Annotated in this window: 48 protein-coding genes and 1 pseudogene (2 of these 49 running past the window's edge); 14 read left to right on the top strand and 35 right to left on the bottom strand. The window is 53.1% G+C overall.

All coding sequences use genetic code 11. The features are described 5' to 3' along the window. The 17 genes and pseudogenes from O9H85_RS21535 to O9H85_RS21455 all read right to left on the bottom strand — a co-directional run. A protein-coding gene (locus O9H85_RS21535) for a type I restriction-modification system subunit M (protein ID WP_269883483.1) crosses the window boundary here: on the bottom strand, window positions 1-1297 show its 5' portion. Its footprint begins 209 nt before the window's first position; the window shows 1297 of its 1506 coding nt (coding positions 1-1297); its start codon is at window positions 1295-1297; its stop codon lies off the left edge, out of view. Next, a complete protein-coding gene (locus O9H85_RS21530) occupies window positions 1290-3710 on the bottom strand; it encodes an N-6 DNA methylase (RefSeq protein WP_269883482.1) in 2421 nt (806 codons plus the stop codon). The genes O9H85_RS21535 and O9H85_RS21530 overlap by 8 nt, the downstream gene beginning before the upstream one ends. A 126-nt stretch (window positions 3711-3836) precedes the next feature. Beyond that, entirely contained in the window at window positions 3837-5459 is a 1623-nt protein-coding gene (locus O9H85_RS21525) for a restriction endonuclease subunit S (protein ID WP_269883481.1), read from the bottom strand. 704 nt (window positions 5460-6163) lie between these two features. Next, a complete protein-coding gene (locus O9H85_RS21520) occupies window positions 6164-6316 on the bottom strand; it encodes a hypothetical protein (protein WP_269883480.1) in 153 nt (50 codons plus the stop codon). A gap of 13 nt (window positions 6317-6329) precedes the next feature. Then, a complete protein-coding gene (locus O9H85_RS21515; RefSeq protein WP_269883479.1) occupies window positions 6330-6554 on the bottom strand; it encodes an ATP-binding protein in 225 nt (74 codons plus the stop codon). After that, window positions 6461-7087 carry an ATP-binding protein gene (locus tag O9H85_RS21510; RefSeq protein WP_269883478.1) on the bottom strand — a complete coding sequence of 209 codons (627 nt, stop codon included), beginning with the start codon at window positions 7085-7087 and terminating at the stop codon, window positions 6461-6463. Before O9H85_RS21510 ends, O9H85_RS21515 begins: the two co-directional genes overlap by 94 nt. A gap of 107 nt (window positions 7088-7194) precedes the next feature. Beyond that, entirely contained in the window at window positions 7195-7923 is a 729-nt protein-coding gene (locus O9H85_RS21505; RefSeq protein ID WP_269883477.1) for a hypothetical protein, read from the bottom strand. 245 nt (window positions 7924-8168) lie between these two features. After that, complete coding sequence (locus O9H85_RS21500; RefSeq protein ID WP_269883476.1) at window positions 8169-8336, bottom strand: hypothetical protein; 168 nt, start codon at window positions 8334-8336, stop codon at window positions 8169-8171. Between the two features lie 44 nt (window positions 8337-8380). Further along, window positions 8381-10372: an NAD-dependent DNA ligase LigA gene (ligA, locus tag O9H85_RS21495; RefSeq protein ID WP_269883475.1), complete on the bottom strand. Its 1992-nt coding sequence runs from the start codon at window positions 10370-10372 to the stop codon at window positions 8381-8383. A gap of 172 nt (window positions 10373-10544) precedes the next feature. Further along, window positions 10545-11552: pseudogene (gene ligA / locus O9H85_RS21490) on the bottom strand (NAD-dependent DNA ligase LigA); the annotation flags it as partial. Window positions 11553-11615: 63 nt separating this feature from the next. After that, the gene (gene pcrA, locus O9H85_RS21485) at window positions 11616-13952 is read right to left on the bottom strand and encodes a DNA helicase PcrA (protein WP_269883474.1); all 2337 of its coding nucleotides are present in this window, start codon (window positions 13950-13952) and stop codon (window positions 11616-11618) included. Next, on the bottom strand, window positions 13945-14661 hold the full coding sequence (gene pcrB / locus O9H85_RS21480; protein WP_269883473.1) for a heptaprenylglyceryl phosphate synthase: 717 nt from the start codon (window positions 14659-14661) through the stop codon (window positions 13945-13947). Before pcrB ends, pcrA begins: the two co-directional genes overlap by 8 nt. 230 nt (window positions 14662-14891) lie before the next feature. Further along, complete coding sequence (locus tag O9H85_RS21475; protein WP_269883472.1) at window positions 14892-15479, bottom strand: hypothetical protein; 588 nt, start codon at window positions 15477-15479, stop codon at window positions 14892-14894. Window positions 15480-15571: 92 nt separating this feature from the next. Continuing rightward, window positions 15572-16831 (bottom strand): MFS transporter, encoded by a 1260-nt coding sequence (locus O9H85_RS21470; protein WP_269883471.1) that lies wholly within the window; start codon window positions 16829-16831, stop codon window positions 15572-15574. 25 nt (window positions 16832-16856) lie between these two features. Continuing rightward, window positions 16857-17321 carry a MarR family winged helix-turn-helix transcriptional regulator gene (locus O9H85_RS21465; RefSeq protein ID WP_269883470.1) on the bottom strand — a complete coding sequence of 155 codons (465 nt, stop codon included), beginning with the start codon at window positions 17319-17321 and terminating at the stop codon, window positions 16857-16859. 216 nt (window positions 17322-17537) lie between these two features. Beyond that, window positions 17538-18353 (bottom strand): spore coat protein, encoded by an 816-nt coding sequence (locus O9H85_RS21460; protein ID WP_269883469.1) that lies wholly within the window; start codon window positions 18351-18353, stop codon window positions 17538-17540. 24 nt (window positions 18354-18377) lie between these two features. After that, window positions 18378-18614 (bottom strand): hypothetical protein, encoded by a 237-nt coding sequence (locus O9H85_RS21455; RefSeq protein ID WP_269883468.1) that lies wholly within the window; start codon window positions 18612-18614, stop codon window positions 18378-18380. Between the two features lie 200 nt (window positions 18615-18814). On the opposite strand from O9H85_RS21455, the gene O9H85_RS21450 reads away from it, so the two are divergent. Beyond that, window positions 18815-19087, top strand: a complete 273-nt coding sequence (locus O9H85_RS21450) for a hypothetical protein (RefSeq protein ID WP_269883467.1) — start codon at window positions 18815-18817, stop codon at window positions 19085-19087. Then, window positions 19084-19818: an EAL domain-containing protein gene (locus O9H85_RS21445; RefSeq protein ID WP_269883466.1), complete on the top strand. Its 735-nt coding sequence runs from the start codon at window positions 19084-19086 to the stop codon at window positions 19816-19818. Before O9H85_RS21450 ends, O9H85_RS21445 begins: the two co-directional genes overlap by 4 nt. A gap of 251 nt (window positions 19819-20069) precedes the next feature. Here O9H85_RS21445 and O9H85_RS21440 read toward each other — a convergent pair whose 3' ends face one another. From O9H85_RS21440 to O9H85_RS21405, 8 genes are all read right to left on the bottom strand, one after another. After that, on the bottom strand, window positions 20070-21074 hold the full coding sequence (locus tag O9H85_RS21440) for a DUF4340 domain-containing protein (protein ID WP_269883465.1): 1005 nt from the start codon (window positions 21072-21074) through the stop codon (window positions 20070-20072). Continuing rightward, window positions 21071-22462, bottom strand: coding sequence for a GldG family protein (locus O9H85_RS21435; RefSeq protein WP_269883464.1), 1392 nt, complete (start codon window positions 22460-22462; stop codon window positions 21071-21073). Before O9H85_RS21435 ends, O9H85_RS21440 begins: the two co-directional genes overlap by 4 nt. 53 nt (window positions 22463-22515) lie before the next feature. After that, complete coding sequence (locus O9H85_RS21430) at window positions 22516-23229, bottom strand: ABC transporter permease subunit (RefSeq protein WP_269883463.1); 714 nt, start codon at window positions 23227-23229, stop codon at window positions 22516-22518. Then, window positions 23222-24334: an ABC transporter ATP-binding protein gene (locus O9H85_RS21425; RefSeq protein ID WP_269883462.1), complete on the bottom strand. Its 1113-nt coding sequence runs from the start codon at window positions 24332-24334 to the stop codon at window positions 23222-23224. Before O9H85_RS21425 ends, O9H85_RS21430 begins: the two co-directional genes overlap by 8 nt. A gap of 204 nt (window positions 24335-24538) precedes the next feature. After that, entirely contained in the window at window positions 24539-24700 is a 162-nt protein-coding gene (locus tag O9H85_RS21420) for a hypothetical protein (RefSeq protein WP_269883461.1), read from the bottom strand. A 403-nt stretch (window positions 24701-25103) separates the two neighbouring features. Further along, a complete protein-coding gene (locus O9H85_RS21415; protein ID WP_269883460.1) occupies window positions 25104-25601 on the bottom strand; it encodes a hypothetical protein in 498 nt (165 codons plus the stop codon). A 15-nt stretch (window positions 25602-25616) separates the two neighbouring features. Further along, window positions 25617-26066, bottom strand: coding sequence for a polymorphic toxin-type HINT domain-containing protein (locus O9H85_RS21410; protein ID WP_269883459.1), 450 nt, complete (start codon window positions 26064-26066; stop codon window positions 25617-25619). A gap of 141 nt (window positions 26067-26207) precedes the next feature. Then, entirely contained in the window at window positions 26208-28703 is a 2496-nt protein-coding gene (locus O9H85_RS21405; RefSeq protein ID WP_269883458.1) for a U32 family peptidase, read from the bottom strand. A gap of 264 nt (window positions 28704-28967) precedes the next feature. Between O9H85_RS21405 and O9H85_RS21400 the strand changes: the two genes are divergently transcribed. From O9H85_RS21400 to O9H85_RS21370, 7 genes are all read left to right on the top strand, one after another. After that, entirely contained in the window at window positions 28968-29867 is a 900-nt protein-coding gene (locus O9H85_RS21400; protein WP_269883457.1) for a LytS/YhcK type 5TM receptor domain-containing protein, read from the top strand. Between the two features lie 9 nt (window positions 29868-29876). Further along, window positions 29877-30494 (top strand): diguanylate cyclase, encoded by a 618-nt coding sequence (locus O9H85_RS21395; RefSeq protein WP_333474240.1) that lies wholly within the window; start codon window positions 29877-29879, stop codon window positions 30492-30494. A 156-nt stretch (window positions 30495-30650) separates the two neighbouring features. Beyond that, complete coding sequence (locus O9H85_RS21390; protein ID WP_269883456.1) at window positions 30651-33908, top strand: FG-GAP repeat domain-containing protein; 3258 nt, start codon at window positions 30651-30653, stop codon at window positions 33906-33908. Window positions 33909-34002: 94 nt separating this feature from the next. After that, window positions 34003-34254, top strand: a complete 252-nt coding sequence (locus O9H85_RS21385; RefSeq protein WP_269883455.1) for an acyl carrier protein — start codon at window positions 34003-34005, stop codon at window positions 34252-34254. Window positions 34255-34261: 7 nt separating this feature from the next. Then, entirely contained in the window at window positions 34262-35458 is a 1197-nt protein-coding gene (locus O9H85_RS21380) for a class-II aminoacyl-tRNA synthetase family protein (RefSeq protein ID WP_269883454.1), read from the top strand. A gap of 40 nt (window positions 35459-35498) precedes the next feature. Further along, on the top strand, window positions 35499-36416 hold the full coding sequence (locus tag O9H85_RS21375) for a hypothetical protein (RefSeq protein WP_269883453.1): 918 nt from the start codon (window positions 35499-35501) through the stop codon (window positions 36414-36416). A gap of 89 nt (window positions 36417-36505) precedes the next feature. Further along, entirely contained in the window at window positions 36506-37657 is a 1152-nt protein-coding gene (locus tag O9H85_RS21370; RefSeq protein WP_269883452.1) for an MBOAT family O-acyltransferase, read from the top strand. Between the two features lie 83 nt (window positions 37658-37740). Here O9H85_RS21370 and O9H85_RS21365 read toward each other — a convergent pair whose 3' ends face one another. Then, complete coding sequence (locus O9H85_RS21365) at window positions 37741-38031, bottom strand: hypothetical protein (protein ID WP_269883451.1); 291 nt, start codon at window positions 38029-38031, stop codon at window positions 37741-37743. 267 nt (window positions 38032-38298) lie between these two features. Here O9H85_RS21365 and O9H85_RS21360 point away from each other — a divergent pair, with 267 nt between their 5' ends. Next, window positions 38299-39267: a sugar phosphate isomerase/epimerase family protein gene (locus O9H85_RS21360; protein WP_269883450.1), complete on the top strand. Its 969-nt coding sequence runs from the start codon at window positions 38299-38301 to the stop codon at window positions 39265-39267. A 295-nt stretch (window positions 39268-39562) separates the two neighbouring features. Here O9H85_RS21360 and O9H85_RS21355 read toward each other — a convergent pair whose 3' ends face one another. Further along, on the bottom strand, window positions 39563-39742 hold the full coding sequence (locus O9H85_RS21355) for a hypothetical protein (protein WP_269883449.1): 180 nt from the start codon (window positions 39740-39742) through the stop codon (window positions 39563-39565). Between the two features lie 279 nt (window positions 39743-40021). Here O9H85_RS21355 and O9H85_RS21350 point away from each other — a divergent pair, with 279 nt between their 5' ends. Next, a complete protein-coding gene (locus O9H85_RS21350; RefSeq protein WP_269883448.1) occupies window positions 40022-41632 on the top strand; it encodes a nitrite/sulfite reductase in 1611 nt (536 codons plus the stop codon). 101 nt (window positions 41633-41733) lie between these two features. Here O9H85_RS21350 and uvrA read toward each other — a convergent pair whose 3' ends face one another. Beyond that, a complete protein-coding gene (uvrA, locus tag O9H85_RS21345; protein ID WP_269883446.1) occupies window positions 41734-44616 on the bottom strand; it encodes an excinuclease ABC subunit UvrA in 2883 nt (960 codons plus the stop codon). Window positions 44617-44635: 19 nt separating this feature from the next. Continuing rightward, a complete protein-coding gene (gene uvrB, locus O9H85_RS21340) occupies window positions 44636-46633 on the bottom strand; it encodes an excinuclease ABC subunit UvrB (RefSeq protein ID WP_269883445.1) in 1998 nt (665 codons plus the stop codon). A gap of 306 nt (window positions 46634-46939) precedes the next feature. Between uvrB and O9H85_RS21335 the strand changes: the two genes are divergently transcribed. Next, window positions 46940-47731, top strand: coding sequence for a flagellar motor protein (locus O9H85_RS21335; RefSeq protein WP_269883444.1), 792 nt, complete (start codon window positions 46940-46942; stop codon window positions 47729-47731). Continuing rightward, window positions 47676-48503: an OmpA/MotB family protein gene (locus O9H85_RS21330; RefSeq protein WP_269883443.1), complete on the top strand. Its 828-nt coding sequence runs from the start codon at window positions 47676-47678 to the stop codon at window positions 48501-48503. Before O9H85_RS21335 ends, O9H85_RS21330 begins: the two co-directional genes overlap by 56 nt. A 66-nt stretch (window positions 48504-48569) precedes the next feature. On the opposite strand, the gene O9H85_RS21325 is transcribed toward O9H85_RS21330, so the two are convergent. The 5 genes from O9H85_RS21325 to ftsE form a co-directional block, all read right to left on the bottom strand. After that, window positions 48570-49856 (bottom strand): PDZ domain-containing protein, encoded by a 1287-nt coding sequence (locus tag O9H85_RS21325; RefSeq protein WP_269883442.1) that lies wholly within the window; start codon window positions 49854-49856, stop codon window positions 48570-48572. A 153-nt stretch (window positions 49857-50009) separates the two neighbouring features. Then, window positions 50010-51461, bottom strand: coding sequence for a S41 family peptidase (locus O9H85_RS21320; RefSeq protein ID WP_269883441.1), 1452 nt, complete (start codon window positions 51459-51461; stop codon window positions 50010-50012). Window positions 51462-51552: 91 nt separating this feature from the next. Beyond that, window positions 51553-52770, bottom strand: a complete 1218-nt coding sequence (locus O9H85_RS21315; RefSeq protein ID WP_269883440.1) for a murein hydrolase activator EnvC family protein — start codon at window positions 52768-52770, stop codon at window positions 51553-51555. A gap of 119 nt (window positions 52771-52889) precedes the next feature. Beyond that, window positions 52890-53807 (bottom strand): permease-like cell division protein FtsX, encoded by a 918-nt coding sequence (gene ftsX / locus O9H85_RS21310; protein ID WP_269883439.1) that lies wholly within the window; start codon window positions 53805-53807, stop codon window positions 52890-52892. Further along, entirely contained in the window at window positions 53797-54483 is a 687-nt protein-coding gene (gene ftsE, locus O9H85_RS21305; RefSeq protein WP_269883438.1) for a cell division ATP-binding protein FtsE, read from the bottom strand. The genes ftsX and ftsE overlap by 11 nt, the downstream gene beginning before the upstream one ends. 317 nt (window positions 54484-54800) lie before the next feature. Between ftsE and O9H85_RS21300 the strand changes: the two genes are divergently transcribed. Beyond that, window positions 54801-56372 (top strand): VanW family protein, encoded by a 1572-nt coding sequence (locus O9H85_RS21300; protein WP_269883437.1) that lies wholly within the window; start codon window positions 54801-54803, stop codon window positions 56370-56372. Window positions 56373-56489: 117 nt separating this feature from the next. Here the strand turns inward: O9H85_RS21300 and O9H85_RS21295 are convergent, their stop codons facing one another. Beyond that, window positions 56490-57671, bottom strand: the 3' portion of a protein-coding gene (locus O9H85_RS21295) for a methyl-accepting chemotaxis protein (RefSeq protein WP_269883436.1). The gene runs 822 nt beyond the window's last position; the window shows 1182 of its 2004 coding nt (coding positions 823-2004); the start codon falls outside the window, past its right edge — the gene reads right to left on this strand; the stop codon is at window positions 56490-56492.

Raw genomic sequence — 57671 nt, 5'->3', positions numbered from 1 at the left:
TTGCTGAAAAACCATCTTGAACTTTAAAGTCGGTGTAAGTTTGTGCTATCTTCTGTATATGATCTTCTTCCAAATAACTCTCTGCGTTTTTTCGAGTTACTTCATTTTTTGCATCAATAAACAATACATGTCCTTTACGAGAATGTGCTTTTCTCGTTCGGCATATAATAATACATGCCTCCATCGGTGAATTGTAAAATAGATTTTTCCCGACACCAATTACACATTCGATTAAATCACTTCTTACAAGCTTTTCACGCATTTCTCTTTCTTCATCCCTAAACAAAACACCATGTGGAAATAAAATTGCACATCTACCCGTATTTGGATTAAGACTCTTCAAAATATGTTGAAAAAACGCGTAATCAGCCCTTCCTTGAGGTGGTGTACCGAGAAAATTCCGGCCATACTTATCAGCTGAAAATGCTTCTCTATCCCATTGTTTAATCGAATATGGTGGATTCGCTAACACTAAATCAAACTGCTTTAACTCACCATGCTCCACAAAAGCAGGTTTCTTTAAAGTATCGTCATTTACTATATGAAAGTCCTTTACACCGTGTAAAAACAAATTCATCCTTCCAATTGCAGATGTAAGAGCGTTAATCTCTTGCCCATATGCTTTTACATTTCTCCATTCAAGTCCTTGTTGATTCAAATAAGCAATGGCTGAAATAAGCATACCTGCGCTACCACAGGTAGGATCATAAATACTTTCACCAGACTGCGGCTTAAGCATTTCTGTCATTAGGTGAACGACGGTACGATTTGTATAAAATTCTTGAGCAGTGTGCCCACTATCATCAGCAAATTTCTTAATTAGATATTCATAACCTTGTCCGAGTTCGTCCTCAGGACAATTTTTCATACTGAGCGTTTTTGAAGAGAAATGCTCAATAAGGTCTTTAAGTAATTTATCAGGTAATCTGTTTTTATTGGTCCAAGCACCATCCCCAAAAACACCTTGCAATTTTTCAGGATTTGCTTTTTCAATAGCTCGAAATGCATTTACAATTGCAACGCCCACATTTTCTGATACTGATCTGACATCATTCCAGTGAAAACCTTTCGGAACAATGAATCTATGATTTTCTTCCCACTCGATTGCATCCTCATCCCCGTCATATTCCTCAAGGATTTCTACACATTCTTCATCATACACATCACAAATTCTTTTGAAAAACATGAGTGGGAAGATGTATTGCTTATATGAGCCTGCATCAATATGAGTTCGTAAAAATACTGCTGAATTCCATAAATATGTCCTTAGCTCATCTAATGTAATTCTATTACTCACTAATGTATCCCCCTTCTACCAATAAGGATTTTAAGTTTTCTTCTGCTTCTACAACTTCATCTAATGCTGCCAAAAATGCCTTCTTAACTTCCTGAGGACAAATCGTTTCTATTGGTGCTTTTTCAATATAGCTGTTCACAGAGAGTGTATACTCTTTTAACTTTATATCTTCAATAGACACTACCTTAGATTTTTCAATAACTGACTCGTAGTTTTTAAAAAGATTGTAAACTTCGTCAACATCTTTCTCAGTCATTATATTTTGAGCCCTTTGCGCAGTATAAATCTTTGATGCATCAATCAGGCAGACTTTCCCTTTATGTTCTTGCACTTTATTGTTGTTTAAAATAAGAATACATGCTGATACACCTGTACTGTAGAATAACCCACTGACTAAAGTAATTACACATTCTAGTTTGTCAGATTCAATTAGTTGCTTACGAATTTCTCCCTCTCTGCCTCCGTGGAAAAGGACTCCCTGCGGAAGAACTACCGCACAACGTCCATTCTTTTTATCCATAGATTTCACCATATGCTGAAGCCAAGCAAAATCCGCACTGGAATCAGAAGGGCTCCCCCATAGATTTCTACCGTAAATATCTGAGGCAAATTGATCTGCCCCCCAAGCTTTTAACGAAAACGGTGGATTCGCGATTACACAATCAAATGTTTGTAATTCTCCACGATGTATGAAAAGAGGCGACTTTAAAGTATCACCTTGTTTAACCTTAAAATCTCTTGCTCCATGTAAAAATAGATTCATTCTTGCGATTGCTGAAGTTGCTAAGTTCTTCTCTTGACCATAAATTCTACCATACGTGCTTTTATCATCATGTACGTTACGTATCGCTTCGATTAACATACCACCAGTACCACAAGCAGGATCATAAACTGTCTCACCTGGCTTCGGATCTAGGATTTTGACCATTAATTTTACAACTGATCGAGGCGTATAGAATTCACCTGCATTTTTCTTTGAAAGATCAGCAAATTTTTTGATTAAATATTCATAACTATCTCCCATCACATCAGATGAATAGTTTTCATTGCCTACTTTAATTTCTGACATGTGTTCAATGAGATCCTTTAAGCGTTCATCTGACAGTTTGTTTTTATCAGTCCAGTTTGCGTCGTCAAAACTAGAAAAAACGCCATAGAGTGTATCTGGGTTGGCACGTTCAATGCCATTCATCGCATTGATTATTGCTACTCCGACGTTCTCACTAACTTCGCGAACGTCCTGCCAATGGCACCCATCAGGAATAATGAAACGATGGTTTTCTGGAAAACTAGCAAATTCTTCATCGCCCCCGGACTCTTCCAATGCGGCTTGTGTTTCTTCGTCATAAACATCTGATAATCGTTTAAAAAAGAGAATTGGCGTTACATAGCTTTTATACTCATCCTGATTAATTGGGCCTCGCAAAATATTGCAGGCTTCAAAAAGGTGAGAAAATAGCTTTTGGCTTGTTGTTTCTTCAGGCTCTGAAGTACTGTTTTTTAGTGCTTCATCAGCAGCATCCATTGCTGATTGGATCATTTCTTCTCTACCTCCAGTTTTTATTTTGGCTCCAACAGACTCTTCTTTAATGATGACGCTCCCTGAAGACTGTATCTTTTCCATCTTTGCGGGATATAAGTTTTCGAACTCAAGCAGTAACCTCAGAAGCCGCTCATCAAGAAATGTCAGTGCATGTTTCCTGATATGTGTCGGCACTCCGTAATAGGCTTCTGCCACACCTCCAGTAATTGCAGCCAACGTATCACTATCTCCACCAATAGAGACAGCGTTACGGATTGCGTCTTCAAAATTGGAAGACTCGAAGAATGCAACCAGTGCTTGCGGAACTGTTTCTTGGCAAGTCTCGTTAAATTGATACGTTTCCCGGATTCCATCTAGCGAGAAATTCATGGGGTAGTAGTGCTTATCAATATAATCGCGAATTTCTAAGATATTTTTCCCGCTACGAGCCAGATAGACTGCAACCGCAGTAGCTTCAGCGCCTTTTATCCCCTCAGGATGGTTATGTGTTACAACTGTCACCTTGTGCGAAAGCAATTTAGCTTCTTCGATGGAATTGGCTACATAACCACAGGCGCTTACTCTCATTGCAGCACCGTTACCAAAACTGTTGTATGGTTCAGGAGTATCACTATACATCCATTTATAGAATCTCCCTCCATACCCGCAATTCGGATAGGGTCTTCCAATAACTTGCATGGATTTAACAGCTTGGTCGCCCAAGTCTCTATAATCATGTTTACAGCTCATAAGTGCTTCACATATAGCTAATGACATCACCGAGTCGTCAGTGAAAAAACACTTGTATGTTAAAAATTCAAAATCTTTCGAGCAATGATTATCCCATTCAAATCTGGAACCGACAATATCGCCAATTATAGCTCCGATCATGTAATTTCCTCCCCTGGTGCCGGGCTGATACTTTTCGCCGCGAAGTCAGTCTCAGCATACGATTTCTTTTTTACCGACTATTTATATAACTCTTCCATTACATCACAGTTATCTATGTCAAATATTTTATTGTTTCACATTCAAAATAGTATTTTGAAGTCGCTCCATTACTTCATTCCATCTATTCTCAGCAAGACGAATGCTTTCTACATATCTGGAACGCTCCTGTTCATATTCTTCTGCAATCACTTTTTGTTCTTCAACCCTAAGCAACGGGACTTCTAGCGACTTCAAGTCTTTATAGCTAATATTGATGACGACTGTTCCTTGCTGCTTTCCTGCTAAGACTTTGTTCCCCATTGGACTATCCAAAAAAACCTTTAAGTACGTCCCTAAAAGCAGTTTTTCATTCGGTCTTATAACAATAATGTTTGATGACGCAATGCAAGGATACTTCTGTTCTTGAAAAACTGCTGTTCTGATCACTGTCCCCCGTGCTGGCAATAATAAATCACCATTTTTAAGTAAGTAATTCGCCACTTTTCGTTCTTCCTCTTCGATGTGATCAAGGCCCTCATAATCAATGTCAAAATCATTTAGATTCGATATATTTACGACTCCAATGCTACCATTAGCATCTTTTTTGTTGATCGCCTTTCCGCGAAAAACTTCAGCAATATTACCTAGTTCTTCTTTTTTAATGCTTGAGTTCTGATAACGCTGCCATTCTTCATCTACCATCCCAAAGATATGATCAACATTCCAATAACCCAATTCCATTAACTCTTCCAACATAACAAATGTATCATCAATGAGTACCAGTTCATTGATTCCATTTTTTTTGATGTTGCTTGTAGCAGCATCATACCTTTTAATCATTATATCTTCCGTTCGGCCAGTGGTAATCGTAAACATATAGGTCTTAATAGCGGTAGATGCAAATATCCCAGTTGGTAGCTCAGCTATTTCTTCTAGTTTATACATGCCTTGTATAAAATCCCTTAAGTCCTTAATCGAGCCCGCAGCAAAAGTTATTCTAGCTGGAAGCACAATCACTAATACACCCGAACTATTCAAGTGTAAGAGCAAGTTCTCTACAGCTATCATTTCATATTCCCTGCAAATGAAATCTCCATTATCTTCTCCGCGTTCTCTTGCCCCAAATACAGGTACCGCCAGAATTAAATCAAACTTCCTTGCTGAAAACTCGTACTCATAAATACTAGTCTGTTCGACAATTACATCCTCATGCTCCTTAAACATTTCATCGAGAAGAACTTTACTCACGCTATTCATGGTAGTTATGAAGAATTCGCAATCAGAATGTCGGCTTACTAATTCAGTAAGGTAAGGTACAAATTTTTCAGCTTCAGGAATCAATACCGTCTTAGTGTTTGGATTAAAGTGTTTTTCAAATTCGGTAATCAGCACTTTCGGTATATAAAACATCTCTTTATAATCTGCAGATGCAAGAGCCATTTCCCAATCAATATCTTCATCATCCATAGCCATGAAAGCACCAAAAAACGCCTTTGAATCCGGATATGGATTTTTCATACCGTAACTATCCGCTATTGAAAGCATCAGCTCATAAGCTTTGTGCTCAGTAGGTTTTTTTGAATTCGATACAAACTCCTCTTTTGTCTTTTTCAAAAGGAACAATGCAACAGGCAACTCTGACTGAGCAGTATATCCCCTCAGTGCATTATAACGATTCCAAATATGGTTCATCCGCTTATCGTTACGCATCTTTATAACCCCCTTGCAAAACAACTCACTGTTATCATACATAAAATATAGCATCGCAGATAATTAATGTCAACGTATATTTTGTTTTGGTATTTAGATACCAAAACAAAATATGTTGTTATTATATTCTTTCTATTGTTTATTGCTCCATACGCCCCAATCAAAAAAAATCGAGAAAAACCTGAATTCAGACTTCGTGTTTCTTTTCGAGCATTATCAAAGCCCTTGTAATAAACAGTATCTTGTTTATTTGCAAGGGCTCATTTTTTTGTCCTTTACCAAAGTCCGACTTCCTGTTGAAACAATTATGACTGAATTACTAATACATAGTTAGAAACCTTTACACGACTGCCACCTGCAGGGTATTCCGATGTTGTGTAAACATCAACTAAATATTTGCAATCGATCACCGGGAGTGAGGTTGAAATTCGAACTCCATTTCGGTTCAAACCGAGAGAGGGCTTTTCATATGTCGATCAGAGAAAATCAGAGTCAACCAAAGAACAAGAGTTTTTACAATGGTGCATGGCACTTAACAATCGACTGCCAGCAGATCCCCATTAACGAAGAGGTATCTCGCGCCTACAAGCGTCCGGCTTAGGTAGAACGTAAGCGCAAGGTGTATTTCGTCAAGCAAAATTACCCCGAAAAATCGTGCATTTTTACCCATCGTTCGGATGGGTATTTTTTGTTCGTTTTGGGCTTCAAAAATTCGGTTCCGTTAGTTTTCGGTACAATTCTACATTACCTCGCTCCAAAGCGTCGCGCTGCTTTTGCAAGCGCTGAATCTCTTCCCGTAACCGCTGGACGGCCGCTTCCATCTCCGTCAAATCATCATGGCTTATTTGCTTCTTCATTTCTCAGCGCCTCCTAGTGTTCTTTCATCAGGGCATACTTCATTCGGTAGCTCTCGCCCTCGAAGACGAGCAGGTGCCCGTGGTGCGTCAGCCGGTCAATCATCGCAGCGGCCATTTGGTCGTCTGTGAAGACGGCTCTCCACTTCAAAAATTCCAGATTCGTCGTAATGACCAGACTGCGACTCTCGTAGCTGTCGGCAATGACGCGGAAAAGCAGCTGCGAACCTTCCTTGTCCACTGGAACGTAGCCCCACTCGTCGAGAATGAGGAGCTGGCATCGCTCTGGATCTCGCTTATAAGCTTTTCTAGCGTGCCGCCGCGCTTTTCCTCGGCTAAACGCATCACAAGTTCCGCGACCGTATAGAATTTCACGGACAACAGCCCTAACTCGCAGGCTCGCAGCCCGGCCACAATGGCTAGATTCGGTTTGCCGGTGCCGACAGGCCCGTAGAGCACGAGGTTGCGTTTTCCTTGAATAAACGTCCCTTCCGCCAGGTCGCTCCACTGCAGAGACGACGGTAGCTTGAGGCCATGCCGGTCGTAGCCTTCGAGCGTCTTGTACACCGGAAACCCCGCACGGCTTATGAGACGGCTTCGGCGACTGCGCTCGCGGCTTTCCATCTCCTCGGACAGCACGCGGTAAAGAAATTCTTCCTGCTTCGGCGTGGCTTCGGTTTCGCATAGCGTCACGGCGCGCTGGCTGAGCACGAGCTTCTTACAGAAGCTCGAGATTTCACTGCGGGGCGATTCACGTTCACGGGTTACGTTCATCCTGCCGCACCTCCAGCCAGCTTCAAGATGTTGTCGTAGATGCCCAAGTCAACGCTGCTACGCTCTTCCGGTTCGAACGTTGCCAGCCTTGCCGCTAGCACACGACGCTATTGGCACTGTTCAAGCGCTCCGAGCTTCGCTGCTTGTTCCATCGCCTGCAGAGCCGTGTCAAAGTCATATCGCCCAGACAGGTCATGCATCGTCTGAAGTACCTCCTTGAGCTCAGCACGTTCGAGGCCGTCCATTTCTTCACGCAGGCGCTCCGGCAGAGCTTTACGAATGAGGCTGTTTCGCCAAGCCCTGGGGCTTTGAAGCAGACGGCTGAGCGTTGTCTTTACATAGACGCTGTCCGTACGCTGCTTGCCAAACATTCGGATATGAGCGCTAATGGGCTCCCCGTTTGGTGCGAACGGTTCTACAGTGTGGGCGCCAATGCGGACGACCAACTCGCGTCCGGCCCATTCGGGGGATGACGAGTAGAAATGCTTGCCGTCAATCAGGAACTTCCCATTACCATCTGTTTTCTCTCGGGTGTATCGGCATGTGGCAAACGATGTTTTCGGTAAGTAGAGAAACGTCTTCTTGTCCTGTTCAAACAGCCGGGATATGGCTTCGCCCTTCTTGTAGTGTTCGCGCTGCCAGTCGGCCTCGCAGCGATCCAGCAATTCCCGGTTGAAGGCTTGTACGTCGGTGACGGTCGGCAAGGGAACGAACAGGTTCAGCCGCATGTAGCCGACCTTGTAATCGACATTGCCCTTCTCGTGCCCCGCGTATGGGTTGCAGAAGGTGATCTGAAAGCCGTAGTGTGCCTTGAAACGCAGGAATACTTCCGCCATAACTCACGTTCTCGCTGACGCGGCGGCCTACACCGCTGGCATTGTCGAAGATCAGGCGTGTCGGTACGCCCCCCATGCGACGGAACAAGTCCTGCAAGCCATGAGCCACACACTCCACGGTCTCTCCGCCAAAGAGCTGAACGTAACCGGCGTTGCTGTAGGGGAAGCTCACGCACAGGAACTTGTACATCCGCTTCTCGCCGCTAACGTCGTAAAAGTCCGCTTCGCCGGGCTGCCAGTCCAGTTCAAGCGTACCTTCTTGGTACCGGTACTCCCGCAAGCTCCACATAGCGCTGGACGAGCGGATATGAAGCGTCGTATCCGATGCACTCGGTCATGAGCCGCTTGTGAATGCGCATCGCGGTGTGCCGCTGCTTGTAGCAAGCATAAAATAAATATAAAAGGTGTGCCACTTATTCAGTAAGCACACCTTCTTGACCATTCTGAGTTGTCTTTTTTACTTTAACAAATTGTTAAATTCTTCCTCATTAATTATTTTAACGCCTAATTCCTCTGCCTTTGTTAATTTACTTCCTGCTTCTTCTCCCGAAAGGACAAATGATGTTTTCTTGGAAACACTACCCGATACTTTGCCACCATGCATTTGTATTAATCGAGTAGCTTCGTCTCTCTTTAGATTCGGAAGCGTTCCGGTAATAACAAATGTTTTCCCCGTAAATCTGTCGTCTTTGCTTATTTCTGATACTTTTGATTGGGTATTAACACCTGCTCTTTTCAGTTTTTCAATTAATTCATGCGTACTGTTAAGACTAAAGAAACTCAAAACGCTAGTTGCAACTGTATCACCAAAATCCGGTAACATAATTAATTGATCGTAGGTAGCGTTACTAATTTCGTCTATGTCTGCAAAACTAGAAGTCAACGCTCTTGCCGTTTGCTTTCCTACATTCTTTATTCCAAACCCTGTAATTAGCTGGTCCAAATCATTTTCTTTTGATTTATCAATCGCATTCAGCAGGTTATCAACCGACTTCTCCCGTCCAACTATTCCTTTCTCAATTAGCTCATCACGATATTCTTTAAGGTGATAAATATCTGCTATATTTTTGATATATCCTTCAGACATAAGAGACTCGACTGAGCTTGGCCCAAACCCTTCTATATCCATCGCATCTTTAGAAGCAAAATAGGTAATTCCCCTGATCAATTGGGCTAGACATTCGTTTCCACCACAACGAATATCCGCTCCGTTTTCATCTCTAACAGTTGGGGAATTACAGATAGGACACATTTGAGGTATTGTGTACTTAACGGTATTGCTCGGTCTTTTCTCAGGAATGCTTCTAACAACTTCAGGAATTATGTCGCCTGCCTTTTGTATAACAACAGTATCACCTATTTGTATATCCTTAGAATCAATAAAATCTTGATTGTGTAAAGTCGCTTTAGAAACTTCAGTGCCTGCTAATATAACTGGCTCTAAAAGAGCTAAAGGCGTTAATCTGCCCGTACGACCTACTTGTACTTTAATGTCTTTAATGACCGTTTCCTTTTGCTCCGGTGGATATTTAAAGGCAACAGCCCACCTTGGCACTTTACTTGTCGTCCCCAATACTTTCCTGTCGCTCAGATTATCAACTTTTATAACAGCTCCATCGATACCAAAGGATAAAGTTGATCTTTTCTCTCCTATCTCTGATACATACTTCCATATTTCATCTGCTGTTGTACAAACTTTATAATCTGGGATTGTTTTTAATCCTTGGTTTTCTAACCAATCCAACGATTCACTATGGGAAGTGAATTCTTTACCTTCTGATATTTCAAGATTAAAAACGAATATATCCAGGTTACGTTCTCTAACCACTCTTGAATCTAACTGCCTTAAAGTACCTGCTGCTAAGTTCCTTGGTGTTTTATATTTTTTACCATTAGCATCTTTTTGATTCTGTAATACTTTTTCAAAGGTTTCATTGGACATATAAACTTCCCCACGAACCTCTAAATAAGGTAATTTAGTAGAAATCTCTTTAGGAATTGACTTTATCTCTAAAAGATTTTCGTAAACTGATTCTCCGACCTCACCATCCCCCCTCGTAATTCCTTCCGTTAATTTACCATTGTGATACCTTAACATTACGGTCAAACCATCAATTTTCATCTCAACTACAAATTTAGGGTTAGAAACCTGTGAGCTTACTTTATTTACAAAATTGTATATTTCCTCTTTTGTAAATACATCTTGTAGGCTTATTACTGGTACATCATGTTCTACCTTTCTTAATTCACGTTTAACAGAGCTTCCTACTTTTTGTGTAGGGGAATCAGAACTAATGAATTCTGGAAATTCTTCTTCAAGCCTTTTTAATTCTTTGTAAAGTTTGTCATACTCATAATCGGTTATTTCTGGCTGATCCTTATCATAATATTTTTCATTGTGGTATTTTACCTGTGCTCTTAAATCCTCAATCTGTTCTTTCACATTCACAATATCACACCTCCACTTTCTTAAACAAAAGTCATCGCAGAAAAGGTATATATTTCGTTTATTTCGTTTATCTCCTATTTGTATTGAACAAAAGTCTTAAAACCCTCTATTTAATTGGATTATATCAACAACAAAACGGTTCATAACTTTTGTTTGTTAAAATATACTTATTGCCGGTCCGGCCGACATTCCACACCACGCCTTGAAGTGTCGTTACCGCTTCCTCGGCTTCAAATTTATAGGCTACCGCCCAACGCGGGAATTTATCGGTATAGCCAAGCACCTCGCGGGTGCGCATATCCGTTACTTTAATAACGAGCCCGTCGATCAGGAAATCGAGCGTACCGCGAATATCGACGATATGCTCCAATTCCTTCTCGACCGCATCGATATTGTCGAAAAACTTCACGAACGGGCTGACCCGAAAATGATTTTCCTTCAGAAAATCCACCATTTCCTGATGATCCGTAAACTGCAGCGATTCCGAATAGCCTACGTTGTAAAAATAAGCGTTCAGCCTGCGCTCGGCCGTTACCCTCGGGTTCAGGTTGCGCAAAGCGCCCGCCGCGGCATTCCGCGCGTTCTTCAGCGGCTCCGCCGCCGTTTGGTTATACGCCTCCAGCACGGACAAATTCATGATGCCCTCGCCCTGGATCTCGATCTTGCCGTCCCGGTAAGGGATGTGCAGCGGAATGGACCGGATTGTCTTCACATTCGCCAGAATGCCCTCGCCGACGACCCCGTTGCCACGGGTGGCCGCCTGGACCAGCTCGCCGCGTTCGTAGGTCAGGTTCAGCGTGAGGCCGTCGAACTTCAGCTCCAGCACAAACGAAGGAGCCGGCAGCGGATCTTCCGGATGCTGTGCGTTATAATCGCCCACAAGCTTCTGAACGCGGTTATGCCATGCCATAAGGTCTTCATGGTTCTGCGCCTTGTCCAGGCTCCACAGACGCGCCATATGGCGGTGCGGATCGAAGCCCTTGAGCAGCTCCCCCCCGACCCGCTGGGTAGGGGAATAGGGCAGCATGGTGCCGGTTTCCTGCTCCAGCTGGAGCAGCTTGGCGTACAGCGCGTCGTATTCCGCATCGCTTACCGCCGGCTCATCCAGCGTGTAATAAGCGTAATTATGTTTGTTGATTTCTTCGATGAGGGCCTTCATGGTTTCCAAAGCGTCACGCATCGGGAATTCCATCCTCTCAGATCAGCATCTTCTACTTCTTATAATCTACTATAATGATAAAGATTAGACCTTTGTAATCGGTGCAAACTTGGCCAATAGCCGCTTCACGCCGACAGGTGCCGGGAATGCGATCTGCAGCTCGGTATCGTCGCCGGAGCCTTTAATGGAGACGACGGTGCCGGTGCCCCATTTGCCGTGGGAAACCTTGTCTCCCATCGTAAAATCTATTGCTTTAGCCGCTGAAGCTGTAGCCGAAGTCGCGGCCGCCGGCGAAGCGCCTGCGGGAGCAGCGCCCGGCGAACGGAAGCTTACGGGCGAGCGTCCTGGCGCGGTCTGCGGCGCAGCAGCGCCGGAGGCGCCGCCGTAGCTGCCCGTGCTGCCGAAGCGGCGTTCGCCGCCGCCCCAGGAGGCCGCGCCGCCGCGGCTGCCGAAACCTCCGCCGGCCCTCACCTGCTCAATCATTTCACCCGGCAGCTCCTTCAGAAAGCGTGACGGCGCATTGGTCGCCGTGCGGCCGAAGAGCGTGCGCATCCGGGCGCACGTAAGGAACAGCTCCTCCTCGGCGCGGGTAATGCCAACATAAGCGAGCCTACGCTCCTCCTCGAGCTCCTCGTTGTCCATCAGCGCCCGGCTGTGCGGGAACACGCTTTCCTCCAGCCCGACGATGAATACGACGGGGAACTCGAGACCCTTGGCGCTGTGCATCGTCATCAGCACGACCCCGCTCCGGGCTTCCTCGTCCGGTTCGTTATTCATCGAATCGATATCGGCAATGAGCGCGAGATCCGTGAGGAACGAGACGAGCGACTTATCCTCGTTGCGCTTCTCGAATTCCATCGTCACGGACAAGAACTCGTCGATGTTCTCCAGCCGCGCCTGCGATTCGATCGTATTTTCCCGCTTCAGCTCCTCCCGGTACCCCGAAAGTTCCAAGACCTGCTCGGTCAGCTCGGTGACGGACAAATAATCCGTCATCCGGTACAGATTCTCGATCATGTCCTTGAACTGGTACAGCGCTCCGCGCGCCTTCGCCGTCACGTCCAGCATATCCGCGTTCTCCAGTATCGCAAACATCGATACGCCGTGCTGTCCTGCGAAGGCCGCCAGCTTATCCAGCGATGTGTCGCCGACGCCTCGCTTCGGCACGTTGACGACCCGCGTGAAGCTGATGTCGTCGTCCGGGTTCGAGATGAGCCGCAAATAAGCGAGAATGTCCTTGATCTCTTTGCGGTCGTAGAACTTGATGCCGCCGACGATTTGGTACGGAATATCCGATTTGATGAGAATTTCCTCGATGACCCGGGACTGGGCGTTCGTGCGGTACAGGATGGCGTGGTCGCTGTAACGGCGCCCGCCTTCGACATTCTTACGGATTTCACCCGTAATGAAATAGCCTTCCTCGTGCTCCGAATCCGCCAGGTAGAGCTTGATTTTGTTGCCTTCGCCCTTGTCGGTCCATAGGTTCTTCGGCTTGCGGCCCATGTTGTTGGCGATGACCTTGTTCGCCGCATTCAGGATGTTCGAGGTCGAACGGTAATTTTGTTCCAACAGGATCGTCGTTGCCGTCGGGTAATCCTTCTCGAAATCGAGAATGTTGCTGATATCCGCCCCGCGCCAGCGGTAAATCGACTGGTCGCTGTCCCCTACGACGCAAATGCGCTTGTGCTTGTCCGCAAGCATCCGGGTCAGTATATACTGCGCCCGGTTCGTATCCTGATACTCGTCCACGTGAATGTACATGAACTTGTTCTGATAAAAGTCCAGCACATCGGGCTGTTCCTGAAAGAGCTGGATCGTCGTCATGATCAAGTCGTCGAAGTCGAGCGAGTTGTTCGCCCGCAGCTTCTTCTGGTACAGCTTATACACCTTGGCCACGATGCCGTCAAAATAGTCCCCGATCTTCTGTTCTACGCGCTCGGGCGTTTGCAGCTCGTTCTTGGCGTTCGAGATCGCCGCTTGAACGGCCTTTGGCTCGAACTTCTTCGTATCGATGTTCAGCTCCTTCATGCAGTTCCGCACGACGGACAGCTGGTCGCCCGAGTCAAGAATCGTAAAGTTCGAGGTAAATCCGATCCGCTGGATATCCCGGCGCAGGATGCGCACGCACATCGAGTGGAAGGTCGATACCCAAATATCCTGCCCCTGCGGTCCGACGAGCGCACTGACGCGCTCCTGCATCTCCCTGGCCGCCTTGTTCGTAAAGGTAATGGCCAGGATGCTCCATGGCGCGGCCTTGCGCGTAGCGATCAAATAGGCGATGCGGTGCGTCAGCACCCGCGTTTTCCCGGATCCGGCCCCCGCCATGATGAGCAGAGGTCCGTCCACCGTCTCCACGGCTCGCCGCTGCTCGGGATTCAATTTGGTTACCGCCTTGAAAATATCTTGTCCTTCATTAATCATAGTGCCCCGATTCCTTTCCTGATTCCTTGACCGCCGCCACCGTGGCGAGCGCCCGTTCCAAATCCTCGTACACCGCGTTGCCCACGACTACCGTATGCGCCGCCGACGCCGCTTCGCGCGCCTTCTCCGGCCCGTCGATCCCCCCGCCATAGAACAGCCGGGATTCCGTCAGCAGTCCGCGGACGCGCCGTACCCACTCCATGTTGCCGAACGTGCCGCTGTACTCCATGTAAAAGACGGGGCAGCGGAACAAGCGATCGCTGATTCTGGCATACGCTTCGACGTCCTTCAAGCTGAGATCCGCATTCGCCTGGGTCAGCCGCGCCGCCTCGGAATCGGCGTTCAGAATGACGTAGCCCTCCGTCACGATCTCGCTCCAATCCAGCAGGTTCCCGTATTCCTTCAGCGCCTCGTGATGCTGGCCTATGATCCATTCGGGGTCGCCGGCGTTTAACACAATCGGGATAAAGAACAGATCAAACCCGGGGACGACCGCCTCCCGGTCGGAAATTTCCAGCATGCACGGAACCTCGTACCGCCGGATTCGCGCCAGCAGGTCCACCGTGTTGTCAAAGGTCACTCCCGAGGAACCTCCCACCATAATCGCATCCGTGCCGGAGAGACAAATCCGCTCGAGCGCTTCATCCGCGATCTCCCGATCGGGGTCCAGCTTAAACACATGCTTCCACTCATCCAAACGCAAAAACAAAAGCGGTTTCCTCCTGTTCTCCTATACAGCTTCTATATGATCTTCTTCCTTCTATGAACATAGGGTTGGTCAAACCAAACTTCTCTTAAGTCTATTCCACAGGAGGTATAGTGTCAAACGCCAAATGGGATCAAACGTTCGCACACTTGCCGCCGAAGCGCAAAAAAAGCGGAGCGCCGGCCCTAAGGCTGACCGTCTCCGCTTGGCCGCTGCCGCGGCAAATCTTGCATTTACGTTCGGGACTTGAACTCTTGGATCTTCAGCTGATTTCCCTGAACCTGGTAAACCGATTCATGCTGCATGACCGTTTCCGAATAATCCTGGCGGCTCCGGCCGCTCAGCATGAGCTTGTACTGTCCGGCGGCCGGCTGCTGGCGCTTCAGCTCATAGGTTTGGTAATTGCTGCGAAGATTCAGCATCGCCTTCGTGCTGTTGGCCTGATAAGTGCCGGTTGTCGTATCCAGCCGGTAAAAATTAGCGACCAGCCGCTGAGCCATCTCCGGCGTGTACACCTGGGTCAGATGCGTCTGCATTTCCCTCATCGCATACCGGTCCATTTCGCCGGTAACCGGCGAGGAGAGCACCTGGTGCGTCCAGTCGTCGATTTGCTTGACCCAGGCGATCACCTGGTCATCGGACTTCGTCATGATGTCGGCGCCCATCGGCGGCGGCGTCAGCTGCCCGAACGTAACGAGAAGCCGGTCGCGGCTTACCGTGTTCTGCATCGTCTTCATGTTCATATCGGCGTTACGCTGGTCGCGGGTTTGACACCCGGCGAGCAGCGCGGCGGCAATCATCAGCGTGAGGAATCGTTTCATGGAAGTGGTCCTCCTGCGCGGCGTTTTTGTACGTATTATGGGTTAAACGCCAAAAAGTATACGCGCCGGGACCCTACTTCTGGGTTCCTTCATTAAAAAACCGCTTGCTCCTCCCGAACGGAAGGCTTTTTGCGGAAAATCATAACCACCGTCAGGAATCCGGCCAACAGCAGAATGCCGCAGGCAATAAAAGCGCCGTCCGCGCCGTACCGCTCCGCCACCATGCCGGAGAAGAAATTGCCAAGCGGCGTGGAGCCGGCGAACACGAGCGAATAAACGCTCATGACGCGCGCCCGGTATTCATCCTTGGCATGGATCTGAAGCGTCGAGTTGCTGTTCGTCGAGAACAGGATGTTGCACAGCCCGGTCAAGGCGAGGAACGCGCCGACGCCATAGACCGAATGGGCGATGCCGGTGAGAGCCAGGAAGACCGAGATCAAGGTGCAGCATACGAGGATCAACGAGTAGCGGGGCCCTTTCTTGCTCCGCAGCGACATCGTTAAAGCCCCGGCCAAAGAGCCGACGCCGAGGCAGGACATGAGGAGGCCGTACGTTTTCTCATCCAGATGCAGTACGCTCTTTGTCATTACCGGGATGAGCACATTGAAATTGTAGGCCAGCGTCCCGACGACGGTGACGAGCAGCAGCGTCTGCGCCAAAATTTTATGATTTGCAATATATACGATGCCGTCTTTGATTTCCCTCAGAATGCCGATGTCCTTCTTTTTTTGGCGCACATAGGGGTCGGTCTTGATTTGCAGCAGCCCGTAGATGACGGCGATAAAGCTGAGTCCGTTCAGTAAAAAACACCAAGCCGGCCCAAAAAACGCCATCATCGTCGCTCCGATCGCCGGCCCTACGATTCTCGCCAAGTTGAAGGTCGTCGAATTGAGCGCGATGGCATTCATCAGGTCTTCCTTGCCGACGATCTCGATATTGAACGCCTGCCGCGTCGGCATGTCGAAGGTGTTCGTTAACCCGAGCAAAAAAGCAAGCGTCATGACATAGCCGTATTTCACGGTATGCGTAAAGACGAGCGCCGACAAAATCAAGGCCAGCACCATCGAAACCGATTGGGTGACCAGCAGGATTTGCTTCTTTGGATATTTATCGATCAGCACCCCTGCGAACAACGACAGGAATGTCACGGGCAGGAATTGAATCGTCCCGACCAGCCCGAGCAGGAAGGGCGAGCCCGTTAAGGTAAGGACGAGCCAGGATTGCCCGATATTTTGCATCCAGGTCCCGATCAGGGAGACGCATTGGCCGAACCAGAAATAACGAAAATTTGTGTGGGTCAGCGCATGAAAATGGTTGTTGACGAGCCTTGCCCCCGCATCCCGAATACTCATTAATGATGCCACCTGCCGTTTCGTCTCAATCTTTCGTAAGGTCCTGCGCTGTCCCGTCCTCTATAAAACGGGTCACGTTGCTCCCCATCCGTTCGAGCAGCTGCAGCGCCGATTCCTTCTCTTCTTCGGTAAATCCGTAGGTCAGAATATGCCTCCAGTCCATCAGCACGCCCCGCACCTGATCCTTAATCCCAAGCGCCTTATCCGTCAGAAATACGCGGTAAGACCTCCGGTCCTCATCGCGCACCTGCCGTGTGACATAGCCCAGCGCCTCCAGCTTCTTCAAAGCCTTGGCCGTCGTTCCTTTGTCGATTCTCAGATAGCTTGAAAGCTCCTCCTGGCTGAGTCCGTCCTCCTTATAGAGGGCGTTCAGGAAGATGTGCTGGCCTTTGCCGATTTCATAGTTCTTGAGCCTCTCGCCAATGTACATTTGTCCGCAGCGGTAGATGAGGGACATCCACCTTGGGATGGTATACTTCTGATCAATCATCCGTTCCTCCCGCAAATCGAAATTCGTTGCATTTGCCACTATTGTACAATAGGTTTATATTAGTTGCAATTGCAACTATTAGGGACAAGCCCTTCAAACGCGATAACGAAAAAAATCCCCGATTGACCGTTACGGTCAGCCGGGGACTAGCGTCTGTACTTACATCATATATTTGCAGGCATGGGGGGCACTGCTCTGCTGCGTCTTGGTTACCGTCTACTGCATCGAGGACGGGCCGGCGCCGGCGGCAGCCGAATCGCTCGAGCTGCCGGTGAAGTGGTAGCCGCTGCGTGCCGTGCCCGATGTGCCCAACGAGGAGCTGTAGCTTGACTCCTGGCTGCTCTGCGAGCCGCTGCTGTACTTATTGCTCACATAATCCTGCGAGGCTCTCGCCGCAAAGTCCTGCGCATCGGCGGCGTCCTGCTGAGTGGAACCGGCTTGGTTCTGGGAGTAAGCGGACGAGCTTGCATAGCCGGATGTAGTACCAGCCGTGCCCGGGCTAAAGCTTTGGCTCGCATATGGGGATTGGAAGCCAGGGCTCGAGCTTTGTCCTTGGCTCATGTATCCGACCTGCGCCGATGGGAACGATGGCTGCTGCGGGTAGACGGACTGCTGTTGATAGGCTGGCTGCTGTTGCTGCTGAACCTGCTGCGCGGTTTGCTGATAAGCCGCGGCGCCGGCATAGCCCGATTGAACGGCCTGCTGGACAAAGGCTTGCAGCTGCTCCGCCCGCCGAACCTGCTGCTGCAGGTCCTGCTGAATTTCTTGAGGCTGCGCCATTTGAACGTTCCCGTAGCCGTTCATTTGGGACAGCAGGCTGAACAGCTCGGCCTGGTCCTGCAGCGTCTTTTGAATCAAAGAAGCGAACGTTTGCCGAATGGCCGGGTGGCTCGCTTCGAGCGATGCCGTAGTATACTCTCTTGCGGTACGCTTCAGCTCGGAGAGAACCAGATTGCCCCAATCCTGCTCCCCAAGATGGGTATGCTGCATTCCCGAAGCTTGCGTGCTGCCGTAGTTCGTTTGCTGATACATCGTTGTAAACCTCCGTATATCACTTTAATGGGTCATTTGGGTATGCTGCTGCAGCGTTCTAAGCAATTGATCCGTATTGTGCAGACGGTCCTGTGCGACCTGAGCCAGCTTCTGCTTCAGCTGGGGCGTATAGCTGTCAGCCATCCCGTGAATGGCGAGCTTCGCGAGCAGTTCTTCATTTTTGAGACAGTCGGTTATGTAAGCCAGTTCCTTGGAGCTGACCGCGTTCTGGTTTTGCTGCGGGTTGCTTGGGCTGAACATCTCGGGCTTTCCTCCTTTCGGCGTTTACAAAAATTAGGTTGTCCCGTCCGTGGGAATATATGTATAAATTTTGTGAATATTTTATGATCTTTTTAGGAATTTAGTCCTTTATGTCGAAAGAAGATAATTGGTGTCGAAAAAAATTACAAGTCACCCATGTATCAGCAATGGGCATGAAGCATGGCCCCGAAGGAGTTTCGATGAAGAAATTAGCAGCGCCGCTCATCGCGGCGGCCACAATCGGAGTGGGTTTGTTCATATGGAAGTTATTCGACGATTATGAAAAAACGTTGATCAATAAAACTTACAATACCGCCCAGGTCGGACTGATCGCGAATACGGCCTCCCTCTCCTCCGCCCTTAACCGGAAGGTAGCGCTTCTTCGCGGCTTTGCCGCTTATGTTGAAAACAACGAGGAGACGGGTCCATCGATGCCGGGGACCGGCAGCTGCAGTACGGGGTCGAGCGGGTGACGAAGCTCGTCGATCTGGACGGCGCCTGCTTCGCCCGCATGGGCGGCGATGAATTCGTCCTGCTGCTCTATGGCGCCGGGAAAGCCGCCAAAGCCACCGCCGTGGCTACGGAAATGATGGGTCTGCTGCAGGAACCGTTTCTGCTGGAGGGGTATGAGATCGTCGTCAGGGCAAGCTTCGGTATAGCGCTTTATCCGGAGCACGGCGAGAGCGGGGAGGGGCTCCTCAAGAACGCGGATACGGCCCTTTACCGGGTGAAGGCGGAGGGCGGCAACGGCTGGAAGCTGTTCGACGAATCCATGGGCTCGAATATGCTTCATAAGATCCGGATGACGGGGGACCTGCGGCGCGCCGTGGAGGAGCAGCAGTTCCGGCTTCTTTATCAGCCGCAAATGGACAGCATCACGGGTAAAATCGCCGGGATGGAGGCGCTTGTTCGCTGGATGCACCCGGAGCTCGGCTTGATTTCCCCGGGTGAATTCATCCCGATCGCTGAGGAGTCCGGACTGATCATTCCGATGACCGAATGGGTGCTTCGGGAAGTATGCCGGCAGCTTAGGGCCTGGCAGGATGAAGGCTTGCCGCTGCTGCCGGTGGCCGAGAATTTCTCGGCCGGTTTGTTCGTCCATCGTCCTGTCGTACAGTGGATCGAGCAGATAGCCGAGCCGTTCGGAGCGGACGTGAGACACATCGAAGTGGAGTCAAGGCTTCTTTTATTCGCGTCCTCTTGAGATCGAAGCATTGACGCTGCTGCTAAGAGAAGCCGCAGTAAAGGATCGTGACAAGCCGGCCCAATCCTTCATTCCGTGATAGGCATGACCGATCTCATCAGGATAAACGGCTACGCCATCCTTGTCTTACAAGGACCAGCGCGTTTATCAAGGTTGATGCGAAGCTATAAGTTGCGAAAACTTATAAACTCTTTCAACGTACAAAAAGCACCCTGCTTCCTTGATCAGGAATCAGGGTGCTTCTTCATTGCTTATTTCCCTCCGGCCGGAGCGGCGCCCGGGGATGGTGTCCCGGCAGGCGCTTGCGTTCCATCGGTAGGAGCCGCCGTTGCAGGAGGCTTATCCTTCCCTTGGTCGGACAGCGCCTGGACCGAATCGGCCGGAACGGCGAAAGCCCACGGACCGCCCTGCTGCGCAATCCAAACGTTGCTGCCTTCCACCTTGCCTGCGTACACATTCGTCGTTTCTTTGCCGGCCTGATCTGCTTCCTTGACCATGATCTTCAGCTCCGGAGCGTCCAGCCCCTTCACATCGGACGCAGGCTTGACCAGCTCGTTGGTCGAGAGGAAGGCGGCTTTGTCGAGATAGTTGCTCGCATCGGCGCCCTTGACCTCCTTATCCCCCAGCTTCCAGTTCGCTTCGAACGATTTCTTGTCCGGCTCGGACTTGGTCAGCGTCCACTGCTGTCCTTTCCAGTCGACCGAGAGCGAGCGAACCTGCTCGTAGTTGAGCGTCACCGGACTTTTCTCCATGAAGTCCAGAGGCTTCTTATCAAGGGCCTTGACCGTAGTATCGCTGATCTGGAACACCTCGGGAGAGCCGCTGAACTTCGCATAATCGAAGCCCTGAACGGCTACGGGATCGCCGATCGACAGCGTGTGCGTCGTGCCGTCCTTCATCGTTACGCTGAATTCCTGCTTCGGCTTATCCAGCCCGAACTGGGCGAGGTCCTTCGGATTCGCATCCACCGTCTTGTCCTTGGTCGCTCCGTTGAAGGAATCGACCCAGCCCGTCGTCGAGAAGTCGTTCAGCGGCAGCGGGGACGGCTTCGCCATCGTCCATTTCCCGTCCTTTTGCTGAATTTCAACGGCCGTATCTCCGCTCTTGATGGCGTAGCTTGCCACATCTTCCTTTTTCACCGTAACCAGCGCCGGAGCATCCGGTTTTTTCTCTTTAAAAAAATCTTTGCTCGACGCATACCAGAAGCCGCCGATGCAAAGCACCACCAAGATCAAGGTAGGGATGAACTTCTTCATCCTTTTCTCCTCCTCCACCAGACCGTCCCGCCGACGATCAGGAAGAGTAACGGGAAGAGCAGCACCGTACCGTAGAAGATCATATTTGCTTGACCGCCCGTAATGAGCGCCTGCTGCACCGCATCCCCTTCACGCGGACGGATGGTCACTTGATCCTTCTGCTCCTGCAGCCAGCCTACCGTGTTAAGCGCAAAATCCCGGTTGCCCTGCTGCTGGATGAATTGGTCGACGAACAGCGTAGAGCCGCCCAGCACGACCGCCTTCGGTTTGTTATCCTTCGTCTGCACAACATAACCCAAATTCAGCGGACCATTGATGTCGCTCGCATCCTTAGAGGTTCGGCCGTTCGTTGCAAGCTGCTTGAGATCCGTCTCGCCATAGGCTTGTGCGGTCGTCTTCAGGATGGACGTGACCGGATAATCGGCTACCGGCTGGTCCGCATTCAGTGAGACCGCAAGATTCATCATCGTCAGCAGATTGTAGTCCGCCAGTTTCTTCGTAATGTCATGTGTACCATACTCCGGAATGATCGTGAGCGGATCGAAAAGCTTGCTCTGCTTCGGCTCGATCGCCACCGCATGCTGATCCTTGATTCCGTAAGCGGTCATGATCGTGTCGATATTTTTCCATTTGGTCGCCATATCGGGGTCGAAGCCGAGAGACAGGTACAGCTTGCCGTTGCCGTTCAAATACGTCTTGATCAGATCGGCTTCCTTGTCGCTGATATCGTTCTGCGGTCCGATGATGAAGAGCGTCTGTGCATCGTCCGGAATTTTGCCCTCGCGCAGCAGGTTAAGGTCGGCCACCTCGTAATTGGCGTTCTCCAGCCCGGTCTTCCACAGGTTCATCTGATTGAGCGGAATTTCGTTATGGCCGGACAGGAAGTAGACCTTCGTCTTCACCTTGCTGTTCAGGTTCACAAGCGCCTGAGTCAGCTTCTCCTCGCCGCTGAATTTGTACTCTCCCTGCTGCTGGCCCGGGAGGAACATGTCAGAGTAGAAGATCGATTTCTTCTGCGTCCCGCTCTCCACCACGAGGGTGCCCGCCGGGTCCGCATCGTACTGCTTGGCGACCGCCGGCTGCTTCACGAGATCGTATTCGTCGAACGTGATCTTGCTGTTGCGCTTCTTATATTCCTGTACCAGATCCACAACTTGCCTGTTAATATACGGATCGGTCTGGTCGCTTGTCAGCGAGATGATGTGAACATCTTTATCCAGCGATTTCAGCGTGTTCACGGTTTGATCGGAGAGCGTGAACTTCTTATTTTGCGTCAAATCGACCTGAAGGCTCTTCGTGGAATTGAGAAAAATCGTCAGGACGATGAATATGCCGATCACGGCGAGCGACAGCACGACCGCATTCGTACCGCGTATCCACTTGTTCAATTGCCTTTCCCCCTTCTGCTCGGCGCTGCCTCAGCGCCATAAGCGGTAGTCGTTTATCTCCAGCGTTTGCGCTCCAGCACTTGAATGCTCAGCACGACGAACACGATGATCAGCGTGACATAGAACAGGACATCGGCGAAATTCAGAACGCCCTTCTGCAGATTGCCCGCGCGTCCGATAATCGAAAACAGGCCGAGGTAGTCCTTGATCTTGCCGCCTACCGTATCGCCAAGCCAATCAATCGTCCAGAAGACGAGCAATATCGCAAACGCGCTGATCCCCGACACCATCTGATGGGCCGACAGCGAGGAAGCGAACAGACCAATCGCCATCATCGCCGCTCCCATCAGGAACATGGACAGGTAGGACAGCCACAGAATCGGCTGGTCCAGCTTGCCGTAAGCGCTCAGGATGAGCGGAAACAGCAGGCTGCCCGCCACAAGCAGCAGCTGCACGATGAGGGCCGAGACATATTTGCCGACTACGATTTCCGTAATGCTGGCCGGAGAGGTGAGCAGCAGCTCATCCGTTCCTTGGCGAAGCTCGTCGGAAACAAGCCGCATGGTCAGCAGCGGAATGATAAACAAGTAAATAAACGAAATATTGCCGACCACCGGCCGGATATCCACCACGTTCGGCGGATACAGAAAGTTCGCACTGAAGAAGTAGCCTGCGATCAGGAAAAAGAAGGCAAACGCCGCATAGGCCGTCGGCGAGTAAAAATACATCTGCAGCTCTTTCTTCGAAATAGCCCACGTTTTACGCATCCGGCGTCACCTCCTTGTCCTTTGCACCGCTTGCGGACGCATTCCCCGCTCCGCCGTCCGAAGAGCCTTCCAGCGACTCGTTCGTCGTCAGCTTCAGGAAGATGTCCTCCAGGCTGAGCGATTCCTTCTTCATCCCGAGAATCGGGTAACGCTTCTCCGCCATCCGATAGAACAGCGCCTCACGAATATCCGTACGGTCGGCGGCGGTTACGAGAACCTTCACCGCTCCCTGCGTTTCAGCGGCGGCTGCCGGCACCCGGTCCGCTTCGTTCGCATTGTCCGCATCGGCGGTCGTCGCTTCGGCATCGGTCAGCCCTTCGGCCCCGGCCGCTTCTGCCGCCAGCTCGCGCACGCCCGATACTTCCGGCATGCTGCGCAGCTCGGCCAGAATGCGCTCGCGCGGTCCCTTCACCTCAAGCGAAACCTCGAACGTATCGCCCATCGAGTTCGCAAGCTGATCCGGCTGCCCGTCCAGAACGATCTTCCCTTGGTTGATGATGAGTACGCGGTTGCACAGCGCGTTGATCTCCGGCAGGATGTGCGTGCTGAGCAGCACGGTATGATTCTCTCCCAGCTCCCGGATGAGCTGCCGAATCTCGATGATCTGCTTCGGATCGAGGCCGGAGGTGGGCTCGTCCAGAATGAGCAGATCCGGATTGTGCAGAATCGCCTGCGCCAGGCCGATCCGCTGCTTATAGCCCTTGGACAGGCTGCGGATGACTTGCCGCTCCCGTCCCTCAAGCCCCAGCCGCTCGATGACCTCGTCGATCCGGTTCTTCTGCTCCTTCGCCGGAATGCCGCGCAGGTCCGCGATAAACCGCAAATACGCGATGACGGACATTTCGGGATACAGCGGCGGCGTCTCCGGCAAATAGCCGATCTTCTGCCGGGCCTTCTTCGGATGCTCGGCCATGGACAAGCCGTCGATCAGAATACTCCCGTGCGTCGGGTTGAGGTACCCGGTAATCATCCGCATGGTCGTTGTCTTCCCGGCGCCGTTCGGTCCGAGGAACCCGACGATTTCGCCGCGGCTCATTGAGAAATCAACGCTCTGGACCCCTCTCTGGTTCTCGTACAGCTTGCTTACTTGTTTGACCTCAAGCACGTCATAACCTCCCATCAAAGCAACATTTTCCTACCTACAGCCATTTCCATCTTTCATCAGACTTAACCAAGAATCAATATACAAGCGTAAACCTAAACCCAGATTAACCGAACCTGAAAAACAGATTAAAAATTTGTGTTCAAATTGTGAACAAATAGAAACAGGCCGAAGCACCTGAGCGCCTCAGCCTGTTTGGGGAAGAAATTAATTTTCGCGGTAGAACGGAATCGTCAAAGGCGCTACCGGAATCGGCATGGTGCCGCCGCCCGACTTGGTCAATCCTTCGATGGTGACATTGAGGACACCGGATGAAATCGGATCTCCTTTAAAGACGAGATACACATTCTGATATACGCTTTGAGACACCGAATCTACCGGACGGTTATTGATTCGGATGGTACTGCCGTTTAACAGCGCTCCGGTTAACCCGCTGATGCCCGCCTACAATGCATCAAAAAGGGGACTGAACACTTAACAAATTAAACTTTAGAAGAGATGCGGTATTACACTTATTGATAGAATTGCTATTGAAAAAATTATGGCGACTATGTACATATTTTTTCTGACTTTTAAATTTGACGATTGCAATAGACTGTCCGAAATTGAAAATAACAAGGCTATCACGCCGCTGATGATTTTAGTGTTCTAACGGGTTCGGAATATAACTGAAAAGGGGTATAAAGTTCAACACATTATGTGAATTGCGTCATTGGATTTGAGGAATATATCATACGGGGCTGAGGATTACTGCCCTCAAGGTCAACTAACGCTATTCTACGTGTCTAATAATATAAGATACATTGAATAATACTTTCCCTTGTTCTTGTAAATCAATAAACTCATCGAGTGAAAGTACACCGCATATTACTTCCTTATCTCCACCTTGATACCTCGACATAAACATTATTGACCTGATTGGAGATTGCTTTAATAAGCATCTCATGAGTTTGAATAATTCTTCTCTATAAGTGTCAGAGATTTTAAGTGAGGTTAGATTAGATTTTGCATCCTCATCATTTACCCAGTATGGTAAATCTTTATCTTCTACAGATTCAAATTCTGAATCAAGTACTGGCGACGCACTGAAAAAATCGTCCTCCTCAACACCAACAATGTACCATGTTCCTTTGTTCGAACTCATGAACGGCCAAAACATTGCATGTGGAAGTATCTCATTTGACTCAATTTGCAGTTTAAGAGGAGACTCAAAAGGAATTTGTTCAGCAATTTCTTGTTGTAAGACTAGAATGTTTAATTCAAATGACATAGTTTACTCCTTTCTCTACGGCAAGAAACTTTCAAAACTCCAATCTGTTTGAAGCGTTTTTCCAGTCCTTACATCCTTCAAAACAATATTTCCTAAATCGTCTACACCAATGTCTGGATTATTACCCGTCTTCTTAAATTCCTTGCCATAAACAGGGTCATTTTTTATTTGCTTGAGAACCTCGGGTTTAACTTCCTTATGGAATGTTTTTTCATCAATTCCAAAAACTTTTTTCATATCCTTCCCTGATTTCGGGAAAGTGAAATTACAAGCACCAGTATTATGCACCCAAATCCCAAGGTCACTGACGAAGTAGGTATGGAACTCGTCAACCGTCATGTTGTAAACCGTGGCGTGCTTCTGTTCCAGTACGATGCTGTCTACCTTGAGTGTATTCCCATCGCTCTGAACAAGCAAGTCACCGACCTTGAGGTCTTTGACGAACGTCCACCCTTTGTCCTTCACGTAGAACGGATGGTTAAAGGTCCCTCAATGGTTTGTACACCCACATGAATGTTATAAATTTCATCTGTTTCATGATTGAACGTAGCGGTCAGCACAAAAAGGCCTGCAACCAGGATCTGTTTGCAGGCCTATAACTATTCTTTACTTCACCAATTGTCCCCGCGTAACCCCAAGCTGATTCGTCGCCTTCAGCGTCTTCCATACCTGGGTTCCGCTGATCCGGCCCTCCAGCGCCCGCTCATAAAGCGACAGCACCTCGTGCACCTTCTCCGCTGTTTCCTCCAGGAACTCCACGCGGAACTTGGAGACGCCCAGCTCCATGAAGTTGGCCAAATATTCCGCACCGGATTGGTCGATTGCGTTGTACACGGTGTTGCGGCACCCCTCATCCACCCGTACCGGATGGGAGAAGCCGACCCGGTCCTTCAGCGAGGCCCTGTGGTCTTCGCACGGACGGCCGCAGTTCGTATAGTCCGTTCCCTCGCTCAGGAACGTACAGTAGACGCAATGCTCCGTATGGAACATCGGCAAATGCTGATGGATGACGACCTCCATCCGGCTCGTATCCGTACGGCGGAGCAAATCGACCATCTGCTGGACGTTGAGGTCGTACGACGGCGTCACGCGGGACAAGCCCGCTTCAAGGAACAGCGCCGCGGCCTTGTGATTGGCGATGTTGAGCGAGAAGTCGCCGATCAGCTCCGGCATCCGCTCCTGCGGATGCTCCGCCTTATAGCGCAGGAACCAGTACACCGCGCCGGTATTGCGGAGCAGTACCGCGTCCGGGCTCAGGTTCAATATATTTTTGAAGTAGCCCGTCTCACCCGGCATATGGATGCGTGGCGTCGCCAGCGCGATCCGTTTGCCGGCCGCGCGTACGGCTTCCACCGCCGCCGGGAACTGCTTGATAAACTCGAAATCCGCATAGATGAGGTCCACGTTCGTCCGGCAGGCTGCCTCGACCTGCTCCAGACTGCGGCACAAGGCCGTCAGCCCCGAACGCTTCCGCTCCGCCGGCTGCGCCGCATCGGCATACACGTCCACGGAACGCTTGATGTAAGTCCGCGGCCGCTCCCGCTGCGAGGTAAGCAGCTCCACCGCCTGACGGCGCATCTGGTTCAGCTCCCGCATCGGCACGATCAGCTCGCCGTTCAAATGCACGTCGACCGACTCCAGTTCGAAGATCGTGCCCCCGAGCCGCCCGAACTGCTCCTCGAACAAGGCGGCGTCCATCGGACGCTTCTCCGCCGGAACGAGCGCCAGCTCGGATTCTACCGTCACCGTATGCCCCTCCGCTGTGTCCGTCCAGACGCTCTTCAGCAGCTGGCCCGCAGAGCCCGTCACCATGACGCGTACGGGGAATACCCGGTACGGCTTATCCGTTTCGTACGTTTGGCGAAGACGCTTATCCAGATGCGGATCGTTCGTCTTCCAGATCCGGTCGCCCACATGCACCCGGCCAAGCTGGACATCATTGCGCCCCGGGACGATCTCCACGAGGCCCCCCGGCGCTTCACCCTCCATCTTCCGGCCTTGACGGCGCAGGTCGTACACCCGTCCGCCCTCTTCCTTCTTCGTCGGGTCACCAGCGTCAAATACGATGCCGTCGCCCCGCTTCAACGGCGCCTCCAACTCGCACAGCACCGCGTCGCGCAGCACCTGCTTCACCCGGCCCAAATAGACGCCGCGGCTCTTCGGGTACGTGCCCTCGACGAGCTGCTTGTTGTTCGTTCCTTTCAGGAAGCCGTGCGTAAACCCGCGCGAGAAGCTCTGCTCGAGCTCCCGCAGCTCTTCCTTCGTCGGGTTCGCGTCCTTCCCGTCGAAATAACGGTCGATCGCCGCACGGTATTTGCCAACCACGTTGGCCACGTACTCCGGACTCTTGAGACGGCCCTCGATCTTGAAGGACGTCACCCCCGCCTCGATCAGCTCCGGCACTAGCTCCAGCGCTGCAAGGTCCTTCGGCGAGAGCAGATAAGCCACGTCGCCCATCGGCTTCTCCACGCCGTCGACCATTAGATCGTACGGCAGACGGCACGCCTGAGCACATTCCCCCCGGTTGGCCGAGCGGCCGCCCCACATTTCGGACGTCAGGCACTGCCCCGAATAAGATACGCACAGCGCGCCGTGCACGAACACTTCCATCGGAAGCTTCGCCTGGTCCCCGATCTGCTTGATCTGCTTCAGGTTGTTCTCCCGGCCGAGCACGACGCGCTCGATATCGAACGGCTTCGTAAACTCGACGGCCTCCGGCGACGTAATCGTCATCTGGGTCGATCCGTGAATCGGAAAGTCCGGCGAGATCTCCCGGATCATTCCCACGAGACCGAGATCCTGCACGATGACCGCATCGACCCCCGCCTCGATACAGGCGTCGATCAGCTCCTTCGCATCCGTCAGCTCTTCCTCGAATACCAGAATATTGAATGTCAGGAACCCCTTCACCCCGTACCGGTGCAAAAAGGACATGATGTCCGGCAGCTCATCCATCTTGAAGTTGTTCGCCCGGGCCCGGGCGTTGAATTTCTCCACCCCGAAAAAGACCGCGTTCGCGCCGTTCGCCACGGCCGCGCGCAGACAATCCCAGTCGCCTGCAGGTGCTAGAAGCTCTATATCAGACTTGCGTACTTCGCGCATAGTTCATTCCTTCCTTCAAATCCAAATCGGGATTTCTCCCCATCCTTATAGTTTATCAGAAAAGCGGCAGGCAAGCGAATTCAAACGAATGGAAATATCCATAGGTATAAATACCTAAAAATTCTTTGATATTTCGCAAATATGCAGGAGGTATGTCAAAAGATGACGAATATCTTATTCATAAAGCGTCCAGCGCTGAAAGCGCCGAATCTTTTTCTTTCGCAAGCATCTATTTACCTGTCCAGAACGGAGGGTTACCCGCCAATGCTCAAAGATTTCGTGTTTCACGCGTCGCTTCTGGTGTCCTCCTTCTTCTTCATCGGGCATTGGTTCCGTAAATTTCCGCTTTACCGAAGCTCGCCATGGAAAATAAAGCTCGCCGCCGGTTTCCTGTACGGATTGTTAGGGCTCGTGCTGATGCTGTTCAGCATTCCAATCAATTCCATAATTATTGATCTTAGGCACATTCCGATCATTGTTGCGGCCTTGGGAGGCGGTCCCCTCCCCGCGCTGATCGCCGCGTCGATTATTGCCACAGGGCGGCTGACCCTGTTCGGGGGCCCGACATTCCCTGCGGTCGTGGCGTCCATAAACCTTATGATGCTGGGTGCCGTATGCGGATGGCTGGGAGGCCGCCGCGGCATTACGCTTTTACGCTTTTTACTGCTGGACACCTTTTTTATGATCAGCAACTCCATATCCATATGCATCAGCCTGTACCATTTGGGCCAACAAGCGGACGCTCTATGCATTCTGATCTTCATGTGGACCTTCTCCAACGTTGTCGGCCTGCTCGCCGTCTATGTTTACCAATATATATTGCGATCGCATGCCGAAGGACTCAAGCTGGCTGAAAGCGAGAAGCGGTACAGGCGCCTGATCTCCCAATCGCCCGATGCCGTATTCGTGCAGACGGCGGACCGCATTCTGTTCGTGAACGATATGGGTCTGAGACTGCTCGGCGCCGGTTCCCGCGAGGAATTGCTGGGACGCTCCTTTATCGATTTCGTCCGGGCGGACGGCCGGGATGAGCTGCTTCGAAGATGGAAAGCCATGGGCGCCGGGGCGGAAGCCATCGATCTCGTGGAGCTGCACTGCACTATGCTGACCGGCAAAGAAATTATCGTGGAGCTGTCCATCTCCCCCATCGTCTATGAGGACTAGTCCGCCTATCTGGCGACCGTCCGTGAAATTACCGACCGCAAGCTGACGGAACGGAAGCTGCAGGAAGCGCTCGCCGCACTGCAGAAGCTGTCCGACCTCGACGGCCTTACCGGCATCGCCAACCGCCGCAAGCTGGACCGTTTTCTCGGCAACGCATGGCTTACGGCCGCGGAAGAGGGCACGCCCATTTCCGTCATCCTGTTCGACGTGGATTATTTCAAGCCTTACAATGACACCTGCGGTCACCAGGGCGGCGACGAAATCCTGAAAAATATCGCGCTCGCGGCCGCCGGACTGCTGCAAAATACCCCGCACCTGATCGCCCGTTACGGCGGCGAGGAGTTCGCCGCGGTGCTGGCGGGGGCGAAGCAAGCGGAAGCGCTGGCGATCGCCGAACGGTTGCGCCGGTCCGTGGAAACCCTGAACATGCCGCATGCCACCTCGCCGATTGCGGATCACGTCACCGTCAGTCTTGGCTGCGCCACGGTGATTCCCCAGCCGGGGATGACCGATAAGCACCTGATCGACTGGGCCGACAAAGCGTTATACCGCGCCAAGGCGGAAGGGCGCAACCGGACGGTATGCCATCTTCCGCAGGATGCCCCGGACAAGCAGGGCGGGTGCTGATTCTCCGATCCGTTCGCCTGCTTGCCGGGCGGACGTTTTTTTTGTGCGGATCGTCCGTCCCCCTTCTCCTCCACCCTCGGGCACAAGTTAACAAAGCCCGCCATCCGTGCTATAATGGCAAGGATAGTCTAACCTATGAATAATTGAGGGATTGCATTGATTCGGGCACACCCGCGCAAGGCCGCGCTGCTCGCAATCCTGCTGCTGGCTGCGGCGCTGCTCGCATGGGGCTTAACCGCCACCAAGGAGCTGTCCGTCCGCATGCTTTACGCCACGCAGGATGGCGCATACGACACGGCCGCATACGGCCACCTGCAGCAATCGTTGGTAGCCAACCTGAAGCTGGAACGACAAGCTTTGGGAAGCCTGAACCTCCGGAAGCTGCAGGCTTACGACACCGTTTATCTGGATCCGTCCCTTCACGCACAGTTAACCCCGGCACAGATCGAGCTGCTTCGGAATTATGTGCGAGAGGGCGGACATTTGTTCCTTGAAAATGCATTTGCGGGCGATCTGCCGCCAGACCTTCTCGGTGCGCAGCGAATCGTCGACGTGAAGCCGCCGCAGCGCAAAACCTCCGGAACGGATACGGTCGGCGACGCCGATCCGCTGTCCTTCCCGGAGACGGAATATAACCTGCAATCGCTTCAGGCGCTCGTCAAGCAGTTTGCCGATACGTATTACCGGCATGACCCTGCCGACGGGCTGAAGGATTTTTCCTGGGGCAAGGGGATCATTCCCTCAACCGCAGAGACCGTCGTCTCCTTGGGGGATGTCTCGCTGTACACGCTGAACCGTTACGGCAAAGGCACCGTCTTCTTCAGCGGCACGCTGCTGCCGAACCGGTATTACATCACCGGCTACGACCTCGCCGGCGGCATGGATTCGAAGCTCGGCTTCGATCAGGTGGCCGCAGCCGTCAATGCGGCGAAGAAGCCGGTGCCCGGCGCGCTCTATTTCAATCTGACGCAGCTGCCGATGAAGCCGTTTTTTCACTCGACGTTCGCTACCGGAAGCGCGCTGTTTCGCAGCGAGTACGCCGCGTTCGTCTCGAAGGAGAAACTCGGGTACAGCGTGAAGAAGGTGCTTGGCCCTTACGGCCGGCCGGCGATGGCTTACCAGAACCACTTCGAGGCGCTGGAGGCGATCCGCGACGGCGAAGGCATTCAGTGGGCGGAGCTGCTGAAGAAGTACAAGCAGGTGCCGTCCTTCTCGCTGGACCGTTCCTCGTTCACCTGGGGCCGTTGGCAGGAATCCGTAGCGGTGCACCTCAACACGGGCACGAACGAGAAGCCCGCCTTCGCCGGTGAGACGCCGAACTCGTTCTACTCGAGCGGGACGCGGCTCATGGCGGACGGACAGGCAGTCCGGCTCGCCAATTATCCCGAGTACAAGTCGCTCGGCGATCCGATCACGCTCCCGTACCGGGCCTACCCGGCGATCGCGGATCTGGACGGCGACGGACGGCCCGACCTGATCGTCGGCTCGGGCGACGGCGCGATCTATGTGTACCGAAGGGCCGGGCCGTCGGCGGAAGCTTACGGCGGGCAGCAATTGCCCGCGGGACTGAAGCCGCCGGACGCCTTCGGCCGGCGTGAAGTGCTGCGTCAGCGCAGCGGCGAGCCGCTGACGGCAGGCAAGTACGCCTCCGTGGCGGCGTACGACCTGAACGGCGACGGCCGGCCGGATCTCGTGATCGGCCGGGCCGACGGCACGCTCGCGGTCGCCTACGGCGAAGCCGGCGGCACCTTCACCGCGCCCGTCCCGCTGCTCGCGGGCGGGCGCCCGATCACGGCAGCGGCTCCGGCAGGCGTGGCCGTGGGCAACGTCACCGGCAGCGGCATCCCCGACCTCGTGGTCGGGGGGGCGGACGGCACGGTGACGCTGTACCGCGGCGAGCGGGGCCCGTCGGGCAAGCTCGCCTGGGGCCCGGGCAGCGTGCAGTTCAAGCTGCCCGCACCTTTTGCCGCTCCGTCCATCCGGGACATGGACGGGGACGGACGCGCCGATCTGGTGATCGGCAGCCTGGAGGGCGACCTGCGCGTGTACCTGCAGCAGCCGGGCCCGACGCCCGGCAGCATCGCCTGGCGCGATGCCGGCGTCATCGAGGGCGCGAGCACGAACCAGCTCGGCAGCCACGCGCTCGTCGGGGGACACAACTCCGTACCGCTCTGGTACGACTTAAATCACGACGGCAAGGACGATTTGATCGTCGGACAGCTCGAATTCGGCATCCCATCGACGATCGACGATCCGAAGTTCCCTTATGCCGCTCAACTCGGCGAGTTCATTCACTATACGAAAGCGCATGACCTGGAGCTGTATCCGCACCTGTTCATGCACAATTTTACGAGCGATGCTCAGGAGAAGCAGGAGATTGCGCTGCATAAGCTGGCCTTCGACAAGCTCGGCATCCCATGGAAGATGACGGGAACGAACCAGCACACGTGGCGCATCAACAACCCGGACCGGTCGCAGACGCTGAACAATGAACGGGCTGCAGATATCTGGTTCAACTTCGGCTTCAAGCCGTCCAATATCGGGACGGAGCCCCGGCTCAGCATCGAATATTACTGGGGCCTGCCGTTCCTAATGACGGACACCTCCGGAAAGCCGGACATGAAGCAGCCCATGATGCTGTACACGCCGGCCCCGGTGCTCCGGACGGACGCGCACAACTCGACCAAGGATTTGTTCGAGGCGTACACGGCCCTTGATCTGCCGATCGATTATTTCGAGCACATCGAGTATCATTTCCCGTCCCAAGTAGCGCCGCTGCTTGAATTCGTACGCTATTTGGACGGCATCCGCAATGACAAGAGCTACAACTTCATGACCGAGACCCAAATGGCGCGCTCGTTCATGAACACGCTGACGACCCGGGTCAAGGTGACCCGCCCATGGCGGGCGGTCGTACTGGACCGACTGGCGCGGCTGGCGGGCGTGCACCGCGATCCGAGCTTCGAGGTGGAGCCCGATGTGAACGGCGTCCCTGCCCAGGCTGCGGAATATGCGGGCACGCTCGGGCTTGTCGTGGAACGCGGCGCGCCTTATGCGGACAAGCAGGCGACCGCCTTGGGCGCGGACGTGCACGACGTGCGGGAAGGCAAGCTCTATCTGGGCGTGCCGAAGCGTACGGAGGTTCGCTTCACATCGGCTGCGGAGTCGGACGCCAAAGAGCAAGCAATGCATCTGCTTCGCGTCAATGTGCCTTACGAGCTGAAGACGTCCGGTGACACCTGGACGCTGCAGCTGAAGGCGGCGGGCATGCAGCAGATTCAGCTTCGCAGCAGTAGCTCGATTGCCGTTGAAGGAGCCGAGGGCTTGACCGTGGAGCGCAATGAAGCGCAATCGACGTACACCGTCACGCATTTCGGGAAAGGGGTCACGCTGACCATCCGTCCGAAGCCGTAATTTAACGATAACCCGTTGAACAGGAGGGCCGCATCCGCATCGCAGAGCGCCCTCCGTTTTCTCATCATTCATCCGATCCGAGGAGGCAACGACCATGCAGGATTTGCTGCAAGAGCTGGAATCGCACATTCGCAACCGCTACGAGATTGAAGAAGACGACGACGAATTCACGCCCGACGTGCATTTGTTCGACTACGGATATATCGATTCCATCGGCGCCACCGCGCTGATCGCACACATTGAGAAGACGTACGGCATGGCGATCACGAATCAGGACCTGATGCTGTATCCGCTCAACACGGTGCGGGAGATCGCCCAGTTCATCGACAAGAAGAGAGCGAGGTAAATCCTTCATGAAATGCATCGTATCGCTCGAAGGCCTGATAGATAGCCAGCACGGACAGCTGAAATACGCTTCCGCCTTTATCGACGAGACTATCGAAGACATCCGCGTCGAGAATAATGAAATCCATATCACCCACCATTCCGCCAAGGGCAACGAGGGCATCGAGTCCCAGGTGAAGCGCTTGATCGAGCGGTTTTCCCAAGGCGACTTCGGCTTCAAGGAGAACATCCTGTTCGAGAACCGGGTGGAGACCCCGTACGAGGGTGACATTATTGCCGAGCTTGTGGACCGCAAAATCATCAAGGTGCTGGAGCCAGGCTTGTTTATCTTCCGCGAGCCTTTCTCGAGTCTGATGCGCTTTCTGGATTACTCCTTCGTGACCATGGTGGCGAATCGCTTCCCCGGCGTGAAGGAAGAGCATTATCCTGCGGTCATTCGTGCGGAGACGCTCAACAAGACGAATCATTTCACTTCGTTTCCCGAGCACATCCACTTCTTGACACATCTGCGTGAGGACCTCGACATCATCGAATCGTTCTCCCAATCCATCCGCGAAGCCGGAGGCTGGAAGGCCGAGCAGCCGCTCGATCTGAACGAGACGATGCCGAAGCCGAAATTTACGATGAATCCTTCGACCTGCTACCACTGCTACGAAGGGCTCCAGAATGAAATTCTCGAAGGGGACGGCGTCACCGTCACGGCCATTTCCAAGTGCCACCGGTTCGAGTCCCGCAACCATTCCGATTTCGGCCGGCTGCTGGACTTCAGCATGCGCGAGATCATCTTCGTCGGCAAACCGGATTTCGTGAAAGAAAACCGTCTGCAAGCCATCGAGTACCTGAAGGAGCTTGCCGTGGAATGGCAGGTGGACAGCCTGCTCGAAATCGCGAACGACCCTTTCTTCACGAACGACTTCCAAGTGAAGGCTTCGTTCCAGCGCAATCAAGAGATGAAGTACGAGCTTCGCCTGACGATTCCGCATATCAAGAAATCGATCGCCTGCAGCTCCGTCAACTTCCACAGCAATACGTTCGGCAACGCGTTTAACATCAGCATGGGCAAGCGTCCGGCCGTGACCGGCTGTGTCGGCTTCGGCATCGAGCGATGGGCTTTGGCCTTTCTTGCGCAGTACGGGCTGGATGAAGCGCAGTGGCCCGCGTCGTTCCGCGAGCAGTATCATGCCTGGCAGCAGAAATCGCTGTAAACCGGGCCATTTTCCGAGAAAAAGTGTGGTTTCCTGAGCTATGATCTCATTCTTACGTAAAAACAGCTTCGTGCTGCTGCTCCTGGCCGCTTTCGTGCTGTCGGACGTTCTTATCGGCTGGTGGGATCCGATGTCCACGTCGCGGCGTTTCTATAAGAACGACTTCACCAAAACGCTCTACCACCATGACGGGCTGAACCACGGGCCCGTCTTCTTCGGTAACTCTGCGGTAACCGGAGCCTATATCGAGGAGAAATCGGATTCGAAGCTGATCGAGATGGGTCTTTCCTACGGCAAGCTCACGGATCTGAAGGGCATTCTGGAACAGAAGCTTTTCCATGTGGAGGGTCAGCTTGTCGTGGGCATCGACGTCCATACGATGCTCGACATCCTTGATACGGATCCGACTTATCAATGGTTCAAACCATGGTACCAGCCTTATGTATACGCGTACCGGGATTATTTCCGGGATTCCGGCAAAGAATTCGTCTGGCAATTGTATAAGGGTACGGTGGAGCTGAATCCTTCGGAGCTGCTGAAGTATCAGCCCCGCTGGATCGATAAGGAGCTGTATTTCGGACATCAGCCAGATGATCAGCTCCGTTCCAAATGGAACGAGTACGACAAACGGTTCGGCTGGGTTTCCCAGCACGAATATAAGGATAATTTGGCCGCGCTCGATTGGATTATCGCCTACTGCCGCGCAAACGGGCTGCCGCTGAAGGTCATCTGGATGCCGTGGAACCGGGGTTATCCGCTGCCGCCTTACATGGCCGGCCTGCAGGAGGTTGTGAACCGCCGGCTTGATGCCGCAGGCGTGCCCGTGCTGGATCTGCTGACGAAGTATGACCCGAAGCTGTTCCACGATCTGGTGCATTTGAGCCGCCAGGAGGGCGCTCCCGTATTCACGAAGGAGGTCGACGCATGGCTCGCTACGTCCGCAAAGCCCTCGAAATAATCGTCTATCTCGCCATGCTGATCATGGTGCTGATCTATTTTACCGGCAAAGGGCTGTTTATTTACGAAGGATTCTAAAGGAGTCGCCTTATGTGGTATTTGAATATGAACGCGGTGATGGCGATCACGGGTATGGTGCTCATTCTGGCACTGACCCGGTGGTGGCCGCATAATAAGCGGATTCTGCTGCTTGCGTTCAATTTGTGCTTTCTATTCCTGTTCAATCATCGGCTGCTGGCGTTTTATTTGGGCTACACGGCGCTCAACTACATGGCGTTCTGGGCGCTCTGCTATTTGCCACGCTGGCGCAAGACCGCCTTCGTGACGCTGATCGCCCTAAACGTTGCCGCGGTATCCGGACTGCGCATCCTAGGAATGGCATCGGCAGAGCATCCGCTGATCGATACGGCCATCTTCCTGGGTCTGATCTATAACGTGCTGAAGGTCATCGACGCCTTGTATTTCGCCTATTTCTTCGGAAAAGACGCCAAGACGCCGGTGCTGGATTATTTCAATTACATTTTGTTTATCCCTACCTTCACATCCGGACCGATCCTGAAATTCCGCGATTTCATGGCGGACGTCAAAGAGCCTTACCGGGTAACGGCGGAGCAAACGGAGGACAGCATCAAGCGGATCATTCTGGGCATGTTCAAAAAGATCGTGCTCGTCACCTGGATGACCGATGTCTTCGACCATCTGTCCAAGCAGGAGCTGCATACGCACGAATCGTTGTTCCTGATGATCTGGTTCTACGCGCTGATCTTCTTCGATTTCTCGGGATATTCGGACATTGCGGTGGGCTTCGGGCGCCTGATGGGCTATAACATTCCGGAGAACTTCAAGAAGCCGTTCCAATCGCCGACGCTCACACAATATTGGCGCAACTGGCACGCTACACTTGGGGATTGGTTCCGTGACCATATCTTCATGTTCTTCTCGCGCAGCACGCCGACCCGCTGGACCGCGGCAGGCTTGTCCTTACTGATTATGGTGATGATCGGTCTGTGGCACGGCTTCAGCTGGCTGTATTTGCTGTGGGGGGTATACCACGGGGTGCTGATGGGGCTGGAAAATTTGCTTAACAAGACAACCGTGAACAAGCGGAAGGTGTCCAAACGGTACTTCTACGCCCGCTGCGCGCTGACGCAGCTGTTCGTTACGGCGGCGGTCATCGTCTACAGCGGCAAGTCCGAGACGGTGCTTCATATTTACAAGGGCCTCTTCCATTGGCCGTTCTAATTTCTCGGAATTTGATAAAAGCAGCGATCGCACGTTAGATGCGTGCCCGCTGCTTTTTTTTGTTTGATGCGGACCATAGTCCTTTAGCTTGCATCGGATTTGGCGTGAGGAGTCACCCCTGTTTCATTTAACGAATGGGGTATCACGGAACAGTGGAGCTGATGGTTGACCGAGCCAACGACAAGTTCTCCGTACGGCTGGTATACGTTATTCGTATCAATCTTGTGGACATGAACGGCGCCCGATTTCATATTGATGTTGAGCGATAGTTCATTGGGCAATTCCACCAGACAATGAAACTTTTTAAAGCTGTTTGGGAAGCGAAGCCATGAGCCTGTAATGGTTTCCACGATTTGGGTGTCTTTGCTGTTCATCTTTTCGATCCGCCCTTCCTTTAAAAAGTTTTATGTAGTTCCACTGTTTCTAACATTCATTGTAAACCAAGTCTCATGCAAAGAAACAGGAACGTTGTCGAGCAAGTCTGTCGAACCATTTTTTTTAATTAACCACGGTCAGGCTCCGTTGAAGCACGGATTCGCTGTCCGAAACTCATACTTTGAGTTGCTCGTAAAGAATGATATAATTTTGATGTAGCCTGCAATGAACACGCGTACATTTTCTATTTTATTCGGAGGTGCCTTATGAAGTTAGGTGTATTTATGGTTTTGTTCCAGCAAAAACCGTTTGAAGAAGCCCTCGATTACATTGCATCCAAGGGACTTGACGCCGTCGAGATCGGTACGGGCGGCTATCCCGGCAATGCGCACTGCGATCCGGATGTATTGCTCGCCGATAACGGCAAGCTGAAAGCGTTTAAGCAAGCGGTGGAATCCCGTGGCCTGAACATCAGCGCCCTGAGCTGCCACGGCAATCCGCTGCATCCGCAGAAGAGCATCTCGGCTAACGACCAGGACGTCATCCGCAAAACGATCGATCTTGCCCAGAAGCTCGAAGTGCCGGTAGTCAATACGTTCTCCGGCTGCCCGGGAGATTCCGACGATGCGAAATACCCGAACTGGCCTGTCGCTCCATGGCCGCCCGATTTCCAAGAGATCCTGGACTGGCAATGGGCGAACAAGATCATTCCTTACTGGACCGAAACCGGTAAATACGCGTCCGACCGCGGGGTCAAAATCGGCCTCGAGCTGCACGGCGGCTTCTCCGTACATACGCCCGCCACGCTGCTTCGCCTGCGTGAAGCCGCAGGTGAAGCCATCGGCGCCAATCTTGATCCAAGCCATATGTGGTGGCAGGGCATCGATCCGGTTCAAGCGGTGCAAATCCTCGGCCGCGCCGGCGCGATCCATCATTTCCATGCCAAGGATACGACGATCGATCCGATCAACGTCAACCGGTACGGCTTGACGGATATGCAGCCTTACACCAACATGCTCGACCGCGCTTGGCAGTTCCGCTCCGTCGGCTTCGGACACGACTTGAAGGTATGGGCGGACATTATTAGCGCGCTTCGTCTTGTTGGCTACGATTATGTCGTCAGCATCGAGCATGAAGACGGCCTGATGTCCGTCGAAGAGGGCTTCTCCAAGGCGGTGCAGAACCTGCAGCAGGTCCTGATTAAGGAGCCTTTGGGTGAAATGTGGTGGGTATAAGAAATTTGCACAATATTTCGTTCCGATAAGACATGTACCTCCGGCCGCTGTTAAAATCATGCTGATTTGAATGAATCCTAGCGGGTTCAGCACGATTTTAAAGGCGGACGCTACGCTCCTACGGTACATATCTTATCTCCACTACATTGCACAAATTTCTTTAAGTATAGTAATAAAGAAAGAGTATCTCTTTTCTTGACGTGACGCTCTTTCTTTTGTAATGAATCCTTCACGCAACGCCAAAAGGACAGTGCCCCGAACGGCACTGTCCTTTTATGTACGCATATGCGTTTCTTTACGCTTTACCCATCCATCCCATGACCATAACCACGTCCATGATCAGGAACACGAGCAGGCTCACCAGGCCGAAGCCAATAGCGAACGGGTTTTTCTTTTTAGCCCCGAATAAACGGACTATGCCGATAGCAATAACAATCGTGAACAAGATCACGAACGGATCAAATCCGGAAAACATGGAGAGACCTCCTTTAATATACAAAAATACTTAATTCTTATCTTAGCTTGACTAGGCGGGAAGTGCAAGCGGATTCGACAAGTGTAACAAGTTTGTCACAGGAACATAAAGGATTCGCCAGATGCTTCGATTATAACCGAAATCCCCTAATTTTATAATAAAACCTTATAGAGCTGTTCTGTTCTTTTACATTGTAGAGCGGTCTCAAAAGTGGTACTATTAAGTTAGTTTTTCACACTAAAATTATCGGAATTAGAAGTTTAGGAGGAGCAATTCACCATGGCATATGAACCCATTTGGGCGGCCGATGCCTCTAAGCTTAACAAGATGGAGCTTGTGAAGCTGGAGAAAGACGGCCTTGATATTATTCGCACCATTATTGAGAAATACGCTCATGAGGGCTACAGCTCCATCACACCGGATGATATGAACCTGTTCAAGTGGGCCGGCGTCTATGAGCAAAAGCCGAAGAACGGCCACTTCATGATGCGCGTCCGCATCAACTCCGGCGTTCTGACGACGGACCAGGCGCGCGCCCTGGCCGGCATCGCCAAAGATTACGGCCGCAACCTGATGGACGTAACGACGCGTCAAGCCATTCAGTTCCACTGGCTGACCGTTGAACAGCTTCCTGACATTTTCAACCGTTTGGAAAAGGTCGGATTGTACTCCTGGGAAGCTTGCGGCGACTGCCCTCGTACGATTGTCGGCAATCCGCTGGCCGGCATCGACAAGAACGAGTTGTTCGACACGACGGACCTGGTCAATCAAGTGAACGATTTCTTCCTGCTCAACCGGGATTTCTCGAACTTGCCGCGTAAATATAAAATGTCCATTTCTACTAATATTTATAACTCGGCGCATGCCGAAATCCAGTGCCTGGCGTTCACCCCGGCTTCCAAAGTGATCGACGGCGAAGAAGTGCTTGGCTTCCATGTATGGGTCGGCGGCGGTCTGTCGGCGAAGCCGCATCTGGCGAAGCGTCTCGATCTGTTCGCTCGTCCGGAGGAAGTGCTGAAGGTTGCAACGGGCGTTACGACGATTTTCCGTGACTTCGGCTATCGCGAGAAACGGCACCATGCCCGTCTGAAATTCCTTGTGGCGGATTGGGGACCGGAGAAATTCAAAGAAAAGCTGATCGAACTGATCGGCGACATGCCTTCACTCGGCGAAGATAAGATTATCGGCTGGAATGCAGCCTACTTCAACGGCGTACATCCGCAAAAGCAGGATGGCCTGAGCTACATCGGTCTGAACATCCCTGTCGGCCGCCTGAGCGGCGACGAATTCGCCGAGCTCGCCCGCGTAGCGGATACGTATGGCGACGGAACGATCCGTACCACCGTTTCCCAAGACATCGTCATCTCCGGCGTGATGAACGAGCTGGTGGAGAAAGCTTTGACCGAGAGCGTATTCGAACGCTTGACGCCGAACCCGAATCTGTTCATGAGCCGTACCGTGTCCTGTACCGGTAATGAGTTCTGTAACCTGGCCGTCGTGGAAACGAAGGAAAGAGCCCGCCGCGTAGCGGAATACCTCGATTCCAAGATCGAGCTGGATGAAGACATACGTATCCACTTCATCGGATGCCCGAACGCTTGCGGTCAGAAGCATATTGCCGACATCGGTCTGCAAGGCGCACTGGTGAAAACGCCGGAGGGCATGGTTGACGCTTTCGATATCGCCGTAGGCGGTATTCTCGGACCAGGCGCAAAATTCAACGAGACGCTCAAAGGCCGTGTCAAAGGTGAGGACGTAGGTGCTGTCCTGGAACAGCTGATTCTGTACTACAAAGACAACCGCAGCGAAGACGAAACGTTCCATCAGTTCGTTAACCGCGTTGGCGCCTCGGCATTCCAAGATAAATTGACTTCCATTCTGGCTTCTTAAGAACAGCCATTCTTTCCGACAGCCCGGTTACCCGGGCTGTTTTTTCTGCATGCAAAAGAGCCCAGCTTCCCGATAAGGGGTGCTGGGCTCTTTTATTATCGTTATACGGCAGCGTCTTCCATCTCTTTCATCCGCTGACGGTAATCCTCCGAACGGGCACGGTCCCGCTCCAGAATCGGTTTCAGGTATTTCCCGGTGTAAGAGCCTTCGACCTTGACTACCTCTTCCGGCGTTCCGGTCGCGACAATCGTTCCGCCACGGCTTCCGCCTTCAGGACCTAAGTCGATCAGGTAATCGGCCGTCTTGATTACATCCAGGTTGTGCTCGATGACGAGCACCGAATCGCCGTTCTCCACCAGACGGTGAAGCACTTTAAGCAGCCGGTCGATGTCGTGAATGTGCAGGCCTGTTGTCGGCTCATCGAGAATATAAATCGTCTTGCCGGTGCTTCGTCGGTACAGCTCAGCCGCCAGCTTTACCCGCTGGGCTTCGCCGCCCGATAAAGTCGTCGCCGGTTGGCCCAAATTCATATACCCTAACCCTACGTCGAGCAGTGTCGAAAATTTCCGGTGAATCCTCGGGATGTTTTTGAAGAACTCGCATGCGTCCTCAATCGTCATCTCGAGCACTTCAGCGATGCTCTTTCCTTTATATTTGACCTCCAGCGTCTCGCGGTTATACCGTTTGCCTTTGCATACTTCGCAAGGCACGTATACGTCGGGCAGGAAGTGCATCTCGATCTTGATAATGCCATCCCCGCGGCAAGCTTCGCAGCGCCCGCCCTTGACGTTGAAGCTGAAGCGGCCTTTCTTATAGCCGCGTACCTTGGCTTCATTGGTTGCGGAGTAGACGTCCCGGATGTCGTCGAATACCCCGGTGTAAGTGGCCGGGTTCGAGCGCGGCGTCCGGCCGATCGGCGATTGGTCGATATCGATCACCTTGTCGACGTGCTCCAAGCCTTTAAATTCCTTGTGCTCACCTGGTCTAACTTTGGCCCCGTTCAATTCTTTGGCCAGCGTCTTATACAAAATTTCATTGATCAGCGTACTCTTCCCGGAACCGGACACGCCCGTTACGCAGCTGAATACGCCGAGCGGAAACTTGACGTTTACGCCTCTCAGGTTGTTCTCCTTCGCTCCCCGGATTTCCAGCCACTTGCCGTTCGGCTTTCTCCGCTCGGCCGAAACCGGAATGAACTTTCGGCCGCTTAAATATTGGCCCGTAATGGAGCTAAGGTCTTCCATAATTTCCTTCGGCGTTCCCTGTGCAATGACCTGACCGCCATGAATCCCGGCCCCCGGCCCGATATCGATGATATAGTCCGCCGCCATCATCGTATCCTCGTCATGCTCTACGACGATCAGCGTGTTGCCCAGGTCCCGCATATGCTCAAGCGTCTTGATCAATCGGTCGTTATCCCGTTGATGCAAGCCGATGCTGGGCTCGTCCAGGATATATAGGACGCCCATCAAGCTCGATCCGATCTGCGTCGCCAGACGGATCCGCTGCGCCTCTCCGCCCGAGAGCGTGCCGGCCGCGCGGTGCATCGTCAAATAATCAAGCCCTACGTTGACCAGGAAGCCGAGGCGGGCGTTGATTTCCCTCAGAATCAGATGTGCGATCTGCATTTCCCGATCGTTCAGGTCGAGAGACTGAAACCACTGCTCCGCACCTCCAATGGACAGCGAAGTAACGTAGGCAATATTCTTCGAGTTGATCGTCACGGCCAGCGATTCCGGCTTCAGGCGCTCTCCCTTGCATTTGCCGCAGGGCTTCGCGCTCATATAAGCCTCGATGTGCTCTCGAATTCCATCCGAAAACGTCTCGCGGTAACGCCGTTCCAGGTTGTGGATGATGCCCTCGAACGCCACCATGGCTTCTTTCCGGTGGCCAAAATCGTTCTCGTATTTAAAACGAACTTTCTCGCCGCCCGTACCGCTCAGCAGCTTGGACATCTGCTCCTTGGTCAACTCGGACACCGGCTTATCGCGCGGAATGTTGTAGTGTTCGCAAACGGCGGCCAGAAACTGCGGGTAATAATTGGACGTGCTGCCGGCCCAAGCCTCGAACGCGCCTTCTTCGATCGTCAGCTTCGGATTCGGGACAAGCAGATCCGGGTCGACGATCATTTTACTGCCGAGACCATCGCATTCCGGACATGCCCCGAACGGGCTGTTGAAGGAGAACATTCTCGGAGCCAGCTCCTCCATGCTGAAGCCGCACTCCGGACAAGCGAGATTCTGGCTGAAGAGCAGCTCCTCCTGCTCCATCACGTCAACGATAACGCGACCTTCGCCCAGCTTCAACGCCGTCTCCAGGGAGTCCGCGAGGCGGGAATGCACATCGCTCTTTACGACAATCCGGTCGACGACGACCTCGATATTATGCTTCTTATTCTTATCCAACTCGATCGTCTCCGACAGGTCGCGAATATCGCCGTTCACGCGGACGCGAACGAAGCCCTGCTTCTGAATGTCAGCCAGCAGCTTGGAATGCTCTCCCTTGCGCCCGGAAACGATCGGAGCGAGAATCTGGAGCTTCGTCCGCTCCGGATACTCCATAATCCGGTCGACCATTTGTTCGACCGTTTGCGACGTTATCTCGATCTTGTGGATCGGACAATGCGGCCGGCCGATGCGGGCGAACAGCAGACGCAAATAGTCGTAAATTTCCGTTACCGTCCCTACCGTAGAACGGGGGTTACGGCTCGTCGTCTTCTGGTCGATTGAGATGGCCGGTGACAGCCCTTCAATCGAATCGACATCCGGCTTATCCATCTGACCAAGAAACTGGCGCGCATACGCGGACAGCGATTCGACATATCTTCTCTGGCCTTCGGCATAAATGGTGTCGAAAGCCAAGGACGATTTGCCCGAGCCGCTAAGCCCGGTCAGCACGACGAATTTATCGCGGGGGATGGTGACGTCGATATTTTTCAAATTGTGCGCTCTTGCGCCTTTGATTACGATATTGTCTCTTGCCACTTCCCGATCCTTCCCTTCTTTACAGCTCGGCCTTCAGTTCCAAGACGGCATCGCGAAGCTCCGCGGCGCGCTCGAACTGCAGATTTTTGGCTGCTTCCTTCATTTCCTGCTCCATCCGTTCGATGAGCGTCAACCGGTCCTTCTTCGACATCTTCGTCTGCTTCACTTCCGTCAGGTAGTCCGCTTTGGATTCGGCGACCTTCGTCGCTTCGATCACGTCGCGCACTTTCTTCTGAATCGTCTGCGGCGTAATTCTATGCTCTTCATTATATGCCAGCTGAATGGAGCGTCGGCGGTATGTCTCGTCAATTGCCTTCTGCATCGATTCGGTTATCTTATCACCGTACATGATGACCCGGCCGTTCGCGTTCCGCGCCGCCCGGCCGATCGTCTGGATGAGCGAGCGCTCTGCGCGCAGGAACCCTTCCTTATCCGCGTCCAGGATCGCCACCAGCGATACCTCCGGCAAATCAAGGCCTTCCCGCAGCAGGTTGATGCCGACCAGCACATGGAACGCTCCGAGCCGGAGATCCCGCAAAATTTGCATCCGCTCCAACGTCTTGATATCCGAGTGCAAATACCGTACCTTAATGCCGATGTCCTTGAAATAGTCGGTCAAATCCTCGGCCATCTTCTTCGTCAAGGTGGTCACGAGGACGCGCTCGTCCTTCTTGATACGGTCGTTGATCTCGCCGAGCAGATCGTCGATCTGTCCCTTCGTCGGACGAACCTCGATCTCCGGATCGACCAACCCCGTCGGACGAATGATCTGCTGAACCATCGTCGGACAGTGGTCGATCTCATACGGCCCCGGCGTTGCCGAGATGTATACGATCTGATTCACCTTCTCCTCGAACTCTTCAAACCGGAGCGGACGGTTATCGAGCGCGGAGGGCAGACGGAAGCCGTGCTCTACAAGCACTTCCTTGCGCGCCCGGTCACCGTTATACATGGCCCGAATCTGCGGCAGGGTGGCATGGGACTCATCCACCATGATCAGCATATCCTTCGGAAAATAATCGAGCAGCGTGTAAGGCGTCGCTCCCCGTTCGCGGAACGTCAGCGGACCCGAATAGTTCTCGATGCCCGAGCAGAAGCCCATCTCCTGCATCATCTCGATGTCGTAGCGGGTACGCTGCTCCAGGCGCTGGGCTTCAAGGAGCTTGCCCTGCCCCCTCAGCTCCTCCAGCCGCTCTTCCAGCTCCCGCTCGATATTCACAAGCGCGCGCTTCATCGTTTCCTCGTGGGTTACGAAGTGAGAAGCAGGAAAAATCGCGATATGTTCGCGTTCCCCGATAATTTCGCCCGTCAGCACGTCGATCTCCGTGATCCGCTCGATCTCGTCTCCGAACAGCTCCACGCGCACCGCATGCTGGTCGCGCGAGGCTGGGAAAATCTCCACCACATCTCCCCGTACCCGAAATGTGCCCCGGATGAAATTGATGTCGTTGCGCTGGTATTGTATGTCGATCAGCCGGTGCAGCAGCTCGTTGCGCGGGCGTTCCTGGCCTACGCGCAGCGACAGCACCATGTCCCGGTACTCCATCGGGGAACCGAGACCGTAAATGCACGATACGCTCGCAACGATGATAACGTCCCGGCGTTCGAAGAGAGAGCTGGTCGCCGAGTGGCGAAGCTTGTCGATCTCGTCGTTGATGCTGGAATCCTTCTCAATATACGTATCGGAAGACGCAATATACGCTTCCGGTTGGTAGTAGTCGTAGTAGCTGACGAAATAATCGACCGAATTGTTCGGGAAAAACTCCTTCAGCTCGCTGCACAGCTGCGCCGCCAGCGTCTTGTTGTGCGCGATCAGCAGCGTCGGCCGGTTCAGCTGGGCGATGATGTTAGCGGCAGTGAACGTCTTGCCTGTTCCGGTCGCACCGAGCAGTGTCTGGTGCTTCTTCCCTTCGCGGACGCCCTGCACCAGCCGTTCGATCGCCTGGGGCTGGTCTCCCTGCGGCTTGTAGTCGGAGATCAATTCAAACTTGCGGTCGCTTACAATAACCTCGCTCATTAGATCACCCATTCATGAAAAAGAGTGTTTTTCTTCTAAACTTTTCCTCGCTCCTGTCCGATAAATAGTTATGCGTTCATCGGTGCAGTTCGACTCCGTTCGACTTTCCTGTTATAGGAATATTTGTTCCCATATATTATACCTTTTTTCGATCACCGTTGCAAATGAATTCCAACATATGTAAGCAGCGGGATGGAATCAATCCGGATAATAGGCCCAGTACCTATGTTATGAATAGACCGGCGCCCTTTATCGACAGACAAAACGCCGCACATATCATTTTATCGACTCTAGGGGTGGAACGAAGTGGATTTGACAACATTAATCGGCATTATTTTCGGTATCGGCGCATTGATCGGGGGATACGTGTGGGACGGCGGGCATATTACGGCGCTGTTCGTGCCGAGCGCGATGCTCATCGTGTTCGGAGGTACGATCGGCGCCGTCGCCACCAGCTTTCCGGTGTCCCAGCTAAAAGAGCTCGGCAAAGCGGTACGCATGGCTTTTAACGAAACGAAACATAATCCGGGCCTCGTCATCGAAGAACTCGTCGACATGGCGTCCATCGCCCGCCGCGAAGGCGTGCTGGCCTTGGAACAGCGGGCTCAAGAGCATACCAATCCGTTCCTGCGGGACGGCTTGATGATGGTCGTCGACGGCACGGATCCCGAGCTGACCCGTCAAATTATGGAGCTCGAGATGGACGCGCTGGAGCATCACCATGAGGGCTGGGCCAAGATGTTCGAAGCCGCCGGCGGCTTCGCCCCGACAATGGGGATCATCGGTACCGTTATGGGCCTCATTCACGTGTTGGGCAACCTCTCGGACCCGGGTGCCCTCGGTCCGGCTATTGCAGTCGCTTTTACCGCTACCTTGTACGGCGTATCCTCTGCAAACCTTGTTTACTTGCCGCTGGCGACTAAGATTAAAATTCGCAGCAAGCATCAAATTTCCGAGATGGAGCTGATGCTCGAGGGCATCCTGGCTCTTCAAGCCGGCGAGAATCCGCAGCTGATCAAGAAAAAGCTGAACTCCTTCCAGCATGAGAAGAATAAAAATAGCGAAGGCGCAGGTGAAACCGGTGGCGAGGAAAAGTAAAAAGCAAGAAGCCCCCGAGAATCACGAGCGCTGGCTCCTCAGCTACGCTGACTTCATTACGCTGGTGTTGATCTTTTTCATCATTATGTACGCCATGAGCAAGATAGATGTGCAAAAATACGAAATCTTATCGCAGGCGCTCAAGTTCGAGTTCAAGAAAGCCGACACGCTGATGCCGCAGGGCACGGGCGTTCTCGGACAGGTCAGCACGGCCAAAGGCGGAGCCGATCCGACCAAGTCGGCCAAGGAAGCGGCCGATAAAGAAAAGAAAGAACGGGAAGACCACGATAAGAAGGAACGTCAGCTTGAGGATCTGCTCAAGCAGATTCAGACCTACATCGAGCAGAACAAGCTGCAGGGACAAGTATCCGCAGCCAACACGCCCCGCGGCGTAGCGGTTACGCTGAACGACCTGTTCTTGTTCGATCTTGGCAAGGCGGACCTGAAGCCGGCTGCATTCCCGATTCTGAACCAGCTGGCCAGCCTATTCCCTACGCTGGACGCCACGATCAGCATCGAGGGCCACACGGACGACCTGCCGCTGTCGACCGGCTCGCTTTACCGTGACAACTGGGGCTTGTCGCAAGCCCGCTCGCTGTCCGTGCTGCGCTACTTCGTGTACAACGCGCAGCTGGAACAGAAGAAATTTATCTCCACGGCGTACGCCGACACGCGTCCGGTCGTAGAGAACAACAGCGCAGAGAACCGTGCAAAGAACCGCCGGGTTGAAATCGTCGTACTGAGGGAGAATGCTCCAACGCCCTCTCCTTAATGAATAAAGAAGCAAGCCGCTTTGCGAGCAGTCGCAAGGCGGCTTTTTTCATTACGATGGCATCAGTTACATCGAGCGGGTATTCTCCCGCTTGCTCAGCAGGCCGACCAGCCTCCGGCTAAGATAGGCAAAGATGTGAGCCTGCCGTTCCTCGGCATAGTAGAGCACGTCCTGGTCCGGAGCCAGAATAATCCCCAGCTGGTGATGCTCGCCGGAGAACATCCCGCGCTTCACGAACTTGCTCTCACCCTCCAAATTCAATATTTCCAGCCTGCAGAAGGCCGGATTCGTCTGCATCGCCTGATGCAGCTCACGCTTCGTTCTCACCGGCATCCCGTTCACTTTATGGACGGTCTCGCCGACGACAAGACCGAGCTCCTCCGCCGGGCTGCCCGGCAGGACCCCGAGAATCTTCAATCCGCGTTCCGAATGAACGAAGATCGGATTGCGGTGCTCCTCGTCCCAGCGGCTGTACCAAACGGCCGCCTCGTGAAGCAGAATCGATAGTAACGCGGCCGGGAGCGTAAAGAACGGCCAGCAAGCCGCCAAAGCGGCGAAGGCCAGCAAGACGAGCGAATACAACGCAAGCAAGGAAGAGCTGAGCCGCACCTTCGCTTTAGGCAGACGCGAGAGCGTCATTTCGGCGAAGCCGATCATAACCGGGAAGCCGATGATCGTCCAGCCGCCTGCCCAAACATCCCCGCCCAAGAGCGGCATCCATGGCAGGGGCACGGAGCTTCCGCCCTGCATCGGCACGATCAGGAACAGCACAATCGGCCAAAATCCCTGCAGCTGGTAGCCTCCGACAATTTTACCCCGCTTGCTCTCGAAAAACATGGGCGTACCGAACCGATGCCCCTGCGTACGGACATAGACGGCTTCCACCAAATGCAGCACGGCCACCAGGGCCAGCATGGAAGGTACGCTGACGCCCATCAGCGGCGCGATCAACCACGAAGCCTGTGGAGCTTGGAGAACGGGGAAAGCGCTCAGTACGACCTGCAGCACGCCCAAAATTCCCACCGCATAAGCCCAGCATAAGAAACGAACCTTTATCAAGATAAGCACAAGCGAGATCAACCACAACAGGATGACCGCTTCAGGCTCCACGGTCGCACCGACGGCCGCCATCATCGCGGACGCTAGCAAACCGCCCACCCAGCCCCACAGCACCGTACGCCATGTCTCAGACAGCAAGGAGTGCAGCTTGGTTGAGAACAGCTTCCGCTCGAAAGCAATTTGTCTGCGGTATTGCAATACGATAAACAAGACACCCACATAGTAAAACGGGTGCAGCAGCTGCTGCAGCAGCGCTTGCAGCCCCCGGCTTGCCAGTTCGGTCATTAGGGTCATGGCCCGCTCCTTCATCAGCAAAAAAATAAGAAGGTGGAGCAAACGTTTGACGGTTCGCCACCTTCTTTATGAATTTCGACGCGTTAGCTGCAATTTCCTGCTCTGCGCCTGAATTTCCTAGCGCTTCCACCTCTGGCGGCGGACCGCTGAACGCTACTTATTCAACTGACTTTGAATTTGTTGAACCGCGGCCTTCAGCTGAACGTCGTTCTTCGGATCGCGGATGGCGGTAAGAATCGCTTTCTCCAGCTTGTTCGCCGTGTCCAGATCCACCTCTCCGGTTACCGGCAGGTTGTTCATGCGCTGGAACGCTTTGACCGCCAACGCCGTTCGCTCGCTAAAGTAGCCGTCCGTACGATCCGGGTTCAATCCGAGTCCTTGCAGCATGATCTGCAAATTCTTTACGTCGTCGCTGTTCGAGTCCGGCTTCAGCGTCGCTTTCTTGGTCAGCGGCGCAACCTTGAAGTAGGCCGGCTGCTCGACCGGCACATCTGGCGCGATCCCTTTCTTGTGGATCCACGTACCATTCGGCGTCAGCCACTTGTACACGGTCATCTTGATGTTGCTGCCGTCGCCCATTTCCTTCTCAAAGGTGACCTGAACCGTGCCTTTGCCGTAGGAATTCTCGCCGACGAGCTTACTGCCGGCCGAATCGTGCAGCGCTCCGGCCAAAATCTCCGATGCGCTGGCGCTGCCTTTATTAATCAGCACCGTCACCGGATACGGCTTGCCGGTTCCGTTCGAAGGCGTCTGCTCCTTCTTGCCGTTCCGATCCTCGATCTGAACGATCGTTTTACCTTTGGCCACGAAGGGCTCGACGATCTCCACTACCGAGGTCAGCAGACCGCCCGGGTCGTTCCGTACGTCGATAATGAGCCCTTTCATGCCTTTGCTCTCCAAGTTCGCCAGCTCCTCCTTGAACCGCTTGGAGGTGTTGCTGGAGAACTGGCGGATTTCGATCTTGCCGATCTGGCCATCCAGCATTTCGGAAAAGACGGTCTCGACGTCGATATCGTCCCGTACCACGATCACCTGGATCGGCTCCGGCGTTCCCGCCCGCGCAATCTCGATCTTGGCCTGGGTCCCCTTCGGGCCGCGGATTTTCATAATCGCCTGATTCAGCGACAGCCCGTCCAGCTTCTCTCCGTTTACCGATAAAATGACGTCGTTGGCATGAATTCCGGCCTTCTCCGCAGGAGAGCCTTTGATCGGCGACACGACCGTAACCTTGCCGTCCTCGGAGGTCACTTCCGCCCCGATGCCTTGGAACGTAGAGGTGATGTTCTCGTCGAACTGCTTCGCTTCCTTCTGATCCATATACACCGTAAACGGATCTTCCAGCGTAGAAAGCATGCCGTTCACGGCACCGCTTAAGATTTTGTCATGATCGACTTGGTTCAAATACTTGCTCTCAATCAGCTGATACGTCGTGGCCAGCTTGTTGTAATCCTTCGAGGTGAGGCCCGACTTCACCGAGGCGGAGGCATCGCCGGGACTGCCTACCGACGCAAAGATCGACGGATTTACGATTGTCAGCGTCATGATGCTGCTTGCGAACATCGAGATCAGAATAAAAGCCAGTACCGTACGTCCTTTAAACGTCATTTTCTTCTCACACCGCCTTTGCCGCTTGCCGAACTCGGACAAACTTGTCAGTCTATTGTATGACAAGCTTTGGTAAAATATGAACCTTCGCTTATCTCAAATACGGCTTCGGATCGACCGGCTCATAGTTAAGACGTACTTCAAAATGCAAATGGTTGCCTGTCGAGCGGCCCGTGGAGCCAACTTCAGCGATCTTTTGCCCGCGCTTCACGGTATCGCCCTTGGAAACGACGATTCCGTCGTTGCGGATATGGCCGTACACCGTCCACAGCCCTTTGCCGTGGTCGATAATGACGCAGTTCCCGTAGCCGCTCACCCAAGAGGCCGTAATAACCACCCCTGCTTCTGCTGCATAAATATCGGTGCCCATCGGCGACGGAAGGTCAATGCCGGTATGGCCCGCCTTGGCTCCGGTGAACGGATCCACTCTTACACCGAAGTCCGAGGATATCTGGACGACCTTCGGAAGCGGATAGCCGAAGCGCCCGCCGCTGTACGTGTAAGCCTGCGCCACGCTCTTACCCTGCTTGGCCGCCTCGCTCGCCTTGGCCTGCTGCAGAGCGCGCTGCTTCTCGGCCTCCTGCTTCGCCATTTGAACCAACTGGAGCTCATTGTCCTTGCTGATATCCTCCAGCTCTTTCTCTTTCTTGGAGAGGCTTGCGATCTTAACTTCCTTCTCTTTCTCCTTCACAACGAGGTCCGCCTTAACGGCCGCAGCCTGGGCGTACAAATCTTTAACCTGATTCAGCTGCTTCTCAATCTGGATATGCTTGTCGGCAATAACTTCCTTGTCCCGCTTGTTCGCCTCCAGAATTTCCTTGTCCTGATTGACAATCGATTTGAGCGCGTTGAGCCGGTCCAGAAAATCGCCGAAGCTCGTGGAGCTCAGCAGCACATCCGCATAGGATACAACGCCGTTCATGTACATCAGCCGAAGCCGGGAACGCAGCAGCTGATCTCTGGACGTAATGCGGGCTTCGGCCTGCTCCAGCTGGTCCGCATTATCCTTTAGGGACGCGGAAACAGAGGCTACCTGATCGTTGAGCTGATTCAGCTTCAGGTTTGTTTCGTCGATTTGGCCGAGAATCGTATTGATATCCTTGTTCGTCTGCTGCTTATCCTGCTGCACCTGACTGATTTCGTTCTCGGTTTGGGCCGCTTTCTGCTGAATGCTGGATTTCGACTTCTTCAATTGATCGAGCTCCTGCTGAATCCGTTGGGATTCCGTAAGAGCATAGCTGTATTGCGGGACGACCATGGCCCCCACCATTCCGGCGGCAACGACAAGCGGCAGAAAAGACTTCTTCAAATCCTGCTCCTCCTTCAGGCATTCGTCTGCTTCACGCGAACGGTCATCCAGGCTCCGTAATTCAGGCCTGCCCGCTCACTTCCCTTAGCGACAGAACATGGTTGATAGTAAGCCGCGCGTTACACGCGGAGAAACTTCCGGACGGACAGCGTGCTTCCCCAAATCCCGATCAACACGCCGATGCCTAGCAGAAGCCCGGCGAGCTTCAAGCTGATCGCGTCGAACGGCAGCAGCTTGATCAGCAGCAGGTTCAAATCCAACTGCAGCAGCCGCATGAGCTGCCAGTATCCGTACAACAGGACACCCGTCGGTACGATAGAGCCGATAATCCCCAGCAGCGCTCCTTCGATAAAGAAAGGCCAGCGGATAAACGAATTCGTCGCGCCTACGAGCTTCATGATGGAAATCTCGCGGCGTCGGGCAATAATCGTAATTTTTATCGTATTGGCAATAAGAAACATGGCCGTCAGCGCTAACGCCGCCACCAGCACCAGACCGACGTTGCGAACGAAGGCCGTTACCTTGAACATTGTTTCCACCGTTCCTTGGCCGTAGCTGACGCGGTAGATCGGTTTGTTCGGCTTGCCGGTGTTGAGCGCGCTGATCTTCTGCGCCACATTCCCGATCTCCCGGGGCTGGGTCACGTCAACGGTAAACGAATCGTTCAGCGGGTTGTTGTCGCCGTCGAAGCCGTCGAGCAACTGCTTGCCGCCCTCGCCAAGCTTCTCGCGCAAAAATTTAAGTCCTTCTTCCTTGGAGACGAATCGTACCTTATCTACCTCCGGTATGGAGCCTATCTCGTTCTGCAGCTGCGTTATCATGTCCTTCGAGGTGTTCACCTCAAGATAGACACGGATCTCCACCTGCTGCTCAATCTGCTGCGCCAAGTAATTCACGTTCAGCGTCAGCAGCAAGAACACACCCAGAATGAACAGGGAAATTGCTATGGAACTAATGGAAGCGAACGACATCCAGCCGTTGCGCGCAATGTTCTTCCAGCCCTCGCGAAGGTGCCGTACGGCCGTATTAATTCTCATAGCCGTAGTCCCCCCTGGCTTCATCCCTGACGATCGTTCCTTGTTCAATCGCGAGCACACGCTTGCGGATCGTATTCACGATCTCCTTGTTATGCGTAGCCATGACAATCGTCGTGCCGCGGAAGTTGATTTCCTCCATCAGCTTCATAATCCCCCACGACGTATCCGGGTCCAAATTCCCAGTCGGTTCGTCGGCAATGATGACGGCAGGATTATTGACTATTGCCCGGGCAATAGCCACCCGCTGCTGTTCCCCGCCCGACAGCTGGGTCGGAAGAGAGTGGATTTTGTCCTTTAGCCTCACAAGCTCCAATACTTCCAGCGTACGTTTCTTGATGATCTTCTTCGGCGCTTCGATCACTTCCATGGCGAAGGCGACGTTCTCAAACACGGTCAGCTTCGGAAGCAAGCGGTAATCTTGAAAAATAACTCCGATATTACGGCGCACATAAGGAATCTTGCGCTGCTTGAGCTTCTCTAGATTGAAGCCGTTAACGAAAATCGAGCCTTTGGTCGGTCTTTCTTCTCTATACATCAACTTCATAAATGTCGATTTGCCGGCTCCGGACGGACCTACGACGTAGACGAATTCGTTGCGGTCCACCTTAACGCTGACGCCTTTCAAGGCATGCGTTCCGTCCGGGTACGTTTTCCATACGTCTTGCATTTCGATCACAGTATCACTTCCTGATTGGATTCCGGTGCTGTTGCCCTGCCGGTTCTAAGCTGTATTCATGTGCGGGATGGGCGGCAAAACAAGGGCGGATTCTATCCCAGCCTTTAATAGTTCGACACAAAAGCTTAAATTCCTTTAGTGATCCAACATTTTCTGACGGATTCGGCTGAAAGTTTGCTGAAAGCGCGCGGCTGTCGGGTGCTGTCGCATTAGGCGGAAGAGACGGGGATTCCGGTTTTCACCATCTGAGGAAAGTTTGTCCGTGCCGCGGCATATAGTGGTTGCGTAAGAGCTTCATCCGCAAAGGAGAACCGAACATGTTCCGATTCCCGTTCCGATGGTCTTGGGCGCTTATTCTGGCGCTGATCCTGCTCGTCTCCGCCCTCGCATCGATCGCCGTATACGGCTCCCTGTCCCGGCTTCCGGCAGGTCTGAAGGTGGAAGACTGGGCGGTCGGGTCGCTTCGGATCAGCGATTTCGAACGCCAATGGGCGGATAAAAAAGCGCGCCTCGCGGAGCAGCCCATCGCCCTGACGGTACACGACGGCACCGTCGCCGGGACGCAGGTGCGCACCCTGCAGCAGCTTGGCCTGCAAACGGACGAGTCCTTCATCGCCGGACAGCTCCGGCTGCTTCGGGAGGGCTCGCCGTTCCGGCGGGCGCTGTACCGCTGGAAAATGCGGAATGCCGTCTGGTCTTGGCATCGGGAAATATCCATGGACGTATTGACGGCATCGCTCAAGGAGGCGTTCCCGCAGGTATATGCCCGCCAGCCTGTCAATGCGAAGCGGCTATTCTTGGAGGGAGACGCCATCAGCTATACGGCTGAAGCAGGGGCCCTGCGCATCGACGAAGCCGAGCTGAAGGAACGGCTTGAGCTGCTTCTTCCCACATGGGGCTCGGTTAAATGGACGGCCAGCTTACCGCTCTGTGGTACAGGGGAAACGAAGAGCACCGGTACGACGGAGCCGGAGCCGGAGCAGCAAGCCGAGACGGTATCGGCATCCGCCGCTCCTCCAGCGGTCCCCCTGTCCGTACCGATGAAAACGATCCAGCCGCAAGTCACGGTGCAATCGCTTCAGGCTCAAGGCATCGTTCGCAAGATCAGCGAGTTCACCACGAGCTATCCGCAGAACGCGGTACCCGGCATGAACGGCGAAGGCCGGATTCATAACGTGCGATCAACGGCCGCATCGATTCACGACGTGCTGCTGAAACCCGGCGAGGTGTTCGATTATGCGCCCTACATTCAGGCGACGGAGAAAAAATTCGGCTTCAAGGAAGCGCCGGTCATCGTGAACGGCAAGCTGGTGCCGGGCATCGGCGGGGGGATTTGCCAGGTTTCCTCCACGCTGTATAATGCGGTGCTTCGGGCGGGCCTCGCCATTATCGAGCGCCGGAATCATTCGCTGCCGGTCAGCTATGTGCCGCTCGGGCAGGACGCCACCTTCGCCAGCGGCCATATCGGATTCAAGTTCAAGAACAGCACCGATCATTATCTCTTGATCCGAACGATGTCGGACGACCGTTCCGTTACGGTGAAGCTGTTCGGCCAGACGCCGCAGGACATCACGTACGATGTGGAGTCGAAGACGCTGGAGACGCTTCAGCCACCGGTCAAATATGTGCTGAACCCGTCGCTGAAGGTCGGCAAGCAGGAAACCGTCGTGCAGGGCAAGCCCGGCTACATTGTGGAAACGTACCGGATTAAGAAGCAGAACGGCGTCATCATAGGGCGGGAACGCGTGTCCCGTGACACGTATTCGGCTCAGCCGACAATCGTTTCAGTCAATAACGGCGGCTCCGGCGGTCAAGACCATACGCCTCCGGCTCCCGGCAATGACGAGCCGTTCGTGGAAGACGGGATCCAAGGGCCGATGTTCCGTTAATGCACTGGGGGCAAGGCAATACCAGCCAAGCAGACAGCCAGCCGTTTTGCTACACCGGAAACATATAAGAAGCTCCTCCTTCCGAAGAAGTGAGGAGCTTCCTGCCGACTGAACGGTTTATATTTTAAACTGATCGACCACGGTCTTGAGTTGATCCGACATCTTCGAGAGATAGGCCGCAGAGCTGGATATTTCCTGAATCGATGCGAGCTGCTCCTGCGCTGCCGCGGACAACTCCTGGGTGCGGGAGAGCGATTGCTCCGCCACCTTGACGACCTCCTGGACCGACTCCGTCACCTGCGACGTGCTCTCCGCCATGACGACCGAAGCGGAGGACACTTCGCGGATTTGCACGGATACTTGATCGACGGACTCCCGGATTTGCTCGAAGGACTGGCCGGCTGCGCTTACGATATCCATCCCTTCCCGCACTTCATTCATCGTCGATTCCATGGAGCGGACGGCGCGATCGGTTTCCTCCTGAATCATCCGGACGACCTCGCCGACCTGCTGGGCGGATTCGGCCGATTGCTCGGCAAGCTTCCGCACCTCGCCGGCCACCACGGCGAATCCGCGCCCCTGCTCCCCTGCCCGGGCCGCCTCGATAGCGGCATTAAGCGACAGCAGGTTGGTCTGAGCGGAAATCGCGCTAATCATTTCAATAATTTGCGTCACCTCTTGCGACCGCTCCCCGAGTCCCTTGACTACGTCCGCCAAAAGGCTGACCGTCTCATGGATGGAATCCATCTGCTTGGTCGCGGATCGGATCGCTCCGGAGCCTTCCTTCGCTTTTTCGGAGGAGAAATCGGATGTATCCGCCGCGCTCTCCGCGCTGGCCGAAATTTGCTGGGCGCTTGCGGAAATTTCACTGATCGCTTTGAAGCTGTCGTCCACATAACGGACCTGCTCGTCCGTACCGGTCGCCAGCATTTGTACCGTCTCCACGACCTGTTCGCTGGCTTTATTCGTTTGCTCCGAGCTGACGGACAATTGGTTGGAGGATACCGCCAGTTGGTTCGAGCTTTCCCTTAGTTCAAGCAAGATGGTATGCAGCGCATCGGCCATCGTATTGAAGCTCATGCCTACCTTCCCGATCTCATCCTGCTTCTTCACTTCCACCCGCTCCGTCAAATCGCCTTTGCTGATTTTTTCCGCAGCCTGCATCAACCGGCTTAACGGACGAAGGATCGAAATGGCCATAAAATAGACGATCAGCATGCCGATCAGCAGCGAAATGCCAATAACGACGATGGTCCGGGTCAGAATCGGTTTCGCCAGTGCGTCAATCTCGAGGGCCGA

Source organism: Paenibacillus gyeongsangnamensis (genome assembly GCF_027533625.1).
Taxonomy (GTDB): Bacteria; Bacillota; Bacilli; order Paenibacillales; family NBRC-103111; genus Paenibacillus_G; species Paenibacillus_G gyeongsangnamensis.
Note: the sequence above shows the minus strand (reverse complement) of the source record. Positions and strands in the feature narration are given on the sequence as shown.

Excerpts from the sequence above, each read along its gene's own strand:
- O9H85_RS21460 (WP_269883469.1), bottom strand. The coding sequence starts at position 18,353 with ATGTATCAGCAAACGAACTACGGCAGCACGCAAGCTTCGGGAATGCAG.
- O9H85_RS21405 (WP_269883458.1), bottom strand. The coding sequence starts at position 28,703 with ATGCGCGAAGTACGCAAGTCTGATATAGAGCTTCTAGCACCTGCAGGC.
- O9H85_RS21470 (WP_269883471.1), bottom strand. The coding sequence starts at position 16,831 with ATGAGTATTCGGGATGCGGGGGCAAGGCTCGTCAACAACCATTTTCAT.
- O9H85_RS21325 (WP_269883442.1), bottom strand. The coding sequence starts at position 49,856 with ATGACCCTAATGACCGAACTGGCAAGCCGGGGGCTGCAAGCGCTGCTG.
- O9H85_RS21525 (WP_269883481.1), bottom strand. The coding sequence starts at position 5,459 with ATGCGTAACGATAAGCGGATGAACCATATTTGGAATCGTTATAATGCA.
- pcrA (WP_269883474.1), bottom strand. The coding sequence starts at position 13,952 with ATGATTAATGAAGGACAAGATATTTTCAAGGCGGTAACCAAATTGAAT.
- uvrB (WP_269883445.1), bottom strand. The coding sequence starts at position 46,633 with ATGAGCGAGGTTATTGTAAGCGACCGCAAGTTTGAATTGATCTCCGAC.
- O9H85_RS21530 (WP_269883482.1), bottom strand. The coding sequence starts at position 3,710 with ATGATCGGAGCTATAATTGGCGATATTGTCGGTTCCAGATTTGAATGG.
- O9H85_RS21465 (WP_269883470.1), bottom strand. The coding sequence starts at position 17,321 with ATGATTGATCAGAAGTATACCATCCCAAGGTGGATGTCCCTCATCTAC.
- O9H85_RS21455 (WP_269883468.1), bottom strand. The coding sequence starts at position 18,614 with ATGTTCAGCCCAAGCAACCCGCAGCAAAACCAGAACGCGGTCAGCTCC.
- O9H85_RS21380 (WP_269883454.1), top strand. The coding sequence starts at position 34,262 with ATGAAATGCATCGTATCGCTCGAAGGCCTGATAGATAGCCAGCACGGA.
- O9H85_RS21475 (WP_269883472.1), bottom strand. The coding sequence starts at position 15,479 with ATGAAACGATTCCTCACGCTGATGATTGCCGCCGCGCTGCTCGCCGGG.
- O9H85_RS21385 (WP_269883455.1), top strand. The coding sequence starts at position 34,003 with ATGCAGGATTTGCTGCAAGAGCTGGAATCGCACATTCGCAACCGCTAC.
- O9H85_RS21520 (WP_269883480.1), bottom strand. The coding sequence starts at position 6,316 with ATGAAGAAGCAAATAAGCCATGATGATTTGACGGAGATGGAAGCGGCC.
- O9H85_RS21320 (WP_269883441.1), bottom strand. The coding sequence starts at position 51,461 with ATGACGTTTAAAGGACGTACGGTACTGGCTTTTATTCTGATCTCGATG.
- O9H85_RS21355 (WP_269883449.1), bottom strand. The coding sequence starts at position 39,742 with ATGTTTTCCGGATTTGATCCGTTCGTGATCTTGTTCACGATTGTTATT.
- O9H85_RS21370 (WP_269883452.1), top strand. The coding sequence starts at position 36,506 with ATGTGGTATTTGAATATGAACGCGGTGATGGCGATCACGGGTATGGTG.
- O9H85_RS21300 (WP_269883437.1), top strand. The coding sequence starts at position 54,801 with ATGTTCCGATTCCCGTTCCGATGGTCTTGGGCGCTTATTCTGGCGCTG.
- O9H85_RS21430 (WP_269883463.1), bottom strand. The coding sequence starts at position 23,229 with ATGCGTAAAACGTGGGCTATTTCGAAGAAAGAGCTGCAGATGTATTTT.
- O9H85_RS21505 (WP_269883477.1), bottom strand. The coding sequence starts at position 7,923 with ATGGCGGAAGTATTCCTGCGTTTCAAGGCACACTACGGCTTTCAGATC.
- ftsX (WP_269883439.1), bottom strand. The coding sequence starts at position 53,807 with ATGAGAATTAATACGGCCGTACGGCACCTTCGCGAGGGCTGGAAGAAC.
- O9H85_RS21510 (WP_269883478.1), bottom strand. The coding sequence starts at position 7,087 with ATGAACGTAACCCGTGAACGTGAATCGCCCCGCAGTGAAATCTCGAGC.
- O9H85_RS21440 (WP_269883465.1), bottom strand. The coding sequence starts at position 21,074 with ATGAAGAAGTTCATCCCTACCTTGATCTTGGTGGTGCTTTGCATCGGC.
- O9H85_RS21330 (WP_269883443.1), top strand. The coding sequence starts at position 47,676 with ATGAGAAGAATAAAAATAGCGAAGGCGCAGGTGAAACCGGTGGCGAGG.
- O9H85_RS21360 (WP_269883450.1), top strand. The coding sequence starts at position 38,299 with ATGAAGTTAGGTGTATTTATGGTTTTGTTCCAGCAAAAACCGTTTGAA.
- O9H85_RS21450 (WP_269883467.1), top strand. The coding sequence starts at position 18,815 with ATGAAGAAATTAGCAGCGCCGCTCATCGCGGCGGCCACAATCGGAGTG.
- O9H85_RS21415 (WP_269883460.1), bottom strand. The coding sequence starts at position 25,601 with ATGTCATTTGAATTAAACATTCTAGTCTTACAACAAGAAATTGCTGAA.
- O9H85_RS21350 (WP_269883448.1), top strand. The coding sequence starts at position 40,022 with ATGGCATATGAACCCATTTGGGCGGCCGATGCCTCTAAGCTTAACAAG.
- O9H85_RS21365 (WP_269883451.1), bottom strand. The coding sequence starts at position 38,031 with ATGAACAGCAAAGACACCCAAATCGTGGAAACCATTACAGGCTCATGG.
- O9H85_RS21375 (WP_269883453.1), top strand. The coding sequence starts at position 35,499 with ATGATCTCATTCTTACGTAAAAACAGCTTCGTGCTGCTGCTCCTGGCC.
- O9H85_RS21400 (WP_269883457.1), top strand. The coding sequence starts at position 28,968 with ATGCTCAAAGATTTCGTGTTTCACGCGTCGCTTCTGGTGTCCTCCTTC.